Source organism: Rugamonas violacea, from assembly GCF_016461825.1.
Classification (GTDB): domain Bacteria; phylum Pseudomonadota; class Gammaproteobacteria; order Burkholderiales; family Burkholderiaceae_D; genus Rugamonas.
Genome location: NZ_JAEMNU010000023.1, coordinates 1 through 56221, shown reverse-complemented (window position 1 = coordinate 56221; position 56221 = coordinate 1). Strand labels below are relative to the sequence as shown.

Annotated in this window: 57 protein-coding genes and 1 tRNA gene; 43 read left to right on the top strand and 15 right to left on the bottom strand. The window is 64.6% G+C overall.

Annotated features, from left to right (window positions below; genetic code table 11):
• Positions 1–618: hypothetical protein (locus tag H7U20_RS05165; RefSeq protein WP_370593081.1), on the bottom strand; the 618-nt coding region annotated here is incomplete at its 3' end.
• Between the two features lie 548 nt (positions 619–1166).
• On the opposite strand from H7U20_RS05165, the gene H7U20_RS05160 reads away from it, so the two are divergent.
• Positions 1167–1502 carry a transposase gene (locus H7U20_RS05160; protein ID WP_199518541.1) on the top strand — a complete coding sequence of 112 codons (336 nt, stop codon included), beginning with the start codon at positions 1167–1169 and terminating at the stop codon, positions 1500–1502.
• Positions 1503–1673: 171 nt separating this feature from the next.
• Positions 1674–1829, top strand: a complete 156-nt coding sequence (locus H7U20_RS05155; RefSeq protein ID WP_199518540.1) for a hypothetical protein — start codon at positions 1674–1676, stop codon at positions 1827–1829.
• A gap of 327 nt (positions 1830–2156) precedes the next feature.
• On the opposite strand, the gene H7U20_RS05150 is transcribed toward H7U20_RS05155, so the two are convergent.
• On the bottom strand, positions 2157–2627 hold the full coding sequence (locus H7U20_RS05150; RefSeq protein WP_233410511.1) for a hypothetical protein: 471 nt from the start codon (positions 2625–2627) through the stop codon (positions 2157–2159).
• A 186-nt stretch (positions 2628–2813) separates the two neighbouring features.
• Here H7U20_RS05150 and rpsO point away from each other — a divergent pair, with 186 nt between their 5' ends.
• Both rpsO and pnp read left to right on the top strand, forming a co-directional pair.
• Entirely contained in the window at positions 2814–3083 is a 270-nt protein-coding gene (rpsO, locus tag H7U20_RS05145) for a 30S ribosomal protein S15 (RefSeq protein WP_010399743.1), read from the top strand.
• A 280-nt stretch (positions 3084–3363) separates the two neighbouring features.
• Positions 3364–5478, top strand: a complete 2115-nt coding sequence (pnp, locus tag H7U20_RS05140) for a polyribonucleotide nucleotidyltransferase (protein ID WP_199518538.1) — start codon at positions 3364–3366, stop codon at positions 5476–5478.
• Positions 5479–5646: 168 nt separating this feature from the next.
• On the opposite strand, the gene H7U20_RS05135 is transcribed toward pnp, so the two are convergent.
• Together H7U20_RS05135 and H7U20_RS05130 are read right to left on the bottom strand one after the other, a co-directional pair.
• Positions 5647–7038, bottom strand: a complete 1392-nt coding sequence (locus tag H7U20_RS05135; RefSeq protein ID WP_199518537.1) for a sensor histidine kinase — start codon at positions 7036–7038, stop codon at positions 5647–5649.
• Complete coding sequence (locus H7U20_RS05130; RefSeq protein ID WP_199518536.1) at positions 7035–7718, bottom strand: response regulator; 684 nt, start codon at positions 7716–7718, stop codon at positions 7035–7037. The genes H7U20_RS05135 and H7U20_RS05130 overlap by 4 nt, the downstream gene beginning before the upstream one ends.
• 166 nt (positions 7719–7884) lie before the next feature.
• Here H7U20_RS05130 and H7U20_RS05125 point away from each other — a divergent pair, with 166 nt between their 5' ends.
• From H7U20_RS05125 to H7U20_RS05110, 4 genes are all read left to right on the top strand, one after another.
• Positions 7885–8673: a MipA/OmpV family protein gene (locus H7U20_RS05125; protein ID WP_199518535.1), complete on the top strand. Its 789-nt coding sequence runs from the start codon at positions 7885–7887 to the stop codon at positions 8671–8673.
• A 164-nt stretch (positions 8674–8837) separates the two neighbouring features.
• Positions 8838–9035, top strand: a complete 198-nt coding sequence (locus H7U20_RS05120) for an SRPBCC family protein (protein WP_199518534.1) — start codon at positions 8838–8840, stop codon at positions 9033–9035.
• A gap of 110 nt (positions 9036–9145) precedes the next feature.
• A complete protein-coding gene (gene bla, locus H7U20_RS05115; RefSeq protein WP_199518533.1) occupies positions 9146–10027 on the top strand; it encodes a subclass B3 metallo-beta-lactamase in 882 nt (293 codons plus the stop codon).
• A complete protein-coding gene (locus H7U20_RS05110; RefSeq protein ID WP_199518532.1) occupies positions 10024–10803 on the top strand; it encodes an alpha/beta fold hydrolase in 780 nt (259 codons plus the stop codon). Before bla ends, H7U20_RS05110 begins: the two co-directional genes overlap by 4 nt.
• Positions 10804–10829: 26 nt before the next feature.
• Here the strand turns inward: H7U20_RS05110 and H7U20_RS30735 are convergent, their stop codons facing one another.
• From H7U20_RS30735 to H7U20_RS05080, 6 genes are all read right to left on the bottom strand, one after another.
• Positions 10830–12524, bottom strand: a complete 1695-nt coding sequence (locus tag H7U20_RS30735) for a methyl-accepting chemotaxis protein (RefSeq protein ID WP_199518531.1) — start codon at positions 12522–12524, stop codon at positions 10830–10832.
• A 336-nt stretch (positions 12525–12860) separates the two neighbouring features.
• Entirely contained in the window at positions 12861–13997 is a 1137-nt protein-coding gene (locus H7U20_RS05100) for an ABC transporter ATP-binding protein (protein WP_199518530.1), read from the bottom strand.
• Positions 13998–14154: 157 nt separating this feature from the next.
• On the bottom strand, positions 14155–15033 hold the full coding sequence (locus H7U20_RS05095; RefSeq protein ID WP_199518529.1) for a carbohydrate ABC transporter permease: 879 nt from the start codon (positions 15031–15033) through the stop codon (positions 14155–14157).
• Positions 15023–15976, bottom strand: coding sequence for a carbohydrate ABC transporter permease (locus H7U20_RS05090; protein WP_199518528.1), 954 nt, complete (start codon positions 15974–15976; stop codon positions 15023–15025). The genes H7U20_RS05095 and H7U20_RS05090 overlap by 11 nt, the downstream gene beginning before the upstream one ends.
• A 201-nt stretch (positions 15977–16177) precedes the next feature.
• The gene (locus H7U20_RS05085) at positions 16178–17434 is read right to left on the bottom strand and encodes an ABC transporter substrate-binding protein (protein WP_199518527.1); all 1257 of its coding nucleotides are present in this window, start codon (positions 17432–17434) and stop codon (positions 16178–16180) included.
• A 157-nt stretch (positions 17435–17591) separates the two neighbouring features.
• Positions 17592–18860: a maltoporin gene (locus tag H7U20_RS05080; protein ID WP_199518526.1), complete on the bottom strand. Its 1269-nt coding sequence runs from the start codon at positions 18858–18860 to the stop codon at positions 17592–17594.
• Between the two features lie 526 nt (positions 18861–19386).
• Here H7U20_RS05080 and H7U20_RS05075 point away from each other — a divergent pair.
• The 3 genes from H7U20_RS05075 to H7U20_RS05065 are packed head-to-tail and all read left to right on the top strand — an operon-like array spanning position 19387 to position 22865.
• Positions 19387–20634: an ABC transporter substrate-binding protein gene (locus H7U20_RS05075; RefSeq protein ID WP_199518525.1), complete on the top strand. Its 1248-nt coding sequence runs from the start codon at positions 19387–19389 to the stop codon at positions 20632–20634.
• Positions 20635–20659: 25 nt separating this feature from the next.
• On the top strand, positions 20660–21379 hold the full coding sequence (locus tag H7U20_RS05070) for a response regulator (RefSeq protein ID WP_370593082.1): 720 nt from the start codon (positions 20660–20662) through the stop codon (positions 21377–21379).
• Positions 21372–22865: an ATP-binding protein gene (locus tag H7U20_RS05065; RefSeq protein WP_199518523.1), complete on the top strand. Its 1494-nt coding sequence runs from the start codon at positions 21372–21374 to the stop codon at positions 22863–22865. The genes H7U20_RS05070 and H7U20_RS05065 overlap by 8 nt, the downstream gene beginning before the upstream one ends.
• 114 nt (positions 22866–22979) lie before the next feature.
• Here the strand turns inward: H7U20_RS05065 and H7U20_RS05060 are convergent, their stop codons facing one another.
• Positions 22980–23588, bottom strand: coding sequence for a hypothetical protein (locus H7U20_RS05060; protein WP_199518522.1), 609 nt, complete (start codon positions 23586–23588; stop codon positions 22980–22982).
• Between the two features lie 316 nt (positions 23589–23904).
• Here H7U20_RS05060 and H7U20_RS05055 point away from each other — a divergent pair, with 316 nt between their 5' ends.
• The 27 genes from H7U20_RS05055 to H7U20_RS04925 all read left to right on the top strand — a co-directional run bounded on the left by H7U20_RS05055 (position 23905) and on the right by H7U20_RS04925 (position 48291).
• Positions 23905–24111, top strand: coding sequence for a hypothetical protein (locus H7U20_RS05055; RefSeq protein ID WP_199518521.1), 207 nt, complete (start codon positions 23905–23907; stop codon positions 24109–24111).
• Positions 24112–24262: 151 nt separating this feature from the next.
• A complete protein-coding gene (locus tag H7U20_RS05050; protein ID WP_199518520.1) occupies positions 24263–25024 on the top strand; it encodes a GIN domain-containing protein in 762 nt (253 codons plus the stop codon).
• Between the two features lie 61 nt (positions 25025–25085).
• Entirely contained in the window at positions 25086–25694 is a 609-nt protein-coding gene (locus H7U20_RS05045; protein WP_199518519.1) for a tetratricopeptide repeat protein, read from the top strand.
• 264 nt (positions 25695–25958) lie between these two features.
• Positions 25959–26939 carry an NAD(P)H-quinone oxidoreductase gene (locus H7U20_RS05040; protein WP_199518518.1) on the top strand — a complete coding sequence of 327 codons (981 nt, stop codon included), beginning with the start codon at positions 25959–25961 and terminating at the stop codon, positions 26937–26939.
• Positions 26940–27200: 261 nt separating this feature from the next.
• Positions 27201–27950: a triose-phosphate isomerase gene (gene tpiA, locus H7U20_RS05035; protein ID WP_199518517.1), complete on the top strand. Its 750-nt coding sequence runs from the start codon at positions 27201–27203 to the stop codon at positions 27948–27950.
• Positions 27951–27978: 28 nt separating this feature from the next.
• Entirely contained in the window at positions 27979–28395 is a 417-nt protein-coding gene (gene secG, locus H7U20_RS05030) for a preprotein translocase subunit SecG (protein WP_199518516.1), read from the top strand.
• Between the two features lie 350 nt (positions 28396–28745).
• Positions 28746–28830 (top strand) — tRNA-Leu (locus H7U20_RS05025).
• Between the two features lie 181 nt (positions 28831–29011).
• Positions 29012–29371 carry an NADH-quinone oxidoreductase subunit A gene (locus H7U20_RS05020; RefSeq protein WP_199518515.1) on the top strand — a complete coding sequence of 120 codons (360 nt, stop codon included), beginning with the start codon at positions 29012–29014 and terminating at the stop codon, positions 29369–29371.
• Between the two features lie 3 nt (positions 29372–29374).
• Positions 29375–29851 carry a NuoB/complex I 20 kDa subunit family protein gene (locus H7U20_RS05015; RefSeq protein ID WP_093389563.1) on the top strand — a complete coding sequence of 159 codons (477 nt, stop codon included), beginning with the start codon at positions 29375–29377 and terminating at the stop codon, positions 29849–29851.
• A 17-nt stretch (positions 29852–29868) separates the two neighbouring features.
• Entirely contained in the window at positions 29869–30465 is a 597-nt protein-coding gene (locus tag H7U20_RS05010) for an NADH-quinone oxidoreductase subunit C (protein ID WP_199518514.1), read from the top strand.
• Entirely contained in the window at positions 30465–31718 is a 1254-nt protein-coding gene (locus H7U20_RS05005; protein ID WP_199518513.1) for an NADH-quinone oxidoreductase subunit D, read from the top strand. Before H7U20_RS05010 ends, H7U20_RS05005 begins: the two co-directional genes overlap by 1 nt.
• Before the next feature lie 17 nt (positions 31719–31735).
• Positions 31736–32227, top strand: coding sequence for an NADH-quinone oxidoreductase subunit NuoE (gene nuoE / locus H7U20_RS05000; protein ID WP_199518512.1), 492 nt, complete (start codon positions 31736–31738; stop codon positions 32225–32227).
• Entirely contained in the window at positions 32224–33519 is a 1296-nt protein-coding gene (nuoF, locus tag H7U20_RS04995) for an NADH-quinone oxidoreductase subunit NuoF (protein ID WP_199518511.1), read from the top strand. Before nuoE ends, nuoF begins: the two co-directional genes overlap by 4 nt.
• A gap of 22 nt (positions 33520–33541) precedes the next feature.
• Positions 33542–35869 carry an NADH-quinone oxidoreductase subunit NuoG gene (nuoG, locus tag H7U20_RS04990; RefSeq protein WP_199518510.1) on the top strand — a complete coding sequence of 776 codons (2328 nt, stop codon included), beginning with the start codon at positions 33542–33544 and terminating at the stop codon, positions 35867–35869.
• The gene (gene nuoH, locus H7U20_RS04985) at positions 35869–36954 is read left to right on the top strand and encodes an NADH-quinone oxidoreductase subunit NuoH (protein ID WP_199518509.1); all 1086 of its coding nucleotides are present in this window, start codon (positions 35869–35871) and stop codon (positions 36952–36954) included. Before nuoG ends, nuoH begins: the two co-directional genes overlap by 1 nt.
• An 11-nt stretch (positions 36955–36965) precedes the next feature.
• The gene (gene nuoI, locus H7U20_RS04980; RefSeq protein ID WP_199518508.1) at positions 36966–37454 is read left to right on the top strand and encodes an NADH-quinone oxidoreductase subunit NuoI; all 489 of its coding nucleotides are present in this window, start codon (positions 36966–36968) and stop codon (positions 37452–37454) included.
• Between the two features lie 71 nt (positions 37455–37525).
• A complete protein-coding gene (locus H7U20_RS04975; protein WP_199518507.1) occupies positions 37526–38179 on the top strand; it encodes an NADH-quinone oxidoreductase subunit J in 654 nt (217 codons plus the stop codon).
• The gene (nuoK, locus tag H7U20_RS04970) at positions 38176–38484 is read left to right on the top strand and encodes an NADH-quinone oxidoreductase subunit NuoK (protein WP_093389572.1); all 309 of its coding nucleotides are present in this window, start codon (positions 38176–38178) and stop codon (positions 38482–38484) included. Before H7U20_RS04975 ends, nuoK begins: the two co-directional genes overlap by 4 nt.
• 35 nt (positions 38485–38519) lie before the next feature.
• Positions 38520–40637, top strand: coding sequence for an NADH-quinone oxidoreductase subunit L (gene nuoL / locus H7U20_RS04965; protein ID WP_199518506.1), 2118 nt, complete (start codon positions 38520–38522; stop codon positions 40635–40637).
• Positions 40638–40668: 31 nt separating this feature from the next.
• Entirely contained in the window at positions 40669–42165 is a 1497-nt protein-coding gene (locus H7U20_RS04960; protein WP_199518505.1) for an NADH-quinone oxidoreductase subunit M, read from the top strand.
• Positions 42166–42186: 21 nt separating this feature from the next.
• Positions 42187–43671 (top strand): NADH-quinone oxidoreductase subunit NuoN, encoded by a 1485-nt coding sequence (gene nuoN, locus H7U20_RS04955; RefSeq protein ID WP_199518504.1) that lies wholly within the window; start codon positions 42187–42189, stop codon positions 43669–43671.
• Position 43672: 1 nt separating this feature from the next.
• Positions 43673–44005, top strand: a complete 333-nt coding sequence (locus H7U20_RS04950; protein ID WP_199518503.1) for a DUF2818 family protein — start codon at positions 43673–43675, stop codon at positions 44003–44005.
• A 31-nt stretch (positions 44006–44036) separates the two neighbouring features.
• Positions 44037–44594, top strand: a complete 558-nt coding sequence (locus H7U20_RS04945) for an NUDIX domain-containing protein (RefSeq protein WP_199518502.1) — start codon at positions 44037–44039, stop codon at positions 44592–44594.
• A gap of 123 nt (positions 44595–44717) precedes the next feature.
• Entirely contained in the window at positions 44718–45449 is a 732-nt protein-coding gene (locus tag H7U20_RS04940; protein ID WP_199518501.1) for a hypothetical protein, read from the top strand.
• Between the two features lie 23 nt (positions 45450–45472).
• Positions 45473–46312: a 2-C-methyl-D-erythritol 4-phosphate cytidylyltransferase gene (gene ispD / locus H7U20_RS04935; RefSeq protein WP_199518500.1), complete on the top strand. Its 840-nt coding sequence runs from the start codon at positions 45473–45475 to the stop codon at positions 46310–46312.
• 28 nt (positions 46313–46340) lie between these two features.
• The gene (gene ispF / locus H7U20_RS04930; RefSeq protein WP_199518499.1) at positions 46341–46844 is read left to right on the top strand and encodes a 2-C-methyl-D-erythritol 2,4-cyclodiphosphate synthase; all 504 of its coding nucleotides are present in this window, start codon (positions 46341–46343) and stop codon (positions 46842–46844) included.
• A 337-nt stretch (positions 46845–47181) separates the two neighbouring features.
• Positions 47182–48291 carry a M35 family metallo-endopeptidase gene (locus H7U20_RS04925; protein WP_199518498.1) on the top strand — a complete coding sequence of 370 codons (1110 nt, stop codon included), beginning with the start codon at positions 47182–47184 and terminating at the stop codon, positions 48289–48291.
• A gap of 50 nt (positions 48292–48341) precedes the next feature.
• On the opposite strand, the gene H7U20_RS04920 is transcribed toward H7U20_RS04925, so the two are convergent.
• The 3 genes from H7U20_RS04920 to H7U20_RS04910 all read right to left on the bottom strand — a co-directional run bounded on the left by H7U20_RS04920 (position 48342) and on the right by H7U20_RS04910 (position 50095).
• The gene (locus H7U20_RS04920) at positions 48342–48851 is read right to left on the bottom strand and encodes a hypothetical protein (RefSeq protein ID WP_199518497.1); all 510 of its coding nucleotides are present in this window, start codon (positions 48849–48851) and stop codon (positions 48342–48344) included.
• A 123-nt stretch (positions 48852–48974) separates the two neighbouring features.
• On the bottom strand, positions 48975–49361 hold the full coding sequence (locus tag H7U20_RS04915) for a hypothetical protein (protein ID WP_199518496.1): 387 nt from the start codon (positions 49359–49361) through the stop codon (positions 48975–48977).
• Between the two features lie 206 nt (positions 49362–49567).
• On the bottom strand, positions 49568–50095 hold the full coding sequence (locus H7U20_RS04910; RefSeq protein WP_199518495.1) for a BrnT family toxin: 528 nt from the start codon (positions 50093–50095) through the stop codon (positions 49568–49570).
• Between the two features lie 26 nt (positions 50096–50121).
• Between H7U20_RS04910 and H7U20_RS04905 the strand changes: the two genes are divergently transcribed.
• Both H7U20_RS04905 and H7U20_RS04900 read left to right on the top strand, forming a co-directional pair.
• Positions 50122–52710 carry a TonB-dependent receptor plug domain-containing protein gene (locus H7U20_RS04905; protein WP_199518494.1) on the top strand — a complete coding sequence of 863 codons (2589 nt, stop codon included), beginning with the start codon at positions 50122–50124 and terminating at the stop codon, positions 52708–52710.
• Positions 52711–52744: 34 nt separating this feature from the next.
• Positions 52745–53479, top strand: coding sequence for a DOPA 4,5-dioxygenase family protein (locus H7U20_RS04900; protein ID WP_199518493.1), 735 nt, complete (start codon positions 52745–52747; stop codon positions 53477–53479).
• A gap of 2 nt (positions 53480–53481) precedes the next feature.
• Here H7U20_RS04900 and H7U20_RS04895 read toward each other — a convergent pair whose 3' ends face one another.
• Entirely contained in the window at positions 53482–54027 is a 546-nt protein-coding gene (locus H7U20_RS04895) for a PaaI family thioesterase (RefSeq protein ID WP_199518492.1), read from the bottom strand.
• A 95-nt stretch (positions 54028–54122) separates the two neighbouring features.
• Between H7U20_RS04895 and H7U20_RS04890 the strand changes: the two genes are divergently transcribed.
• The 3 genes from H7U20_RS04890 (at position 54123) to H7U20_RS04880 (ending at position 56032) form a co-directional block, all read left to right on the top strand.
• On the top strand, positions 54123–54605 hold the full coding sequence (locus tag H7U20_RS04890; protein WP_233410510.1) for a MarR family winged helix-turn-helix transcriptional regulator: 483 nt from the start codon (positions 54123–54125) through the stop codon (positions 54603–54605).
• An 81-nt stretch (positions 54606–54686) separates the two neighbouring features.
• Positions 54687–55160, top strand: a complete 474-nt coding sequence (locus tag H7U20_RS04885) for a MarR family winged helix-turn-helix transcriptional regulator (RefSeq protein ID WP_199518491.1) — start codon at positions 54687–54689, stop codon at positions 55158–55160.
• 65 nt (positions 55161–55225) lie between these two features.
• Positions 55226–56032 (top strand): CPBP family intramembrane glutamic endopeptidase, encoded by an 807-nt coding sequence (locus tag H7U20_RS04880; RefSeq protein ID WP_233410509.1) that lies wholly within the window; start codon positions 55226–55228, stop codon positions 56030–56032.
• The last annotated feature ends 189 nt before the right edge of the window (positions 56033–56221 follow it).

Genomic DNA, 56221 nt, shown 5'->3' with positions numbered 1-56221 from the left:
GGACGAGGTTTGGCTCAATCCGGAACGGGCTGAACCTGAATTAGTGAAGCTGGCTGCATGAAGTGACGCGACAACTTTGTTGACAACTACCGCCTGCATCCCAGATTGGAAGTCTGGAGTAAGCATATCCTGGCACGCTCCATTCACAATTTTACGGAATGGGAAACGGTCAACAGGACCGCCTTGCGAATTTGGACGATCTGCCTCGGAAAGAATTTTTACCACATTATTATTTGCATCATGGATAAAAAGAGCACCAGTTTCATAAAGAACCAGTTTGTACCCCATGTTGTATGGTCGACCACCAGTTTCCGATGTCCAAGCCCACGTGCCGCCGCTCGTGTACAGAGCAAGATTGCCGTCCATTTGCATCCGGAGATGGTTGCCGCGTCCCCTGCCGGTCGAAAACTGGCTTGGTCGGGTTCCCATTCTAGTATTGAAATATTCAACGACATTTCCGTCGCCTTGAACTACAACTGAATATAAGCCAGAACGTGTCGTTAAATATTGCCCATTCTCCAGTTGGGTTTCTGCCATAAGAACTTGAGCAGCACCAACTGGAGCTGACGCGGCAACTGTCACGCCCAAAAGCAATGCGGAAAATGAAAACTTGATCATACTTTCTCCTTGTGAAGTTGAATGTGTGTTGTGAATATTGGTAATTTTGATAACGGTTCAGCCACGCTGTATGTGAACTGTTGTTCAATTTCAAGCATAGCCAATGTTGTGATTTATGTAAAGAGGTATTTTTGATAATTTTTCAAAATAAATAATTATCAGACGAAACTATGGAATTTTCACTCCTGGCCGTTCGCAGCGCTAGGCAGCAGCATTTGGGCCCATCACTCGCCTCATTTAGCCCGAGGCAAGCATCCCAGTTGCCAGTGCCGAAAATGCCTGACAGTGTCCACGCAAGACGCGCGAGGGTGTGGCCCGCGTTGGCTCCACTCAGAGCAAGATGTTTGGAGTTAGGTATTGTCGAGCCCGAGCGCTCTATCAGGCCGTTCTGCTGGGAACGTCTTTGCCCGGAGGCGGTAGCTTTCGGATCATAAGCGGCGTCGAAATTTATATGGTCGGTATTAAGTAAGGCGATCCCTAAACACCTGCCACCAGCCAGCCTGACTAGGTAAAATTCCGGCATCAGCCACGACCAGCGACTGCCCGCGATGATGAAAACCCGGATCAGCCTGTTTGCGGAGCACGAACGCAAGATCGGCGATCCCTTGGTCGACTTAACCAAACACGTGGACTCCGAGACGCTGGCCGCTGACATTGACGCCACCGCGCCGCGCCTCTCACGCGCAAAAGGCGGTTGCCCACTCTACCCGACCGTGTTGATGGCCAAGATCCTAGTGCTCCAGCAGCTCTACAACTTGGCCGACGACAAGCTGGAATATCAATTACTTGATCGCCGCAGCTTCCTGCAATTTCTTGATCTGACCGAGAGCAGCAGTATCCCCGACGCCAAGATGATCTGGCTGTTCCGTGATGGCCTGGCCTAGGAGTCTGCGCGGCAGAACGATTTCACCCAAATTCCCGGCATTTTCAGGGGTACTTTACCCCTTCCCAATGTCGAGATCGTTGATCCTGGCGCGATCTGAGTGGTCGGAATTTTTAGCGGTAGTTTCATTTTCTTCTGCCGCGCAGACTCCTAGGCCGGTGCGGGCACATTCGTGTTCGAACAAGTCCAACAGCAGCTGCAGCAGTACGGCTACATGGCGCGCTGTGGTCAGATCGTCGACGCCTCGCTGGTGCAAGCGCCGGTTCAGCGTAACAAGCGCGAGGAAGTCGAGACCGTCAAGAACGCCGTGTTACTTTGCGGACACTGATTTAAGGGCGCATCGAATAAGCTGAATTCGTCGTTCCGCATCGGCGGACCGCCGCGCAGGCGGGAATTCATGCTGCGCTAGGCAGGATGCGGCGTATAGGTTCCCGCCTTCGCGGGAACGACGGGTTTTTAGAGGTGCTCTTAAGGCGACCTCTAAAAACCAGCAACTTGTCGTTCCCGCGAAGGCGGGAATCCATGCTGAGTCAATGAGCGTGCAGTGTATGGATTCCCGCCTACGCGGGAATGACGGTTATTCGAGGTGGCCTTAAGCGGCTCGCCACGCTTGCTGATTTGCCAAAACGGCGCGCACCAGCGTCGCGCCGCCGGGCTAACGCGCGCGGTGCGGCTCGCGCTCCGGGTCCGGTCCGTTCTGCAGGCTGTCGACGCTGCCGTCGGGGCGGAACTGCACGTACATGATCGAGTTCCACACGCCCTGTTCCTTGTAGCGGTAGAGCCAGGCCTCAAGATGGTTGAGCGGGTAGCGTTGCCGCGCGAAGGGCTGGCCGAAGGTGAGCAGGATGCTGTGCTGGTTGTCGCGGCCGATTTTGACGGCGGCGAACTTTTCGCTGCTTAATACTTGCTCGTAGGAGAGCAGCCGGCCGTCGGCGCCCAGCCTGGCCATGTAGGTCGCCTGGCCGCTCGGCCCCGTGGCGTATTCGAGCAAGGTGTCGGCGCCGTCGCGGTAGCTGGCGCTGGGGCGGCCGAGCAGGGCCTGCAACTGCTCGGCCGTGCTGCCGGGCGGCGGCGGGCTGCCGCCCGGCGCGGCGCAGGCGGCCAACAACAGGGAGATACTTGTCATTGCAACCATCTTTTTCATGTCCGCCCCCGTTTCTGCACATTCGCCTCATAAGAATTCTAACTAAGACTGGATACAGCCGCCGGTTTTTCCGATATACTTGCGGGTCTGGTCTTTTGGCCGGAATTCTTTTGAAGTTCACGATGCCTAGGGTTCAGACTCCGGGCACCGCATGTTAAAGGTAAAATCATGACCGTAGAAAACATCAACAAAGCCGCGATCATCGCGGACAACGCCCGTGGTCAAAACGACACCGGCTCGCCAGAAGTTCAAGTTGCGCTGCTGACCGCACGCATCAACGAACTGAACGGCCACTTCAAAGCGCACAGCAAAGATCACCACTCCCGTCGTGGTCTGATTATGATGGTTAACCGTCGTAAGAGCCTGCTGTCCTACCTGAAGGCAAAAGACGCTACCCGTTATCGCGATCTGATCGCTAAACTCGGTCTGCGTAAGTAATTTTTGCGTCACCCGGTTTAAACAGAAATGCCTGCGCCAGTTCGCTGACGCGGGCATTTTGTCATTTTGGCCGAACAATGCCAATTGGCATGGGCTATTGCCCAGAAACATGGATTCCCGAATTCGCAGCACGCTTGCTGGCAAGTTGAGTCGTAAGTTTGGCAAGTGGCAAGTTTAGTAAGTAGTAAGTTTAGTAGTAAGGCGGCGCCGCAGCATGCCGCCTGTGGTGAGGTGAACGACAGCCCCTGAAAATCTGTCGGCAATTAGAAAGGGATTACCCATGTTTAACAAAGTTACGAAAACCTTCCAATACGGTCAACACCAAGTCACCCTGGAAACCGGCGAGATCGCTCGCCAGGCTTCCGGCGCCGTCCTGGTGTCGATTGAAGACACCGTGGTCCTGGCGACCGTTGTGGCACGCAAAGATGCCAAGCCAGGCCAGGATTTCTTCCCCCTGACCGTCGACTACGTTGAAAAAACCTATGCTGCCGGTAAAATCCCGGGCGGTTTCTTCAAGCGCGAAGGCCGTCCTTCGGAAAAAGAAACGCTGACCTCGCGCCTGATCGACCGTCCTATCCGTCCGTTGTTCCCGGAAGGCTACCTGAATGAAGTGCAGATCATCATTCACGTCCTGTCGGTCAACCCGGAAATCGATCCCGACATCGCCGCCATGATCGGCGCCTCGGCCGCCCTGTGCATCTCCGGCGTGCCGTTCAACGGCCCGATCGGCGCCGCCCGCGTCGGTTACGCCAACGGCCAGTACATCCTGAACCCGACCGTCGCCCAGCTGAAAACCTCGGAAATGGACCTGGTTGTCGCCGGTACCGAAAGCGCCGTGCTGATGGTCGAATCGGAAGCCAAACAACTGTCCGAAGAAATCATGCTCGGCGCCGTGGTCTTCGGCCACGACCAGATGAAAGTGGTCATCGACGCGATCCATGAACTGGTGCGCGACGGCGGCAAGCCGGAAGTCGAATGGATCGCGCCGGCCAAGAACGAAGTCCTGATCGGCCGCGTCGAGCATTTCGGCGGCGCCAAGATCCGCGACGCCTACCAGACCAAAGACAAGCAGGAGCGCACCGCCAAGCTGAAATCGGCTACCGCCGAAGTGCTGGCCGAACTGGGCGCCGAAGCGGCCGCCGCCGGCGCCGCGCCGGTCGACGCAGCCGAAGTCAACAACATCCTGTTCGACATGGAAGCGAAGATTGTCCGTTCGCAGATCCTCGACGGCGAGCCACGCATCGACGGCCGCGACACCCGCACCGTGCGGCCGATTTCGATCCGCACTTCCGTGCTGCCGCGCACCCACGGTTCGGCCCTGTTCACCCGTGGTGAAACCCAGGCGCTGGTCGTGGCCACACTGGGCACCGCCCGCGACAGCCAGAAGATCGACGCGCTGATGGGCGAGTTCACCGATTCGTTCATGCTGCACTACAACATGCCTCCGTTCGCCACCGGCGAAACCGGCCGCGTCGGCACGCCCAAGCGCCGCGAAATCGGCCACGGCCGTCTGGCCAAGCGCGCGCTGATCGCCGCCCTGCCATCGCCGGAAGAGTTCAGCTACTCCGTGCGTCTGGTGTCGGAAATCACCGAGTCGAACGGCTCCTCGTCGATGGCTTCGGTCTGCGGCGGCTGCCTGGCACTGATGGACGCCGGCGTGCCGATGAAAGAGCACGTGGCCGGCATCGCCATGGGCCTGATCAAGGACGGCGGCAAGTTCGCCGTGCTGTCGGACATCCTGGGTGACGAAGACCACCTGGGCGACATGGACTTCAAGGTCGCCGGTACCCGCAACGGTATCACCGCGCTGCAGATGGACATCAAGATCATGGGCATCACCAAGGAAATCATGCAAGTGGCGCTGGCGCAAGCCAAGGAAGGCCGCGAGCACATCCTGGGCGAAATGCAAAAAGCCATGCCGCACGTGAAGACCGAGCTGTCCGACTTCGCACCGCGCCTGATCACCATCAAGATCAATCCGGAAAAAATCCGTGACGTGATCGGCAAGGGCGGCGCCGTCATCCGCGCGCTGACCGAAGAGACTGGCACCCAGATCGACATCAGCGACGAAGGCGTGGTCACCATCGCCTCCGTCGACGCCGCCGCCGGCCAGGAAGCCAAGCGTCGCATCGAAGAACTGACCGCCTCGGTTGAAGTGGGCAAGGTCTACGAAGGCACCGTGCTGAAACTGCTGGACTTCGGCGCCATCGTCCAAGTCATGCCGGGCAAGGACGGCCTGCTGCACATCTCGCAGATCGCCAACGAGCGCGTCAACGCCGTCGCCGACTACCTGAAAGAAGGCCAGCAAGTGCGCGTCAAGGTTCTGGAAACCGACGACCGCGGCCGTCTGAAGCTGTCGATGAAGGCCGCCGCCGAAGAAGCCGTGGCCCAGTAATCCCCCCGGCTTCGGCCGACGCAAAAAACCGCCAGCGCGCAAGCCCTGGCGGTTTTTTTACGTTCACGCGGGAAAACCACCCAAGGGCGGGGAGCCGGGGTCGGACCCGCCGGGTCCGACCCCAGAGTCCGCCCGTGGGTTGCTTGAACTTGCTTGGGCGGCGCGAGGCTAGGCGGCGCTCAGCGGCAGGCGCACCTCGACCAGCAGGCCGGCGCCGTGGCCGGTGTCGAACAGGGCGATGCTGCCGCCGTGCTGGCGCGCCACCGCCTGGGCGATCGACAGGCCCAGGCCGCTGCCGCTCTGCGTCTGGTTGGGGTCGCGGAAGAAGCGGTCGAGCACCCGCTCGCGCAGGGCCGGCGCCACGCCCGGCCCTTGGTCGTTGACCGCCAACACGGCCTGGCCGGTTTCGCGCCGCAGGCTGACCTGCACCAGGCCGTCCGGCGGGCTGTACTTGATGGCGTTGTCGACCAGGTTGTCGACCAGCGAGATCAGGCTCTCGCGCTGGCCGTGCAGGTACAACTCGGTGTCGGCGTGCAGCTCCAGCTCCACCCGGCGCGCGCTGGCCAGGGCGGCCAGCGCGGCCATGCGATCCTGCAACAGCTGGGCCAGGGCGACCGGCGCCGCCGCCGCGCCGGCCACGCTGGCGTCGCTGCGCATCAGCATCAGCAACTGGCTGACCAGGCGGGTGGCGCGGCTGCCGCTGCTGAGGATGCCCTTGAGCAGCTGGCGCTGGCGCTCGTCGTTGGCCTGGCTGTGCAGCGCCTCGACGTTGACCTGCATCGCCGCCAGCGGCGTGCGCAGCTCGTGGGCGGCGTCGGCGATGAAGCTGCGCTCGCGCACGGCGCTGTCGTCGACCTGGCGCATCAAGGTGTTGATGTTGTCGACCATGCCGGCCAGCTCGCGGTGCTTGGCGGTGTAGTCGAGCGGACTCAGGTTGTGCGGGCCGCGCGCCGCCACTTCGCGCGCCACCTGGCTCCACGGCCGCAGCGCCAGGCGGATCGATAACCAGGTCGGCAGCAGCAGGAAGGGCAGGCTGATCAGCAGCGGCAGCAGGTAGAAGCCGTGCGAGTTGATGGTCATGAAGATGTGCAGACCGTCGGCCGGCGCCAGCATGGTCAGCATGGTGCCGCTGGCCGACTGCTTGCTGCGCGCGCGCCAGCGCTTGTCGCCGGCGTAGAAGGTCTCGACGACATGCTGCTTGCGCGTGCCCAGCTCGCTCGGCGTGCCGTGCGAGCGGTAGATCTCGCGGCCACGCTGCTGCACCACGATGCTGGGGCTGAGCATGGGGTCGTCGGCGGTGCCATAGTTCTCGCGCACCGCCAGGTCCATCATGTTGAGCACGTGCTGTTGCTGCTGCGGCGAGTCGACCAGCGCGTCGGCGGCGGCCAGCACGGCGTCGAAGATGCGCTCGGTCGACAGCAGGTTCAGGTCCTTGCCGCTCTCGTTGATGACGAAGCCGGTGGCCAGCGTCCACAAGGCCGTCAACAACACCATCTGCGCCACCAGCAGGCGCCGCACCAAGGTCGGCGCGGCGATGCTGTTCCAGAAGCGGCGCATCATCGGGCGCCGTCCGCGGCGGGGCCGTGCTGGTCGATCACGTAGCCGACGCCGCGCACGGTGCGCACATACCCTTCGCCGATCTTGCGCCGCAGGTTGGCCATGTGCACGTCGAGCGTGTTGCTGGCGTTGGCCTGGGAGCCGGGCAGGGCCTGCTCCTCCAGGCTGCGCCGGGTGATGACGCGGTTGGCGCGCATCAGCAGTATCTTCAGCAGCAGGTATTCGCTGGCGGTGAGCTCGACCGGCTTGCCGTGCACCTGCACGCGGCGGGTCGGCGCGTGCAGTTGCAGGCCGCGCAGCTCCAGCGTCTCGCCGTCGAAGCCGTAGCTGCGCCGCGCCAGCGCGCGCACCCGCGACAGCAGCTCGGCCAGCTCGAAGGGCTTGACCAGGTAGTCGTCGGCGCCCGAGTCGAGGCCGCGCAGGCGTTCCTGCAGCGCGTCGCGGGCGCTCACGATCAGCACCGGCAGGTCGTGCTTGTCGCGCCGCAGGCGGGTCAGCAGGCTCAGGCCGTCGCCGTCGGGCAGGCCCAGGTCGAGCAGGATCAGGTCGCAGGTGTCGGCCGCCAGGTGGCGCTCGGCGTCGTCGAGTTGGCGCACCCAGACCACGTCCATGCCCTGGTCGCTCAGAGCGATGCGCACGCCGTTGCCCAAGTCCAGATCGTCTTCTATCAGCAGTATCTTCATGGCCGGTATTTAACCATCAATTCCTGAAGAATGCCTAAAGAAGGGGCGGCGGCCGGGTCTTCATGCTTTCTTCATCAAGCGATCAGATTGGCTTCATGCCACGGGGGAATACTTCGAGCAGCCGATTCTTAGTAAATCGCCTCTCAACCTGGAATGGAAAACCATCATGAATAGCAGTTCAATCAAAGCCGTGCCCCTTTTGTTGTTGTCGCTGCTGGCCGGCCAGGCCGCCGCCGCCGCCGCCGAGAACGTCTTCACCGTGGGCGCCGGCGTCGCCGTCGGTTCGCGTTATTCCGGTTCGGACGAACACGTGGTCGCGCCGGTCGTGCAGCTCGACTACGCGATGGCCAACGGCCTGTTCGCCAGCACCATGCGCGGCCTGGGCTACGGCGGCAGCGCCGGCCCGCTGAAGTACAGCGTGGCGCTGGGCGTGCGCGGCGGCCGCAGCGAGAGCGACGAGCGCGGCATCGCCGGCAAAACCGGCAGCAAGTACCTGAAGGGCATGGGCGAGATCAAAACCAACGCCACCGCCAACTTCGGCCTGAGCTACGCCATCTTCGAACGGGTCGAGGTGAGCGCCCGCGCCGAGGTGCCGGTGTCGCAGCGCGACAATGGCGCCAGCTTCGGTGTCGGCATCACCGGCCACTTGTACCAGACGCCGAGCGACACCCTCAGTCTGAGCCTGGGCGCCAACTTCGCCGACAGCAAATACGCCAAGACCTACTACGGCGTCAACGCCACCCAGTCGAAAAACTCGGGCTACCGCGAGTTCACGCCGAAGTCCGGCCTGTACGGCGTCGATGCCGGCCTCAGCTGGACCCACACCTTCCCCGGCAAGTGGTCCTTGACCGGCATGGCCGGCGTCAGCTCGCTGAGCGGCGATGCCAGCAAGAGCCCGCTGACCCGCAAGAAGACCGCGCCGACCGCCGCCATCTACGTCAGCCGCAGCTTCTGATTGTCGCGCCGGCCGGCAAGCCGTTCAAGCCGGGCCGGCCGCCGCCCTCCGGCGCCTGAGGGTGCCGGCGGCCGGCTTGGTGGCGCACCGGCGCCGCCACTGGAAAGGAAGTTTCGATCGATTCGGCGACTACCTTGTCGCCCTTCAACAGGAGGACGCGCAACATGACGCCGGAAACCGACATCGAAACCGAAACCGCCAAGCTGACAAATGCCGCCGCCGCCGGCCTGTCCGGACGGGAGCTGACCATCACGCGCCTGTTCGACGCCTCGCTGGCGTTGGTGTTCCAGGCCTGGGTCCAGCCCGGGCATCTGGCCCAATGCCTGGCCGGCCACTTGTGCGATTGCCTAACGCGCTACTAGGCCGGGCGCCAGCCAAGATGGAATTGACACGCGCGCGCGCCTTGCGTACGCTGTGGCGCTACCATCCCGCCCCGTGCGGCGGGAGGTTTTATCCATTTACCCAACACCTTATGCCGAACACCACCCGCGCACTGCTCGCCGCCGCCCTGATTTGCGGCGCCTCCCTGACGACCGCGCCGGCCCGGGCCGATGGCTGGGGCGACTGGAACGACGCGGTGGAGCCGTTCGCGCTCTACGGCAACAGCTACTACGTCGGCGTGCAGGGCCTCAGCGCGGCGCTGCTGACCTCGCCGGCCGGCCACATCCTGATCGACGGCGGCCTGCCGGAGTCGGCCCAGCGCATCGCCGCCAGCGTGCGCCAGCTCGGCTTCCGCATCGAGGACGTCAAGCTGATCCTCAGCTCGCACGCCCACGTCGACCATGCCGGCGGCCTGGCCGAGCTGCAACGCCTGAGCGGCGCCACGGTGCTGGCCAGCCCGTTGGCGGCGCTGGCGCTGCGCCGTGGCAGGGTCGAACCTGCCGATCCGCAGGCCAGCGACAGCACGCCATGGGCGCCGGTGGCCAAGGTGCGCACGGTGCGCGACGGCCAGACGGTCACGCTGGGCGGCAACAAGCTGACCGCCCATTTCACGCCGGGCCACACGCCGGGCGGTCTGAGCTGGAGCTGGCGCGCCTGCGACCGCCAGGGTTGCGCCAACATCGTCTACGCCGACAGCATCAATCCGATCGCCGCCGGCGCCTTCAAATTTTCCGCCAACCAGAGCTACCCTAGCGTGCTGCGCGATTTTGAGCGCAGCTTCAAGACCATGGCGGCGCTGCCTTGCGACATCCTGCTCACCGTGCATCCGAACGCCGCCCAGTTGTGGGAGAAGGTGGCCGCGCGCGAAGCGGGCAGGAATCCGCTCTTGTCCAGCGGCGCCTGCAAGGCGTATGCCGAGCTGAGCCGGACGGCTTTGCAGAAGCGGCTGGCCGAGGAGGGCGGCAAGCAATGACGAGCGGCGCCGCCACACCGGCCTCAACGCCGGCGCCGCCGCAGCAGCCGTTGGCGCCGTTGCCGCCGTTGCAGCTTTTCGAGCTGCCGTTCGGCGCGTGGACGCTGAAGGGCGACCACTTTCCCGGCGCACGCGCCAACAACGCGTTGGTGCTGCACGGTGCCGGCAGCGCCGCGCGCCCCGGCTACACCATCATGCGCGAGGCCTTGCAGCGCCAAGGCATCGGCAGCACCTGCTTCGATTGCATCGGCCACGGCGAGACGGGCGGCGCGCTGGCGCAGTCGTCGCTGGCCTCGCGCACGCGCCAGGCCCAGGCGGTGATCGCGGCGCGCCGGTTGCCGGCGCCGCTACATGTGTTGGGCGCCAGCATGGGCGCCTACAACGCGATCCGGCTGAGCGCGCTGACGCCGGTCGCCTCGCTGATCCTGTTCGTGCCGGGGGTGTACGCGCCGGGCGCCTACGAGCTTGCGTTCGGGCCGGAGTTCTCCGCCGCGATCCGGCGCCCGCGCAGCTGGGACGACAGCGACGCCTGGGCGATACTGGAGAAATTCGAGGGCGCCTTGTTGCTGGTCGCCGCCGAGCACGACGCGGTGATTCCGCTGGAGATACCGCAGCGCCTGCTGGCGGCGGCGGGCAAGGCGCGCTGGCGCCACTTGCACGTGCTGCCGGGCGCCGAGCACAACCGCGTCTGGTCGCTGATGCTGGAGCAGCCTGAACTGTATGAGCGGACGCTGGGTTTGATGCTGGAGTGCATGCAGGCCGGCGGCACCGGCTGATTCGCCGGTCGGCCGCCTTCCCGTGCCTAGTCGACGTAGGCCAGTGGCGGCCGGGCCCGCAGCGGCTTGAGCGGCGTCTTGCTGCGCGTGACTGCCGGCCGCTGCGGCGTTGCTAAGGTCGCTAAGGGCGGCAAGCTCGCCGACACCCCCGGCGCCATGGCCGCGTCCGGCTGGCCGTCGCCCAGCTTGAAGATGCTGACCGCGTCGGCCAGCAACAGCGCCTGATCCTGCATGCTCTCGGCCGCCGCCGCCGCCTGTTCCACCAGCGCCGCGTTCTGCTGCGTCATCTCGTCCATCTGGCCGATGGCGCGGTTGACCTCCTCGATGCCGACGCTCTGCTCGCGGCTGGCGGCGGTGATGTCCTGCATGAAGTCGGCCACCTGGCGCACCGAGCTGACGATCGCCGTCATGGTCTGCCCGGCCGAGTCGACCAAGCGGCTGCCGGCATCGATCTGGCTGACCGAATGGCCGATCAACTGCTTGATTTCCTTCGCCGCGCCGGCGCTGCGCTGGGCCAGGTTGCGCACCTCGCTGGCGACGACGGCGAAGCCGCGTCCCTGCTCGCCGGCGCGGGCCGCCTCCACCGCCGCGTTGAGCGCCAAAATATTCGTCTGGAAGGCGATGCCGTCGATGACGCCGATGATGTCGACGATCTTGTACGAGCTCTGCTTGATCGAGCCCATGGTGCCGACCACCTCGGCGACGATCTGGCCGCCCTCGGCCGCCACGTTGGCCGCCGAGGCGGCCAGTTCGGTGGCCTGCTGGGCGTGCTCGGCGTTCTGTTTGACGGTGCCGGTCAGCTCCTCCATCGAACTGGCGGTCTGCTCCAGCGCGCTGGCCTGCGCCTCGGTGCGCGCCGACAGGTCGGCGTTGCCGCTGGCGATCTCGCGCGAGGCCACGGTGATGGTCTGCGTGCCGTGGCGCACCGCGCCGACGGTCTTGACCAGGCTGTCGTTCATCTCGTGCAGGGCGGCCAGCAACTGGCCCGTCTCGTCGTCGGACGGCGCGTCGATGTTCAGCGTCAGGTCGCCGGCGGCGACGCGGCGGGCCAGTCCCAGCGCTTCGTGCAGCGGCGCGGTGATGCTGCGGCTCAAGCGCCAGGCCACCAGCAGCGCCAGCGACATCGCCAGCGCGCAGATCAGCAGCATCACGCCGTTGGCGCGCCGGCTTTCGCTGTCGAACTCGGCCAGGCTGTGCTGGATCTCGCGGTTCTGCAGGCCGGCCAGGCGGTCGATGGCGGCCAGCCACTTATCCTGCAGCGGCGCCACCTGGCCGGTCAGCACCTTCAGCGCCTGGCCGGCGTTGAAGCCGGCGACGTACTGCTCGGCCTCCTTGACGAAGGGCAGGCTGGCCTTGTCGTAGCCCTGCATCTCGACCACGATGGCCTGCTCCTCCGGGTTCAGGCGCACCGCCTCCAGCTTGGCCAGGTTGGCGCGGTAGCGCTGTTGTTCGGCGCCGATGTTGGCCATCTCCTGTTGCATCTGTTGGAGGTCGGTGGTGGCGCCGATGTTGCGCGCCGCCAGACCCTGGTGGAACAGGTTCTGCCGCATCGCCGCCACCTGGGCCGACTTGGCGTTGCTGCGCTCGACCGAGCGGGTCAGGTTGTCGCGGCTCTGCCGCGTCGCCAAGGTGCCGATGGCGGTGATACCGGCCATCAGCACCAGCATCAGGCCGAAGCCGAGCATCAGGCGGTAGCCGATCTTGATGTTGTTGAGTTTCATTTTCTGTCTCCATGGCGCCGGACTGTCGCCGGCTTTTTGTGGTGGATGATGTTCGGCCGCTGCCGCTGCCGCTGCCGCTGCCGCTGCCGCTGCCGCTGCCGCTGCCGCCGTTGCTGCCGTTGCTGTTGTTGTGTTTGCTGCGGATGCTGGGGATGCATTGCGGCGGCAGCGGGCAAGCCGCTGGCGTCGCGGCGCCGGGGCGCCAACCAAGATGGGACGGGGAGGAGAGGGGCACGTCGAGTACCCCAGTTTTGTCGTTCTCGCGCATGCGGGAACCCATGCGGCGCATGAGTTCCCGCTTCGCGGCGGTCCGCCGATGCGGAACGACGCTGGCTTTTAAACGCTCAGGTCGACGCGCTGCTCCGAGGTCGGATCGAAGAACACCGCCTTCGACAGGTCGAAGGCCAGCTTGACGTCGTGGCCGGGCAGGGCGCCGGCGCGCGGGTGGGTGCGGCAGGTGGCGCGGATGCCGTTGAACCAGGCGAACACCAGGGTGTCCGGGCCGGTCGGCTCGGTCATCTCGACCACGCAGTCGACCTCGGTCGGATGGTAGCGGCCCTCGGCCGAGGCGCGCCGCGCGCTCTCCGCGTCGGTGACGTGCTCGGGGCGGATGCCGAGGATGATGTCGCGGTTCTGGTGCTGGCGCAGCACGCTGTTGTCGCCCGGCAGCGGCAGCAGGGTGGTCACGCCGCCGTGCTCCAGCGCGAAGGCGGCGCCGTCGCCGTGCGGCACCAGCTTGCCGCGCAGGAAGTTCATCGACGGCGAGCCGATGAAGCCGGCCACGTACAGATTGTCCGGCTTGTCGTAGATGTCCTGCGGGCTGCCGTACTGTTGCACCACGCCGTCGCGCATCACGGCGATGCGGTCGCCCAGGGTCATCGCCTCGATCTGGTCGTGGGTGACGTAGACGATGGTGGCGCCGAGGCGTTGGTGCAGCAGCTTGATCTCGGCGCGCATCTCGACGCGCAGCTTGGCGTCCAGGTTCGACAGCGGCTCGTCGAACAGGAACAGCGACGGGTCGCGGGCGATGGCGCGGCCCATGGCGACGCGCTGGCGCTGGCCGCCCGACAGCATGGCCGGCTTGCGGTCGAGCAGGTGGGTCATCTGCAGCGTCTCGGCGACCCGGTTGACGATCTTGTCCTGCTCGTCCTTGGGCACCTTGCGGATGCCCAGGCCGAAGGAGATGTTCTCGCGCACCGTCATGGTCGGGTACAGGGCGTAGGATTGGAACACCATGGCGATGTCGCGCGACTTGGGAGGGATGTTGTTGACGACCCGGTCGCCGATCAGGATCTGCCCCTCGGAGATGGTCTCCAGGCCGGCGATCATGTTGAGCAGGGTCGACTTGCCGCAGCCCGAGCCGCCCACCAGGATGATGAACTGGCCGTCCTCGATCTCCAGATCGATGCCCTTCAGAATTTCCGCGCCGTTCGGGTACACCTTGCGCACATTACGAATCGATAAACTTGCCATGCTATGTCTCCTGACAGTGCCGGTCGGCTGACCGGACTGGATATGAATTGGGTGAAAACGCCCCCAAGGCGGGAGCCGGGGTCGGACCCCGCGGGTCCGACCCCATATTGCCGCCGCCGACCTTGTAGTCGCCGACGGCATTGCGGGGTCTACACCATCAGCCCTTGACGGCGCCGGCGGTCAGGCCGCGCACGAAGTATTTGCCCGCCACCATGTACAGCACCAGCGTCGGCAGCGCGGCGATGATGGCGGCGGCCATGTTGACGTTGTACTCGGTCACCCCGGTCGAGGTGTTGACCAGGTTGTTCAGCGCCACCGTCACCGGCTGCGCGTCCGAGCCGCCGAACACCACGCCGAACAGGAAGTCGTTCCAGATCTGGGTGAACTGCCAGATGAAGCAGACCATGAAGATGGGCAGCGACAGCGGGAAGATGATGCGGCGGTAGATGGTGAAGAAGCCGGCGCCGTCGATGCGGGCGGCGTTGACCAACTCCTCCGGCACCGAGACGTAGTAGTTGCGGAAGAACAGGGTGGTGAAGGCCACGCCGTAGATGATGTGGACCAGCACCAGGCCGCTGGTGGTGTTGGCCAGCTCGGCCATGCCGAGCAGGCGCGCCATCGGCAGGATCACCACCTGGAAGGGGATGAAGCAACCGACCATCAGCGCGGTGAACACCACGTTCGAGCCACGGAAGCGCCAGTGCGCCAGCACGTAGCCGTTGAGCGAGCCGATCAGGCTCGACAGCAGCACCGCCGGGATCACCATCTTCACCGAGTTCCAGAAGTAGGGTTGCAGACCCTCGCAGCGCACGCCGGTGCAGGCGGTCGACCAGGCCTTGCCCCAGGCCACGGTGTTGGGGTGCAGCGGGAAGTCCAGCAGGTTGCCCTCGCGGATCTGCTCCAGCGTTTTCAGCGAGGTGGTCACCATCACGTACAGCGGCGCCAGGTAGTACAGCGCGACCAGCACCAGCAGGGTGTAGATGGCGAAGCGGCCCGGCGTCAGGCGGCCGCCCTCGGCGTTGAGATTAGCGTCCATTGCGGGCTCCTTTGGTTTCCATGTACATCAGCGGCACCAGCACGGCCAGCACGGTGGCCAGCATCATCATCGCCGAGGCGGCGCCCAGGCCGAGTTGGCCACGGGTGAAGGAGAACTGGTACATGAAGATCGCCGGCACGTCCGACGAGTTGCCGGGGCCGCCGGCGGTCAGCGCCATCACCAGATCGAAGCTCTTGATGGCGATGTGGGCGAGCACCAGCAGCACGCTGAAAAAGACCGGACGCAGGGAGGGGATCACGATGCGGCGGTAAATCGTCGGCAGGCTGGCGCCATCGACCATGGCGGCCTTGATGATGGCGTCGTCGACGCCGCGCAAGCCGGCCAGGAACAGGGCCATGACGAAGCCGGAGGACTGCCACACGCCGGCGATGACGACGGTGTAGATCGCCATGTCGGAGTTGACCAGCCAGTCGAAGCTGAAGTTGGGGAAGCCCCAGTCGTGCACCATCTTCTCCAGGCCCAGGCCGGGGTTGAGGATCCACTTCCAGGCGGCGCCGGTGACGATGAACGACAGCGCCATCGGGTACAGGTAAATGGCGCGCAGCGCGCCCTCGTGGCGGATGCGCTGGTCGAGCAGGATCGCCATGCTCAGGCCGATCACCAGGCAGACCAGGATGAACAGGCCGCCGAAGATGCCCAGGTTGCCGGCCGAGGTCCACCAGCGGTCGATCTCGAACAGGGTGGTGTATTGGCCGAAGCCGGCGAACTCGAAGTTCGGCATCATGCGCGATTCGGTCAGCGACAGCCAGGCGGTCAGGCCGATGAAGCCGTAGACGAAGACCAGCGAGGCGATGATGGTGGGCGAGAGCACCAGGCGCGGCAGCCAGGTGTCGGCCAGGGCAGCCAGACGGCTGGCCGAGGCCGGGGCGCGCGGCGCTGCGCTGGGCAGCGGGCGGGCCGTGGAAACGGGTGTGGCGGACATGCAGATTCTCCAGAACTAGAGCTTGAGGCGGAGGCGGGCGCCGCGAATGCGGCGTCCGGTCCTCTGGCGCGCGGCCCGGGCGGGCAGCGCGCCGACTGCTGCCGCTCCACTGCGTTGGCGGGAACCCACTGGCGCTGGCCGGACGGCTCAGCATGGGTTCCCGCCGGCGCGGGAACGACGGTGATGCTTACTTGGCGATGCTTACTTGGTCTTGGCGGCCTTGGCCAACGCTTGCACGGCGGCCTGCGGCGTCATTGCCGAGTTCATGAACTTGGCGATCACGTCCTGGATCGCGCCGGCCTTGGCCGAATCGATCGCCATGCCGTGGGCCATGCTCGGCTCCAGACCGCCGGCCTTGCTGGCGGCGGCCATGTCGTCCATCGAACGGGTGGCGCAGGCGTCGAACTTGGCGCGCGAAACGCCGGCGCGGACCGGGATCGAACCCTTGTTCAGGTTGAACACTTCCTGGAACTCGGGGCTCATCACGGCGCTGGCCAAGCTCAGCTGGGCCTTCTGCTCGTCGGCGTTCTTGACCTTGAACATGGCCAGCGAATCGATGTTGAAGGTGAAGGCCTTCTCGGTGCCGGGCGCCGGCAGGCACAGGAAGTCCTTGCCGGCGACCTTGCCGGCGGCGGTGAACTCGCCCTTGGCCCAGTCGCCCATGAACTGCATGCCGGCCTTGCCGTTGATGACCATCGCGGTGGCCAGGTTCCAGTCGCGGCCGGCGGCGTCCTTGTCGATGTAGGTCTTGATCTTGGCCAGGGTCTCGAAGGACTTGACCATTTGCGGGCCGGTCAGGGCGGCCTGGTCCAGCTTGACCAGGGCCTTGTCGTAGAACGCGGCGCCGCCGGTGCCCAGCACGACGGACTCGAACACCGTGGTGTCCTGCCATGGCTGGCCGCCGTGGGCGACGGCGATCAGGCCGGCCTTCTTGATTTTTTCGGCGGCGGCGAAGAACTCGTCGAAATTGCTCGGCGCCTTGGCGCCGGCCTTGGCCAGCACCTCGGGGTTGACCCACAGCCAGTTGACGCGGTGCACATTGACCGGCACGGCGACGTAGTGGCCCTGGTATTTCATGACCTTGCTGACCACGGACGGCAGCAGGCTGTCCCACTTGCCTTCGGTGGCGGCGGCGTCGATGTTGGCCAGCACGCCTTCTTGACCCCATTCCTGGATCGACGGGCCCTTGATCTGGGCGGCGGTGGGCGCGCTGCCGGCGATGACGCGGGCTTTCAGCGCGGTGGTGGCGTTCTCGCCAGCGCCGCCGGCGACGGCGAAGTCTTTCCACGCCACGCCCTTGGCTTCCATCATTTTCTTCAGCTCGGCGATCGACTTGGCTTCGCCGCCCGAGGTCCAGTAGTGCAGCACTTCAACCTGGGCCGCGGCGTGCACGGCCGGGGTGGCGGCGGCAACGGTGGCGAGCGCCAGGGCGGCTTGGACGAAAGGTTTCAATTTCATGGTATCGGTCTTCCTAGATTGGATGATTGTAGCGCCGTTGTGCGGCGCTGCTATGTCCCGTTGCGCGCGGCAAAGCGGGACGATGCGGACCCGGCCGCCGTCCCGCACGGATGCGGCGGGGCGGCGGCGGGACTAGCCCTTGGGCACTAGCGGTGGATTACCACCAGGCTTCCAGCTGGATGCCGGCCGAGGCGCCGCTGGTGTTGCTGCCGTAGACAGGACCCTGGTTGTTGAAGGCGTTGACGGCCTTGGTGGCGGCGTCGTTCCATTTGCCGTAGCTGACGAACAGACGCAGCTCGGGACGCGACCAGTAGTCCTCGCCGACGGTGATGGTCGGTGCGATGGTCAGCTTGGTCAGGCGCATGGTGTCCGGGCTGGTGTCCTTTTTCAGACGGGTCACACCCAGTTCGGCTTGCAGCTTGAAGTTCTGCGCGAAGGCGTACACCGGGCGGGCGCCGACGGTGGTCCAGGTTTGCGCGCCGTCCTTGTCGTTCTTGTCGCGCTGGTACAGGCCGACGAACTCCATGCTGAACTGGCGGGTCGGTTGCACCACCAGGTCGTCGAACACGCGCACGCGGGTGTAGTCGGAGCCGAGCAGGGTGCTGCCCGACGGGCCGATGCGCGCGCAGCAAGGACCGTTGATGCCGGTGCCCGGGCCGACGCCGTATTGCAGGCCGACGGTGTTGGAGCCGCCGAAGACCTTGGCCTGGCGGTGGAACAGCGAAACCTGCCAGCCGTTGTGAGTCTTGTCGCCGTCGTCCTTGCTGCTGGCGGTGATCAGCGACAGGGCGCCGTCCAGGGTGCCGTTTTCGTTGACCGGCAGGCCTTCGTAGACGACGTTCTGGCGCACCGCCGAACCGGAGGTGATCTTGCCGGTGACCGCGTTGACGTTGTTCAGGTCGTTGTCTTTGAAGATCGCGTAGCTGAACTTGCCGGCGCCCAGCGGCAGCGCGTCGACACCGGCGCCGGTGCCGTTCATGTTGATGTACTGCAGATCGAGCATGTGGATGTCGGGACGGTAGTAGTGGCGCTTACCGGCCCAGACGATGCCGCCGTTCATGAACGGCAGGTTTTTCGCTTCGACATAGGCCTTGGCGATGCTGGTCTTGGCGTCGCCGAAGTCCGAACCGTTCTTGTAGGCGTCGACCCAGACGGTGCCGACGAAGCTGGCGCCGTTGGCCGACTTGGCGAACTCCTTGGTGTAGCCGAATTCGGTGAAGCTGTCGCACTCGTTGCCCAGACGGTAGGACATCGTGATGCCGCCCAGGCCGAAGCAGCTTTGTGGGCCTTTTTCCGAGCTGGAACCGGCGCCGGCGCGGACATAGCCGTGGAAGCCTTCGGTTTCGTGGTCGCCGGCATAGGCGGCGCCACAGGCGAGCGCCAGGGCCAGGGCGGCGGGCAGGGTTTTGAGGACGGTACGATTCATTACGATTGTCTCCTTCTGGTTTTAAGAGTGCGGCCCCGGACACGACGCTAAAGATCCCGTGTAGTCTCAAGTCCTTGCCGACGTGCTAGCCACACTTGCTGGTGGTGTTTCTTGTAATAATTTGCTACGGCCCGCAGACAGTAACATTGCACCAAATGTGATACCAGTGAGGGGCGGGAAAGTGTGGCTAAAAGCAGTAAGTGCTTGATTTTGTTGTGAAATGGCTCTTTTTCCACGATGCGCGTGCTTACATAACTTTACAATCGACCGGTCGCCGCAATCGGCCCCGCCACTCTGCGGCGGGGCCGGCGCGGACTGGCTAGCGATCTGCCAGCCTGCAACACTTCGCAACAAAAGCACACGCTTCCTTGCAAAATGGTTTACATGCTTACCAACGTTCCGCAAGGCACATCATGTATAGTCACGGCGGTATGGCGCGGGGCCGCGTGGCGACACGACGCGGCGCCGACATCGACAACAACAACAGGCCAGCCCCACGAGGCGGCCGCCGTAGGAGTGAGGAGACATGGGATATTTCCTGCGCCGCTTGCTGGCGCTGGCGTGCCTGGCCGCGTGCGGCGCCGGCCAGGCCGAGGGCTTGCAAGTGCTGCACTGGTGGAAATCGGCCAGCGAGCGCAAGGCGGTCGACCTGATCGCCGCCCGCCTCAACGAGGAGAACATCGGCTGGCGCGACAGCATGATCCCCAACGGATCGGGGGTTGGCGCCGGCATCGTGTTGCGCAGCCGCATGCTGGCCAAGGACGCCCCCGAGGTGGCCCAGGTCAACGGCATCGTCATCCGCGACTGGGCCAGGCTCGACCTGCTGCTCGACCTCGACGCCGTGGCCGCCGCCGGCAAATGGGACAAATTGATGCTGCCCACCGTGGCGGCGGCGATCCAGTCCGACGGCCACGTCTACGCCGCGCCGCTCGGCGTGCACCGCATCAACACCCTGTTCTACAACCGCAAGCTGTTCAAGCAGTACAAGCTGGCGCCGCCGTCCAGCTGGGCCGAGTTCGAGCACGCCGCCGGCGTGCTGCAACAGGCCGGCGTGGTGCCGCTGGCGCAGAGCAGCGAGCCGTGGCAGGTCGCCACCCTGTTCGAGACGCTGGTGCTGGCCGAGGGCGCCGATTTCTACCGCGCCCTGTTCCAGCGGCGCGACGCCGCCGCCTACCAGGACGCCCGCCTGGGCGCGGCGCTGGGCCGGCTGCGCTATCTGAAAAAATGGATGAGCCAGCCGGTGCCCGAGCGCACCTGGGACGACACCACGCGCCAGTTGGCCGACGGCGAGGCCGGCATGCTGGTGATGGGCGACTGGGCCAAGGGCGAGCTCAACGCGCGCGGCCTGGCCACCGACGAGGACTTCGGCTGCGCCTACGTGCCCGGCACCGCCGCCTACCACCTGTACAACATCGACACGCTGAGCATGCTGGCCACGCGCGAGTCGCACCGCCCGGCGCAGGAGCGGCTGGCCGCCATCATCATGGCGCCGGCGATCCAGGGCGAGTACAACCAGGTCAAGGGTTCGATCCCGGTGCTGCGCAACCCGCAACTGGCGAAAATGGACAGTTGCGCGCGCGCTTCGTTTAAACTGTTCTCCAGCGGCGACCGGGCGCAGATCCCCAGCCTGGTGCACCGCATGGCCACCGACGAGCTGGTGCGCGACGCCATGGTGGCCGAGGTGCACCGGTTCTTTCTCGACGACAACGTCAAGGTGGCCGACACCCAGCGCCGCCTCGGCACCATCGCGCGCACCTTCAGCAAGACCCAATAGGCAAGACCCCATAGAACAGAACGGAATCATGCGTAAAATCCTGATCGTTGACGACGACCAAAAAACCCGGACCCTGCTCAAGACCTACCTGGAGAAGAACCAGTACGACGTCGGCCTGGCGCACAACGGCGAGGCCTTCCTGGCCGAGTTCAACCGCTACACCGACGAGTTGTCGCTGGTGATCCTCGACGTCATGCTGCCCGACACCGACGGTTTCGCCCTGTGCAAGACGGTGCGGCGCCGCTCCAACGTGCCGATCATCATGCTCACCGCCAGCTCCGACGAGACCGACCGCATCGTCGGCCTGGAGCTGGGCGCCGACGACTACATCTCCAAGCCCTACAGCCCGCGCGAGCTGCTGGCGCGCATCAAGGCGATCCACCGCCGCACCGGCATGGACAACGCCGTCGTCGCCGCGCCGCGTTTCTACCGCTTCGTCGGCTTCACGCTCGACACGGTCGAGCGCACCGTCACCGGGCCGACCGGCGAGCTGGTGCCGCTGACCGGGCTCGACTTCCAACTGCTGCGCTACTTCGTCGAGCACGCCGGCGACATTCTCGACCGCAGCGTGCTGTGCGAGGAGACCCGGGGCCGCGACGCCGGCCCGATGGACCGCTTCCTCGACGTGCAGATCAGCCGCCTGCGCCTGCGCCTGAACGACGCCGGCAAGAAGCCGCTGCTGATCAAGACCGTGCGCGGCGCCGGCTACGTCTTCTCGGCCGACGTCAGCGTCAGCAATGTCTAGCCTGCGGCCGGGGCGCTGGCTGGCGCGGGTGTTGCCATCCTCGCTGCTGGGCCGGCTGTCTGTGGTGATGGTGGCCGGCGTCATGCTGACCCAGCTGGCCGGCAACTTCATCTGGGCCACCCAGCGCCGCGCCGAGGCCGAGGTCGAGGCCGGCACCGCCTCGCAGCACCTGGCCCACAGCGCCGCCAGCGCGGTGCGCTTCTTCCTCAGCCTGCCGCCGAATTACCGGCCGCTGATCATCCAGCAGTTCCGCGAGATGGGCGGCACGCGCTTCCTGGTCAACATCAACCGCGCCCCGGTCGACGTGGTGCCGATCGGCCAGCAGGCGCTGGCCGACATCGCCCTCAAGCAGGTGCGCGCCACCTTGAAGGAGGACCTGCCCAACGTGTCGAACGTGCGCATCGCCTTCGCCTGGCCGGACAAGCTGGCCGTCGGCGACGACGGCGCCACCATCAACGACCTGCCCGACAGCTGGGTGCAGCACATCGTGCTGACCAAGCCGACCGCCGCGCCCATCCTGCTGATCCAGGCCGAAATGGACCCCGGCCACTGGCTCTACCTGGCCACCCTGATGCCGAACCCGTACTTCCTCGACAGCGGCAATCCGCTCACGCGCGACCGCCTGCTGCTGCAGGCCCTGTCGCTGGCGGCGGTGCTGGTGCTGTCGATCCTGGTGGTGCGCTGGACCACGCGGCCGCTGGCGGCGCTGTCCGAGGCGGCCACCGCCTTCGGCAACGGCGAGCACATGCCGGCGCTGCCGGAGACCGGCAGCCGCGAGTTCGTCAAGACGGCGCGCGCCTTCGGCGCCATGCGCGAGCGCATCCAGCGTTACATCGAGGACCGCGAGCGCCTGTTCGTCTCGATTTCGCACGATCTGCGCACGCCGATCATGCGCCTCAAGCTGCGCGCCGAGCTGCTCGACGACGACCAGTTGCGCAACGAATTCCACGAGGATCTGGACGAGCTCGACATGATGGTCAAGGGCGCCTTGCAGACGGTGAAGGACAGCGACATCCACGAGAACCCGACCGAGATCCGCCTCGACGCGCTGCTCGGCCGCATGGTGCGCGACGCCCAGCTGGCCGGCCACGAGGTGTCCTTCGCCGACTCCGGCCTGAGCGTGGCGGCCAAGCCGCTGGCGCTCAAGCGCGCCATCGGCAACCTGCTCAACAACGCGCTGCACTACGGCAAACAGGTGGAGATCGCCGTGCGTGCGCAGGGCAGCAATATCGAGATCGAAATCCGCGACCATGGCCCGGGCGTGCCGGAGAGCGCGTTCAAGAATTTGTTCGAGCCGTATGTGCGGCTGGAGCACGGCCGCCGGCAGAACAGCAGCGGCATGGGGCTGGGCTTGGGCATCGCCCGTGGCATCGTCCAGGCGCACGGCGGCGAACTGCTGCTCGACAACCATCCCGACGGCGGCTTCCGCGCCATCATCGTGCTGCCCGGCGCCGCCTTCACGCCGCTGGCGACGGCCGCCGCCTAGCCGGTAGCGCGGCGCGGCCGGACTAGCCGGACTAGCCGGATTACGTGGGCTACCCGCCTTACCCGCCTTACCCGGCCGACTGGTTGCGCCTCGCTGCAGGCGCATCAATCCGCATCACTTCTTGTTGAAACGCTGCTCGAAGCTGTAGCCGCCGCCGCTGGCGATGAGCGTGTACAGCTCGGTGGCGGTGGCGTACAGGCCGCCGGGGCCGCTGCCGCCGACCTGGCTGCCCTGGGTGTTGACGCAGGTCCGCTCGCCGTTGCTGAACGATACGCACTGCTGCTGCACGCCATTTTGCGTCACCGTGCTGACACCGCTGCCGCTCAAGGTCGCGGTGGAGGAGGGCACCACCACGTTGATCTGGTCGACCTTGATGCTCTTGGCCGCCACGCCGACGCCGAGGGCGACGTTGCTGTCGACAGTGCTCACATAGCTCATCCCGATGTCGGCGCTGGCGGTCTGGGTGGCGACGATGGCGCCGCTGCAATCGGCCTTGTCGTAGTAGTCGGTGCGCGCCGCCAGGCTCAGCGCGTTGTTGCCGACCGCCTTGACGACGGCGCCGTCGCGCTGGTGGTTGGCGCAGTCGCCTATCCATTCGCCGACATAGGCCGCCAGCGGCAGCGCCACCGGCGGCAGCGGCGCCGCCGTCGTGCCGCCGCCACCGCCACCGCAGCCGCTCAGCAAGGTTGTGGTGGCGGCGATCAGCGCGAGCGTTTTTTTCATGGGTGTTTCTTTCCTCTAGTGGTGGATGCTGTTGCCGGACTGGACAACGCGGGGCTCAATTATATAAACCAGGCGGCCCGGCCAATCTATTCAATTGTTGCTTGGCGGCGCCAAGCGTTCCGGCGCCGTATTTTGTCGTCTGGGCCGCGAATCGTGCAGTTCGTCGCAATCCGCCCGGCCCTTGCCCGGGCGCTGGCTATAGTGCTCACATACACCGCTGCATCGGCCAACGCAGCGACCAACAGATCAAGCAACACATCAATATACGGCAGCGGCCTGATAACAGGCGCGCCGTCAACGCCAAGGGGAGAAAATAATGAAAATCGCTAAAAACATGGAAGCCATCTTTGTCGCCATCGCCGTTGTGCTGGGCCTGGCCAGCTACGCCACCACCGCCGTGCCGGTCCGCGCCGCCATGCCGGCGGCCCAGTTCGTCGGCACCGGCGCCGCCGCGCCCGCCAAGATGCAGGTGGTGTCGGCGCCGCGCCTGGCCCTGGTTCCGCAAGCCAGGTCGTTCGGCTAAGCCGTCCGACCCGCAGGCACACGGCCCGGCGCGGGGCGAAAAATTGCCCTTCGCCATGCTGTGCTGCTACATTCGCTGTTTGCAGAGCCCGGCGCACGCGCCGGGCTTTCTTGCCGCTGGCTAAAAAGAACCACGTCCGAAGGAACCCGACATGAACAAACTCCTCCCATTTGGCTTGCTGTTCGCCGCACTCTGTACGCTGCTGGGCCGCGCCCAGGCCGACGAAACGGTCACCGAAACCCGTCCCATTGACGCCCGCGTGACGCGGATTAAACTGGAGGGCATGGTCGATTTGAAGCTGCGCCAGGGCGCGGTGCCGGCGCTGATCATCACCGCCGAGCGGCGTTATCTGAACAAGATCGCCACCTCGCAGGCCGGCGACACCTTGCACCTGGAGTCGGAGATGCGCGGTTTCAAGTTCAACACCGCGGCCATGCGCGCCGTGCTGGTCTTGCCGACGCTGCGCGAGGTGGTCTCCGAGGGCGTCGGCACGACCGATATCGCCGGCTTCAGCGGCGACGAGCTGGAGTTGACGATGGACGGCGCCGGCAGCATGAAGGTGACGGTCGACTATAAGACCTTGAAGGCCAGCCTGGGCGGCGTCGGCAGCATGAACCTGTGGGTCAGCGAGAACGACAGCGTGGAACTCGATCTGCATGGCGCCGGTCATATCACGCTGGGCGGGCGCAGTCGGCTGTTGAAGGCCAGCCTGGGCGGACTGGGCGGCTTGAACGCGCAGCAGTTCCAGGCCGACACGGTGAACCTCGACCTGAGCGGCCTGGGCAATGCGATCGTCAACGCCAAGACCAACGCCACCTTGAGCCTGTCCGGGCTCGGTTCCGTCACGGTCTACGGCAAGCCGCTCAACCGCAGCGTCAGCATCGACGGCCTAGGCAAAGTAAGCTGGAAGTAAAAATGGCGTCCCGCAGTCGGGATGAAAACGCAGTCATACCAATACCCATTTCTTACGCGACATGAAAAAACTCATATTAGCGATCAGTCTCGCCCTGGGCGCCGCGCCCGCCGCGATGGCCGGCTTCGCCGAAGGCGCGACCGCCTACAACAACAAGAACTACAGCGTGGCGTATCGCGAGATCGCGCCGCTGGCCAAGGCCGGCAACGCCGAGGCCGAACATCTGCTGGGCCTGATGTACTACATGGGCCGTGGCGTGGCGCAGGACTACAAGCAGGCGCTGGCCTGGCACCGCAAGGCGGCCGCGCAGGGCAAGGCCGACGCGCAGTATGTGGTCGGCGCCATGTACTACACCGGCAACGCGGTGATCCAGGACCACAAGCAGGCCGTGGTGTATTTCCGCAAGGCCGCCGAGCAGGGCCACGCCGACGCCCAGCAGGTGCTGGGGCTGATGTACCGCTACCACATCGGCGGCATGCCGCAGGATAACGTCATCGCCTACATGCTGTGGAACCTGGCGGCGGCCAACGGCTCGTCCAACGCCGTCGAGCAGCGCGCCATGCTGATCAAGAGCATGACGCAGGAGCAGATCGAGGAGGGCCAGGCATTGTCGGCGGCGTGGAAGCCGGGCGTGGCGCTGCCCGCCAAGTCGCGCAGCGGGGGAGGGTAGTCAAGGCGGTGCGCCAAGGCGGGGCGCCAAGGCGGTGCGCCAAGGCGGGGCGCCAAGGTGAAACCGGGGGAGGGGCGGCCCTGGTGTCAAGGCGCCAGCGGCTTCAAAACCACCCCACGGCGGAGAGCCGGGGTCAGACCCGTCGGGTCTGACCCCAGTTTGCGCCCTTGGGTTTGTTTGACTTGACGGCCGCCGCCCGGCCGCCTGCAGCGCCGGCGCAGCTATCGTACAATCGCCCTTCGTTCAACTGACAAGGGCTGCACCATGCGCGCTATCGAAATCACCCAGCCGGGTCCGGCCGACGTCCTCAAACTGTGCGAGCGCCCGATGCCGGTGGTCAAGGCCGGCGAGCTGCTCATCAAGGTGCACGCGGCCGGCGTCAACCGGCCCGACGTGTTCCAGCGCCAGGGCAGTTACGCGCCGCCGCCGGGCGCCTCCGATCTGCCCGGCCTGGAAGTGGCCGGCGAGATCGTCGACGGCGACCTGGCCGGCTCCCCCTTCAAAAAAGGCGACCTGGTCTGCGCCCTGGTGCAGGGCGGCGGCTATGCCGAATACTGCGTGGCGCCGGTGCCGCAATGCCTGCCGCTGCCGGCCGGCTGGTCCCTGCTGGAGGCGGCCTCGCTGCCGGAAAACTATTTCACCGTCTGGAGCAATGTGTTCGACCGCGCCCGCCTGAGCGCCGGCGAGACCCTGCTGGTGCAGGGCGGCACCTCGGGCATCGGCGTGACGGCGATCCAGCTGGCCGCCGCCATGGGCCACCGCGTGTTCGCCACCGCCGGCAGCGACGACAAGGCGCGCGCCTGCGAGGCGCTGGGCGCCGAACGCGGCATCAACTACAAGACCGAGGACTTCGCCGCCGTCGCCAAGGCGCTCACCGGCGAGCGCGGCGTCGACGTGATTCTGGACATGGTCGGCGGCGACTATCTGCCGCGCGAGATCGCCTGCCTGGCCGACGACGGCCGCATCGGCATCATCGCGCTGCTCGGCGGCGCCAAGGCCAACATCGACCTGGGCCAGGTGCTGCGCCGCCGCCTGACCATCTCCGGCTCGACCCTGCGGCCGCGTCCGGTGGCCTTCAAGGCCGCCATCGCCGCCCAGCTGCGCCAGCGCGTCTGGCCGATGCTGGAGGCCGGCCGCATCAAGCCGGTGATCTACCAAACCTTCCCGCTGGAGCAGGCGGCCGAGGCGCACGCCCTGATGGAGGCCAGCACCCACGTCGGCAAGATCATGTTGCAGCTGATTTGAGGCCGTCGATTGTCCCGAATTCGTCGTTCCCGCGCAGGCGGGAATCCATGCCGCGCCAGCCGGTAGGCGCGCACGAGGTCGCACGTGCGCGGCAGTCCGCTGGCGCGAACAACATTTCCCGGGAAAATTCGATACGTTTTCCGCGCAAACTTGCGTGAAATGTATCGAATTGCGGCCTTGGCGCCGCAATCGGGCGGCCCTTTGTTTGACCGGCCTTCCGGCCTCGCGTTAAAATAGCGGGTTATTGAATTTTAGGCTACTATGCGACGCAAACTGGTAATCGGCAATTGGAAAATGAACGGCAACCGCGCCGCCAACTCGGCTTTGTTGTCGGGTATCGCGGCTGGTTTGACCTCGACCGGCGCCGATTGCGCCGTCTGCGCGCCGGCACCCTACCTGGCCCAGTGCCAGGCGGAGTTGGCCGGCACGAGCATCGGCTGGGGCGCGCAGGACCTGTCGGCCCACGCCGGCGGCGCCTACACCGGCGAAGTGGCGGCCGGCATGCTGGTCGATTTCGGCTGTCGCTATGTGTTGGTCGGCCACTCCGAGCGGCGCGCCTACCACCACGAAAGCAGTGCGTTGGTGGCGCAAAAGACCGTGGCCGCGCTGGCCGCCGGCCTGACCCCGGTGCTGTGCATCGGTGAAACGCTGGAGGAACGCGAAGCGGGCCGCACCGCCGCTGTTGTAGGCGAACAACTGGGCGCCGTGCTGGCGGCGATCGCCGTCGCCGACCTGGCGCGTCTGGTGTTGGCCTACGAGCCGGTCTGGGCGATCGGCACCGGCCGGACGGCGACGCCGCAAATGGCGCAGGACGTGCACCAGTTGCTGCGTGCGCAACTGGCCGGCGTCGACCCGGTCGCGGCGGCCGGCGTGCAGATTTTGTACGGCGGCAGCATGAAGCCGGACAATGCGAAAGAATTGATGGCGCAAGCCGATATCGATGGCGGTCTGATCGGTGGGGCGGCGCTGAAAGCGGCGGACTTCCTCGCAATTATCTCCGCCGCCGCGTAAAACTAATTTAAACTGAGAATGGAATAACATGAGCTCCTTGTTCAATCTGGTCATCGTAGTACAAGTTTTGTCGGCCCTGGCCATCATCGGCCTGGTGCTGCTGCAACACGGCAAGGGTGCCGACATGGGCGCCGCCTTCGGTTCCGGCGCTTCCGGCAGCCTGTTCGGTGCCACCGGCTCGTCGAACTTCATGTCGAAGTCGACCGGCATCGCCGCCGCGATCTTCTTCACCGCGACCCTGGCGCTGTCCTACCTGTCGACCCAGCACAACACCGGCGTCTCCGGCGGCGTGATGGACAAGGTCACCGCGCCAGTGCCGGCCACCGGCGCCGGCGCGATTCCGACCACGGCGGCACCGGCGCCGGCGCCAGCCGCCGCCGCGCCGGCCGCCCCTGCGGCCGCCGCGCCGAGCGCAAGTGGCGCCGCCGCATCAATCCCGAAATAATTCGGGTTTAGCGGCTAGTAAAGTAGTACCGACTCTTCAGAAATGTAATAAAATAACGGCTGGCCGAATTTACCCGGTCAGCCAGTAGTAAAACACGGTTCAGGCGGCATGCGGAACCGTTGGTGGTGACACCCCAGGTGGTCGGCGCGGCGCTCGCATATGGCGTCCGGCGCGGCCGTGGCGGGGTGGGGCCGCCGTGTGGTGGAAGTGCAATGCCCATTGTTTCGGCACCTCAGCCTGCAAAAACAATCGGGTATAAAAAGAAATAAAGATTTATCGTTTTTCTTCTTGTTTTAGCGCAATATGGCATTAACAAATGCGTAGAAACACAGTAGAATAGCGGCCTTACCGCCGACGTGGTGAAATTGGTAGACACGCTATCTTGAGGGGGTAGTGGCGCAAGCTGTACGAGTTCGAGTCTCGTCGTCGGCACCAGAAATCAGAAGCCAGCATTGGCGCATGAGCCATGGCTCATATGCCTAAGCTGGCTTTTTTACGAGGATAATAGTCGTTTGATCCTGGTCTAAGCTTTCTTTGATTGGGGTCAAGCGTTAAGTACGCCGCAGAACACCGTAGCGCGACCTTTAACCGACCGTTCAACTTAAGCTCATCAACCGTGAACCTCGAAAATTACTTCCCCGTCCTGTTGTTCCTCCTCGTCGGTATCGGCGTCGGTGTCCTTCCCCAAGTACTGGGCCATCTGCTTGGACCTAACAAGCCAGATGCCGCCAAACTCTCCCCTTATGAATGTGGCTTCGAAGCTTTCGAAGACGCGCGCATGAAGTTCGACGTCCGGTATTATCTGGTCGCGATTCTCTTTATTTTGTTCGATCTGGAAACGGCATTCTTCTTCCCGTGGGGCGTCGCCATGCGCGACCTGGGCTGGGCCGGCTTCGTGACGATGATGGTGTTTATCGCCGAATTCGCGGTCGGTTTTTGGTATATCTGGAAGAAAGGTGCCCTTGATTGGGAATAAGCCATGTCTATTGAAGGCGTATTAAACGAAGGTTTCATCACCACCTCGGCCGACAAGCTGATCAACTGGGCGCGCACCGGGTCGATGTTCCCGATGACGTTCGGTCTGGCCTGCTGTGCGGTCGAAATGATGCATGTGGGCGCCGCCCGCTATGATATGGACCGTTTTGGTGTGGTGTTCCGCCCGTCGCCGCGTCAGTCCGACGTGATGATCGTGGCCGGCACGCTGTGCAACAAGATGGCCCCCGCGCTGCGCAAGGTCTACGACCAGATGCCGGAACCACGTTGGGTCATCTCGATGGGTTCCTGCGCCAACGGCGGCGGCTACTACCACTACTCCTATTCCGTGGTGCGCGGTTGCGACCGCATCGTGCCGGTCGACGTCTATGTGCCGGGCTGCCCGCCGACGGCTGAGGCGCTGCTGTACGGCATCATGCAGCTGCAGAACAAGATCAAGCGTACGAACACGATCGCCCGCTAACCGGATCGCTTCAGAATATGACAACACACTTAGAAGTCCTGCAAAACGCCCTGGCCACGGCCCTGGGCGAGCGCGTCAGCACCACCGTCGCGCTGGGCGAAATCACGCTGGTGGTCAAGGCCGCCGACTATTACGGCGTCATGCAGACGCTGCGCGACGACGCCAGCCTCGGGTTCGATCAGCTGATCGACCTGGCCGGCGTCGACTACCTCGAATTCGGCGGCGACGGCGTCTGGGACGGCCTGCGTTTCGCCGTCGTGGTGCATCTGCTGTCGGTCAAGCACAACTGGCGCGTGCGCGTGCGCGTCTTCGCCGCCGACGACGCCATGCCGCTGCTGCCGTCGCTGATCAGCCTGTGGCGCACCGCCAACTGGTACGAGCGCGAAGCGTTCGACGTGATGGGCATCCTGTTCGACGGCCACAACGACCTGCGCCGCATCCTCACCGACTACGGCTTCATCGGCCACCCGTTCCGCAAGGACTTCCCGGTGTCTGGCTATGTCGAAATGCGTTACGACCCCGAGCAGAAGCGCGTGATCTACCAGCCTGTGACGATCGAGCCGCGTGAAAACGTGCCGCGCGTGATACGCGAAGAAAATTACGGGACGAAATAATGGCCGAAATTAAAAACTACACCCTGAACTTTGGTCCGCAGCACCCGGCCGCCCACGGCGTGTTGCGCCTGGTGCTGGAGCTCGACGGCGAAGTCATCCAGCGCGCCGATCCGCACATCGGCCTGCTGCACCGCGGCACCGAGAAGCTGGCCGAGCAGAAGACCTATCTGCAGTCGGTGCCCTACATGGACCGGCTCGATTACGTCTCGATGATGTGCAACGAGCACGCCTACGTGATGGCCATCGAGAAGCTGCTGAACCTGGAAGTGCCGCTGCGCGCGCAATACATCCGCGTCATGTTCGACGAGATCACCCGTCTGCTGAACCACCTGCTGTGGCTGGGCGCGCACGCGCTCGACGTCGGCGCCATGGGGCCTTTCCTGTACGCCTTCCGCGACCGCGAAGACCTGATGGACTGCTACGAAGCGGTGTCCGGCGCGCGCATGCACGCCGCCTACTACCGTCCGGGCGGCGTCTACCGCGACCTGCCGGACGCGATGCCGCAGCACAAGCCGTCGATCATCCGCAGCGCCAAGGCGATCGCCGGCCTGAACGAGAACCGCCAGGGCTCGCTGCTCGACTTCATCGAAGACTTCAGCAACCGTTTCCCGACCTATGTCGACGAATACGAAACGCTGCTGACCGACAACCGTATCTGGAAACAGCGCACCGTCGGCATCGGCGTGGTCGCGCCGGAAGACGCGCTGGCGATGGGCTTCACCGGCGCCATGCTGCGCGGTTCGGGCATCGAATGGGATCTGCGCAAGCACCAGCCCTACGAGGTCTACGACCTGCTCGACTTCGACATTCCGGTCGGCACCAACGGCGATTGCTACGACCGCTACCTGGTGCGCATCGAAGAGATGCGCCAGTCGAACAAGATCATCAAGCAATGCGTCGAGTGGCTGCGCAACAATCCGGGGCCGGTCATGACCGACAACCGCAAGGTGGCGCCACCGGGCCGCGTCGACATGAAGACCAACATGGAATCGTTGATCCACCACTTCAAGCTGTTCACCGAGGGCTTCCACGTGCCGCCGGGCGAGGCTTACAGCGCGGTCGAACACCCGAAAGGCGAGTTCGGCATCTATCTCCTGTCGGACGGCGCCAACAAGCCCTACCGCATGAAGATCCGCGCACCGGGCTATGCCCACTTGCAAGCGCTCGACGAAATGGCGCGCGGCCACATGATTGCCGACGCGGTCACGATTATTGGTACACAAGATATCGTCTTCGGCGAAATCGACAGATAAGTCCTAGAGGCATAAATATGTTGTTATCAGAGCAGTGCTATAAAAAAATCGACCGCGAGTTGGCCAAGTATCCGGCCGACCAGCGGCAGTCGGCCGTGATGGCCGCGCTGGCCCACGCCCAGGAAGAACTGGGTTGGGTCTCGGCCGAAACCATGCAGGAACTGGCCGACTACATCCGCATGCCGGCCATCGCCGTGCAGGAAGTGGCGACTTTCTACAATATGTACAACACCAAGCCGGTCGGCAAGCACAAGATCACCGTGTGCACCAACCTGCCTTGCGCCCTGTCGGGCGGCGAGCGCGCGGCGCAGCACCTGAAGGCCAAACTGGGCATCGACTACCGTGGCACCACCGACGACGGCGCCTTCACGCTGATGGAAGGCGAGTGCATGGGCGCCTGCGGCGACGCACCGGTGATGCTGGTGAATAACCACCGCATGTGTAGCTTCATGTCCAACGACAAGATCGACACCCTGGTCGAGGAACTTAGTGGGAAAACCGTAAAATGACGTCACTCCACAATCGACACATCGATCCGCTGATCCTGAAGGATTTGGACGGCAAGAACTGGCATCTGCAGGATTACGTCAACCGTGGCGGCTACAGCGCGCTGCGCCGCATCCTGGAAGAAAAGATCACGCCGGAACAGATCATCGCCGATCTGAAAGCCTCGTCCCTGCGCGGCCGTGGCGGCGCCGGTTTTCCGACCGGCCTGAAGTGGAGCTTCATGCCGCGTCAGTTCCCCGGCCAGAAATACCTCGTCTGCAATACGGATGAAGGCGAACCGGGCACGTTCAAGGACCGCGACATCATCCGCTACAACCCGCACGCGCTGATCGAAGGCATGGCCATCGGCGCCTACGCGATGGGCATCACGGTGGGTTACAACTACATCCACGGCGAGATCTTCCAGGAATACCTGCGCTTCGAGGAAGCGCTGGAAGAGGCGCGCGCCGCCGGCTTCCTGGGCGACAAGATCATGGGTAGCGAGTTCAGCTTCCAGCTGCACGCCCACCACGGCTACGGCGCCTATATCTGCGGCGAGGAAACCGCGCTGCTGGAGTCGCTCGAAGGCAAAAAGGGTCAGCCGCGCTTCAAGCCGCCTTTCCCCGCCTCGTTCGGCCTGTACGGCAAGCCGACCACCATCAACAACACGGAAACCTTCGCCGCCGTGCCGTTCATCCTCAACATCGGCCCGGAGAAATACCTGGCGATGGGCAAGCCGAACAACGGCGGCTCGAAGATCTTCTCGATCTCCGGCGACGTCGAACTGCCGGGCAACTACGAGGTGCCGCTGGGCACCCCGTTCGCCAAGCTGTTGGAACTGGCCGGTGGCATGCGCGGCGGCAAAAAGATCAAGGCGGTGATCCCCGGCGGCTCGTCCGCTCCGGTGATACGCGGCGAAATCATGATGGACACCGACCTCGACTACGACTCGATCGCCAAGGCCGGTTCGATGCTCGGTTCGGGCGCCGTCATCGTGATGGACGAAACGCGTTGCATGGTCAAGGCGCTCGAACGCCTGTCCTACTTCTACTTCGAGGAATCGTGCGGCCAGTGCACCCCGTGCCGCGAAGGCACGGGTTGGATGTACCGCATGGTCCATCGCATCGAGCAAGGCCAGGGCCGCGCGTCGGATCTGGACATGTTGAACTCGATCGCCGACAACATCCAGGGCCGCACCATTTGCGCGCTGGGCGATGCGGCGGCGATGCCGGTCCGGGCCTTCATCAAGCAGTTCCGTGAAGAATTTGAATATCATGTCGAGCACAAGCACTGCTTAGTGCCCGCTTACATCTAAGCTGCGTCAGGTAACGATCACCATGGTTGAAATCGAAATAGACGGCAAAAAAGTCGAAGTCCCTGCTGGTAGCATGGTGATGGACGCCGCCAATAAATTGGGAACCTATATCCCGCACTTCTGCTATCACAAGAAATTGTCGATCGCAGCGAACTGCCGCATGTGCCTGGTCGAAGTGGAGAAGGCGCCCAAGCCTTTGCCCGCTTGCGCGACCCCGGTCAGCGCCGGCATGATCGTGCGCTCCGCCTCCGACAAGGCGGTGCAGGCGCAACGTGGCGTGATGGAATTCCTCCTCATTAACCACCCGCTCGACTGCCCGATCTGCGATCAGGGCGGCGAATGCCAGTTGCAGGATCTGGCCGTCGGTTACGGCAACAGCGCTTCCCGTTACGAGGAAGAAAAACGCGTTGTCAAACCGAAGGAAGCCGGTCCGCTGGTCTCGATGCAAGAGATGGCGCGCTGCATCCAGTGCACCCGCTGCGTGCGTTTCGGCCAGGAAGTGGCCGGCGTGATGGAGCTGGGCATGATCGGCCGTGGCGAACATTCCGAGATCGTTTCCTTCGTTGGCCAGACGGTCAACTCCGAAATGTCCGGCAACATGATCGACCTGTGCCCGGTCGGCGCGCTGACCTCCAAGCCGTTCCGCTACAGCGCCCGTTCGTGGGAACTGTCGCGCCGCAAATCGGTCAGCCCGCACGACGGCCTGGGCGCCAACCTGATCGTTCAGGTCAAGGGCGGCAAGGTCAAGCGCGTGCTGCCGCTGGAAAACGACGACGTCAACGAATGCTGGATCTCGGACAAAGACCGGTTCTCCTACGAAGGCCTGGAAAGCGCCGACCGTCTGACCCAGCCGATGCTCAAGCAGGGCGGCGAGTGGAAGGAAGTCGATTGGCAGACCGCGCTGGAATACGTCGCGCACGGCCTGAAGAACATCAAGCACGAACACGGCGCCGAAGGCATCGCCGCGCTGGCGACGCCGCACTCGACCCTGGAAGAGCTGCACCTGCTGCAAAAGCTGGTGCGCGGCCTCGGTTCGAACAGCGTCGACACGCGTCTGCGCCACAGCGATTTCTCGCTGGAAGCCGGCGTCACGCCATGGCTGGGCATGTCGATCAACGACTTCGGTCAGCTGAACCGCGCCTTCGTCATCGGCTCCTTCCTGCGCAAGGACCATCCATTGCTGGCGACCCGCCTGCGCAGCGCGATCAAGGGCGGCGCCAAGCTGTCGATCCTGCACGCCGCCGACGACGACCTGCTGATGACCGTCGCCAACAAGATGATCGCCGCGCCGTCCGACTGGCTGGCCGCCTTGTCCGAAGTGGTGGTGGCCGTCGCCAAGGCGAAGGAAGTCGCCGCGCCGGCCGGTTTCGAGGCGATCACCGCCTCGGACGCCGCCAACGCCATCGCCGCCAGCCTGCTGTCGGGCGACAACAAGGCCGTCCTGCTGGGCAACGCGGCGACGCAACACCCGCAAGCCGCCGCGCTGCACGCCGCCGCACAATGGATCGCCGAACACACCGGCGCCAAGCTGGGCTACCTGACCGAGGCGGCCAACACCGTCGGCGCCTACCTGGCCAAGGCCAACGGCGCCACGGCAGCGGCCTTCAGCACGCCCAAGCAAGCCTACGTGCTGCTCAACGTGGAAGCCGAACTGGACGCCGCCAACCCGCAACAAGCCATGGCCGCGCTGGACAAGGCCGAGATGGTCGTCGTCATGTCCGCCTTCAAGCACGGCATGGCCTACGCCGACGTGCTGCTGCCGGTCGCGCCGTTCAGCGAAACCTCGGGCACCTTCGTCAACTGCGAAGGCCGCGCGCAGAGCTTCAACGGCACCGTGCGTCCGCTGCTGGAAACCCGTCCGGCGTGGAAAGTGCTGCGCGTGCTGGGCAACATCCTCGGCCTCGACGGCTTCGACTACGACACCTCGGAAGCGGTGCGTGACGAGGTGCTGGGCGCCGGCGTGGTCGACCTGTCGGCCCGCCTGAGCAACGCCGCCAAGGCCGCCCCGGTGGCCGCCGCGCGCGTCGCCGCCGCCGGCCTGGAGCGCGTCACCGACGTGCCGATCTACTTCGCCGACGCCGTGGTGCGCCGTGCCGAATCGTTGCAGAAGACCGCCGACGCGGCCGCGCCGCAAGCGCAGCTGTCGAGCCAACTGGCGCAGCAACTCGGCGTGGTCGCCGGCGACAAGGTCAAGGTCAGCCAGGGCAGCGGCAGCGCCGTCCTGGTCGCCGCGATCGACGCCAAGCTGCCGGCCAACGCGGTCCGCGTTGCCGCCGCCCACGCTTCGACCGCCGCGCTGGGCGCGATGTTCGGTTCCATCAACGTTGAAAAAGCAGGAGAGGGTAAATAATGGCTCTGCCTGAATTCGTCACCGTTATCAATAACGCCGGCGCCACCAGTTTCCTGGCGCCGATCTGGCCGCTGGTCTGGACCATGATCAAGATCCTCTGCGTGCTGTTGCCGCTGATGGGTCTGGTCGCCTACGCCACCTTGTGGGAACGCAAGCTGATCGGCTGGATCCAGATCCGCGTCGGCCCGAACCGGGTCGGCCCGATGGGTCTGCTGCAACCGATCGCCGACGCGCTCAAGCTCTTGTTCAAAGAGATCATCATGCCGGCCAAGGCCAGCCCGGGCCTGTTCGTGCTCGGTCCGGTGATGACCATCATGCCGGCGCTGGCCGCCTGGGTGGTGGTGCCGTTCGGCCCCGAAGCCGTGCTGGCCAACGTCAACGCCGGCCTGCTGCTGCTGCTGGCGATCACCTCGATGGAAGTCTACGGCATCATCATCGCCGGCTGGGCCTCCAACTCGAAGTACTCCTTCATGGGCGCGATGCGCGCCTCGGCGCAGATGATCTCCTACGAGATCCCGATGGGCTTCGTGCTGGTCGTGGTGCTGATGGTGTCCGGTTCGTTGAACTTCATCGACATCGTCGCCGGTCAACAGAAGGGCTTCTTCGTCGAGCATGGCGCCAACTTCCTGTCGTGGAACTGGCTGCCGCTGCTGCCGCTGTTCGTCGTCTACCTGACCTCCGGCCTGGCCGAGGCCAACCGCCACCCCTTCGACGTGGTCGAGGGCGAGTCCGAGATCGTCGCCGGCCACATGGTCGAGTACTCGGGCATGGCCTACGCCATGTTCATGCTGGCCGAATACGCCAACATGATCCTGGTCGGCGCGCTCGGTTCGATCATGTTCCTCGGTGGCTGGTCGGCACCGTTCAAGTTCCTCGAGTTCTGGGGTGGTTTCGGCGGCTTCTTCTGGCTGTTCGCCAAGACCTTCCTGATCGTTTCCCTGTTCGTCTGGGTGCGCGGCACCTTCCCGCGCTACCGCTATGACCAGATCATGCGTCTGGGCTGGAAAGTGTTTATTCCGCTGACCCTGGTGTACCTGGTCATCGTCGCCGGCTGGATGCAAACATCCTGGAATATTTGGAAGTAAGGGAAGCAATCATGGAACGAATTAAAGACTTCTTCGGCAGCTTCATGCTGACCGAATTGATCAAAGGGATGGCGCTGACGGGCAAGTACATGTTTTCGCGCAAAATCACGGTGCAATACCCGGAAGAGAAAACGCCGCAGTCGCCGCGCTTCCGTGGCCTGCACGCGCTGCGCCGCTACCCCAACGGGGAAGAGCGCTGCATCGCCTGCAAACTGTGCGAGGCGGTCTGCCCGGCGATGGCCATCACCATCGAATCGGAGCAGCGCGACGACGGCTCGCGCCGCACCACCCGTTATGACATCGATCTGACCAAGTGCATCTTCTGCGGCTTCTGCGAGGAATCCTGCCCGGTCGATTCGATCGTCGAAACCCACGTGCTGGAATACCACGGCGAGAAACGCGGCGATCTGTACTACACCAAAGAGATGCTGCTGGCAGTGGGCGACCGTTATGAAAACGAAATCGCCGCCAACCGCGCGGCGGACGCTCCCTACCGCTGATCGCCACTCTGGCGCCGCCGCGAAGTTTGCGGCGGCGACGATCGTTAATCTGTACGTCTCTTGGGTTTGTTATGGAATTTAAAACTGCTTTGTTCTACGCATTCGCCGCCATCATGCTGTTGGCCGCGACCCGCGTTATCACGGCCCGCAATCCGATCCACGCCGCGCTGTTCCTGGTGCTGGCGTTCTTCTCGGCGGCCGGAATCTGGATGCTGCTGAAGGCCGAGTTCCTGGCCATCGTGCTGGTCCTGGTGTATGTCGGCGCCGTCATGGTGCTGTTCCTGTTCGTCGTCATGATGTTGGACATCAACGTCGACAAGATGCGCGAAGGTTTCTGGGGCTATCTGCCGATCGCCAGCTTCGTCGGCGTGGTCATCGTGCTGGAAATGGCCGCCGTGCTGTGGCGCGGTTTCCTCTCCTACGACCAGCAGGCCCCGGCGGCCGGCAACATCGGCGGCACCAAGGAACTGGGCATGCTGATCTACACCCAATACGTGTATGCGTTTGAAATCGCCGCCGCCGTGCTGCTGGTGGCGATCATCGCCGCCGTCGCGCTGACGCTGCGCAAGCGCAAGGACACCAAGCATTTCGATCCGGCCGACGCGGTCCGGGTCAAGCGCAACGACCGCCTGCGCATCGTCAAGATCGACGCGGTATCGACCCGCAACGCCGCCGGCCTGGCCGCCGCGGCCGCCGCGGACGCGGCAAACAAGGAGGCACCATGACTTTATCGCTCGCTCACTACCTGGTTCTCGGCGCGATCCTGTTCGCGATCGCGATCGTCGGTATTTTCCTGAACCGCAAGAACATCATCGTTCTGCTGATGGCCATCGAATTGATGCTGCTGGCGGTGAACATGAATTTCATCGCGTTCTCGCATTACCTGGGCGACGCGGCCGGGCAGATCTTTGTCTTCTTCATCCTGACCGTGGCCGCCGCCGAATCGGCGATCGGCCTCGCGATCTTGGTGGTGATGTTCCGTAATCTGGACACCATCAATGTGGAAGACCTGGACAGCCTCAAAGGCTAAGTTTCAACCTCGAATAATAACGATTAAGGTTCATCATGGCGGGGCAAACTCTCAACCCTAACCTCCTACTTGCCGTACCTCTGGCGCCGTTGCTCGGCGCTGCGATTGCGGGCTTGTTAGGTACTCAATTCTTCGGCAACCTGGTCGGCCGCAAGACGTCGCACACCGCGACGATCCTCGGCGTGCTGGTCGCGTTCATCCTGTCGGCGCTGACGCTGATGGATGTGCTCGACGGCGCCCGCTACAACGACACCCTGTACACCTGGATGACGGTCGGCACCCTCAAGATGTCGGTCGGCTTCCAGATCGACGCCCTGTCGGCGATGATGATGTGCGTGGTCACCTTCGTCTCGCTGATGGTGCACATCTACACCATCGGCTACATGAAGGACGACGACGGCTACAACCGCTTCTTCGCCTACATCTCGCTGTTCACCTTCTCGATGCTGATGCTGGTCATGGCCAACAACTTCCTGCAGCTGTTCTTCGGCTGGGAAGCGGTGGGTCTGGTCTCGTATCTGCTGATCGGCTTCTGGTACACCCGGCCGACGGCGATCGTCGCCAACATGAAGGCCTTCCTGGTCAACCGCGTCGGCGACTTCGGCTTCATCCTCGGCATCGGCCTGCTGCTGGCCTACGCCGGCACCATGGACTACCAGGAAGTGTTCGCCAAGCGCGAGCAACTGGCCACGCTGACCCTGCCGGGCACCGACTGGATGCTGCTGACCGTCGCCTGCATCTGCCTGTTCATCGGCGCGATGGGCAAGTCGGCCCAGTTCCCGCTGCACGTCTGGCTGCCCGACTCGATGGAAGGTCCGACCCCGATCTCCGCGCTGATCCACGCCGCGACCATGGTCACGGCCGGCATCTTCATGGTCACCCGCATGTCGCCGCTGTTCGAACTGTCCGACACCGCGTTGTCCTTCGTGCTGGTGATCGGTTCGATCACCGCGCTGTTCATGGGCTTCCTCGGCATCATCCAGAACGACATCAAGCGCGTCGTCGCCTACTCGACCCTGTCGCAACTCGGTTACATGACCGTCGCGCTGGGCTCGTCGGCCTACTCGATCGCCGTGTTCCACCTGATGACCCACGCCTTCTTCAAAGCGCTGCTGTTCCTTGGCGCCGGCTCGGTCATCATCGGCATGCACCACGACCAGGACATCCGCAACATGGGCGGCCTGCGCAAGTACATGCCGATCACCTGGATCACCTCGCTGCTGGGTTCCCTGGCGTTGATCGGCACGCCGTTCTTCTCCGGTTTCTACTCGAAGGACAGCATCATCGAAGCGGTCGCCGAAACCCACATCTGGGGCGCCGGCTTCGCCAACTTCGCCGTGCTGGCCGGTGTGTTCGTCACCGCCTTCTACTCGTTCCGCATGTACTTCCTGGTGTTCCACGGTGAAGAGCGCTTCGGCAAGGCCCACGCCCACGATGCCCACGACGCGCACCACGCGCCGGCCAAGGACGCCCATGCCGCCAAGGATGCGCACGGCCACGACGCCCACGCTCACGACGACCATGGCCACGACGACCACGAGGAAGAGCACCACGGCCTGGCCCCGGGCCAGAAGCCGCACGAGTCGCCGTTCGTCGTCTGGTTCCCGCTGGTGATGCTGGCCATCCCGTCGGTGGTGATCGGTTACCTGACCATCGGTCCTATGCTGTTCGGCAAATTCTTCGACGGCGTGATCTTCGTCAGCGAACACCACCAGGCGGTGGAAAAGCTGGCCGAGGAGTTCCACGGTCCGCTGGCGATGGCGCTGCATTCGCTGACCTCGCTGCCGCTGGGCCTGGCCTTCGCCGGTGTCGCTTCGGCCTACTACTGCTACATGATCAACCAACGCGTGCCGGCCTGGTTCTACGCCAAGTTCCGCGCCGTCCATACGCTGCTCGACAACAAGTACTACATGGACAAGTTCAACGAGGTGGTGTTTGCCGGCGGCGCGCGCGCCCTGGGCAACGGCCTGTGGAATGTCGGCGACAAGACCCTGATCGACGGTCTGTTGGTCAACGGCAGCGCCAAGGTAGTGGCGTGGTTCTCGGCACTGACGCGTCTCGCGCAGACCGGCTATATCTACCACTACGCGTTCGTCATGATCCTCGGCATTCTGGGGTTCCTGGTCTACTTCCTGCCGTTTTGGCACGCCTAATTAGCTGACACGCAAAGAGATAACGATAACCATGATGCAGTCAATTTCTTCCCTTCCTCCCTACCTGAGCCTGGCGATCTGGGTTCCGGTCCTGTTCGGGCTCCTGGTCCTGGCCCTGGGCCGGGACAGCAACGCCGGCCTGGTCCGCGTCGGCTCGCTGATCGGCGCCGTGGTCAGCTTCCTGACCACGATCCCGCTGATCACCAACTTCGACAACGCCGCCCACGGCATGCAGTTCGTCGAGAAGACGCCGTGGATCGGCCGCTTCAACATCTTCTACTCGCTGGCCATCGACGGCCTGTCGCTGTGGTTCATTCCGCTGACCGCCTTCATCACCGTCATCGTGGTGATCTCGGCCTGGCAGGTGATCCAGAAGCGCGTGGCGCAGTACATGGGCGCCTTCCTGGTGCTGTCCGGTCTGATGATCGGCGTGTTCGCCGCCATGGACGGCCTGCTGTTCTACTTCTTCTTCGAAGCGACCCTGATCCCGATGTTCATCATCATCGGCGTGTGGGGCGGCGAGAACCGCGTGTACGCCTCGTTCAAGTTCTTCCTCTACACCTTCTTCGGCTCGCTGCTGACCCTGATCGCCCTGGTCTACCTGTACAACGTCTCGGGCACCTTCGACATCCTGGCATGGCACGCCTTCAAGCTGACGATGAAAGAGCAGATCTTCATCTTCCTGGCCTTCCTGATGGCCTTCGCCGTCAAGGTGCCGATGTTCCCGGTGCACACCTGGCTGCCCGACGTCCACGTCGAGGCGCCCACCGGTGGTTCGGCCGTGCTGGCCGCCATCATGCTGAAACTGGGCGCTTACGGCTTCCTGCGTTTCTCGCTGCCGATCACGCCTGACGCCTCGCACTACCTGGCCAACTTCATCATCGCCCTGTCGCTGATCGCCGTGATCTACATCGGCCTGGTCGCGCTGGTACAGAAGGACATGAAAAAACTGGTGGCTTACTCGTCGATCGCCCACATGGGCTTCGTCACGCTGGGCTTCTTCGTCTTCAACGACATCGCGGTGCAGGGCGGTATCGTGCAAATGATCTCGCACGGCTTCATCTCCGGCGCCATGTTCCTGTGCATCGGCGTGCTGTACGACCAGGCCCACTCGCGTCAAATCGCCGATTACGGCGGAGTCGTCAACAAGATGCCGAAGTTCGCCGCCCTGTTCATCTTCTTCTCGATGGCCAACTGCGGCCTGCCAGCGACCTCCGGCTTCGTCGGCGAGTTCATGGTGATCCTCGGCGCCGTCCAGTTCAACTTCTGGATCGGCATGCTGGCCGCCACCGCGCTGATCTTCGGCGCCGCCTACTCGCTGTGGATGGCCAAGCGCGTCATCTTCGGCAAGGTCGCCAACCACCATGTGGCTGAACTGAAGGACATCAACGCACGCGAATTCCTGATGTTGGGCATTCTGGCGGTCGCCGTGCTGGCCATGGGTCTGTACCCAGCGCCGTTCACCGACACGATGCAAACCTCGGTCGCCGACCTGCTCAAGCACGTCGCCCAGACCAAGCTGCCTTAAGAAGAAAACGGAAACGCATACATGAATACCACCAACATGATCCCGCTCTACGCAGAAATCTTTCTGCTGGTCGCCGCTTCGGCGATCCTGCTGATCGATATGTTCCTGTCCGAGGGCAAGCGTTCGATCACGTACGTACTGTCGTTGCTGACCCTGGCCGGTTGCGCCTGGTTCAGCCTGGCCGATTTCAACGCCGGCACCACGGTGTACACGTTCTCGAACATGTTCATCTCGGACCCGATGTCGAACCTGCTCAAGCTGTTCACCTACCTGGCCGTGGCCATGACGCTGGTCTATTCGCGCACCTACGCCACCGACCGTGGCATGCTGTCGAACAACCTGGGCGGCGAGTTCTACGTGCTGGCCCTGTTCTCCATGCTGGGCCAGATGGTGATGATCTCGGCCAACAACTTCCTCACCGTCTACCTGGGCGTGGAACTGATGTCGCTGGCGTTGTACGCGCTGGTCGCCCTGCGTCGCGACGACGTCAAGGCCACCGAGGCGGCGATGAAGTACTTCATCCTGGGCGCGATGGCTTCCGGTTTCCTGTTGTACGGCATCTCGATGTTGTACGGCGCCACCGGCACGCTGGACCTGACCCTGGTCGCCAAGGCCGCCGCCAGCGGCACCGTCAAACCGACCATCCTGGTGTTCGGCATCGTCTTCCTGGTCGCCGGCCTGGCCTTCAAACTGGGCGCCGTGCCGTTCCACATGTGGGTGCCGGACGTCTATCAAGGTTCGCCGACCGCCGTGACCCTGCTGCTGGGCGGCGCGCCCAAGCTGGCCACCTTCGCCATCTGCATCCGCCTGCTGGTGGAAGGTCTGCTGCCGCTGGCAATCGACTGGCAACAGATGCTGATGGTGCTGGCCGTGATGTCGCTGGCGGTGGGTAACCTGACCGCCATCGCGCAGACCAACATCAAGCGTATGCTGGCCTATTCGACCATCGCGCAAATGGGCTTCGTCCTGCTTGGCCTGCTGGCCGGCGTGGTCGGCACCAATTCGAGCGGTGCCGCCGGCGCCTACAGCGCCGCCATGTACTACGCCATCACCTACGTCATGACCACGCTGGGCAGCTTCGGCGTCATCATGCTGCTGGCCCGCGCCGGTTTCGAGGCGGAAGAGCTGGCCGACTTCAAGGGCCTGAGCAAGCGTTCGCCATGGTTCGCCGTGGTCATGTCGATCCTGATGTTCTCGCTGGCCGGCGTGCCGCCGATGATGGGCTTCGCCGCCAAGTTCTCCGTGCTGAACGCGGTGCTGGGCACCGGCCAGATCTGGCTGACCATCGTCGCGGTGATGTTCTCGCTGATCGGCGCGTTCTACTACCTGCGCGTGGTCAAGATGATGTGGTTCGACGAGCCGACCGACAATTCGCCGATCGTCGTCAACACCGACATGAGCATCGTCCTGAGCCTGAACGCCATCGGCGTGGTGGTGATGGGCATGCTGCCAGGCTCGCTGCTCAGCATCTGCCTGGACGCGATGCGCAAGACCCTGAACTCCTGAGATGGAGGCTTCATCGTCTAGCTGGTTGGTGATCGCGCTTGCCATGGCGGCCGCCAACCTGCCGTTCGTCAATGACCGCCTGTTCGCCCTCGTGCCGTTCAAATCGGCCAGCGGCGACCGGCGCGTGGCGGGGCGGCGCAAGCCGCTCTTGGTCCGCCTGCTGGAGATGATCGTGCTGTATCTGCTCGTCGGCGCGGCCGGCTTCGTGCTCGAAGCGCGCATCGGCAACGCCTTCCCGCAGACCTGGGAGTTCTACGCCATCACCGGCTGCCTGTTCATCGTCCTGGCTTTCCCCGGATTTGTTGTCCGCTACCTGCGCAAGCATCACGGCTGATACACTATCGTTCTTCCCCAACGGAGTGTGCATGGACAAGCATCTGAAAGAAACCCGCATCGACGGTGAACTGGTCTACAACGGCCACTTCCTCAAAGTGCAGCGCGACACCATCGCGCTGCCAGACGGCAAACACACCGCCCGCGAATATGTCCTGCATCCGGGCGCCGTCGTCATCCTGCCGCTGCTCGACGACGGCACGGTGCTGATGGAACGCCAATTCCGCTACCCCCTGCATCAAGTCTTCATCGAATTCCCGGCCGGTAAAATCGACCTGGGCGAGGAGCCGCTGGCCTGCGCCAAGCGCGAGCTGGAGGAGGAGACCGGCTACTCGGCCACCGACTGGCAGTTTGTCAGCACCATCCACAACGCCATCGCCTACTCGGACGAGCACCTCGATCTGTACCTGGCGCGCGGCCTGACCGCCGGCAAGGCGAAGTTGGACGAGGGCGAGTTCCTGGAAACCTTCACCGCCACCATCGACGAGCTGCTGCAATGGGTGCGCGAGGGAAAAATCACCGACGTCAAAACCGTCATCGGCATTTTCTGGCTGGACAAGCTCCGGTCGGGAGCCTGGAAACTGGACTAATCCATGCGCATTCGGCCGGCACAGGCTGCGCCGTACTCCGCCCAGGCGCGGACGGGCGCCGCCACGCCTGCCGTTTGGCTGGCCCGGTCGCCGGCATCGGCCTTGGGTCCGACGTTAGCTCTGATGCTGACCCTGGCCGCCAGCGCTGGTGTCGGCGCGGCGCCGGCCGGCGCGGCGGCGGGTGCTGCGGGCGTAGCGGGCGCAGCGGGTGCTGCGGGCGCGCGCACGCCGTTCCAGATCCGCTGCGAGGACTCGATCAGCAAGACGGTCTCGGTCCTGTCGGCGCAGCAGAACGGCTACACCATCGACAACCACCTGTCCTACCGTTCGCTGACGGTGATGAAGGGCGGCGGCCATGGCAACAGCGTGGTGCTGGGTATCACGCGCACCGAGTCGAAGGTGAAGGTCGGCCTGACCGGACCGGTGTTGCAGGACCCGGTCAGCGGCTACGAATGCATCGCGCCGCAGATCAAGGTGAGCCTGTACTACGTGCCGGTGGTGATCTTCGTCGGCAAGGAGTTCGAACCGGGCACCTGCATCTACCAGGAGGTGCTGAACCACGAGCTGCGCCACCTGCAGGCCTATATGGGCCATCTGCCCAAGGTGGAGCTGGTGGTGCGCGAGGCGCTGGCCAAGCGCTTCGAAGCCAAGCCGCTGTACGCGCCGACGGGCACCGCGCTGTCGGCGCTGGAGCACGAGATCGACAGCGGCTGGCTGCCCTTCATCAAGGCCGAGATGCAGAAGGTCGAGGCGCAGCAGGCGCAGATCGACACGCCGGAAGAATACGACCGCTTGAGCAAGGTATGCAACGGCGAAGTCCAGAACATGCTGCTGCGCGGGCGGCGCATCAACTAATTGACCATCCGATTGAGAAGCGCATGACAGCAGAAACACCAGCCGTGGCCGGCACAGCCAGCACACCCGGCACAGCCAGCACAGCCAGCACAGCCAGCATATCTAGCGCATCCGCGCCGCGCTACTTCGCGTTGATCCCGGCGGCCGGCGTCGGCGCGCGCATGGCGGCCGACGGCCCCAAACAGTACCTGAGCGTGGGCGGCAAACCGATGCTGCGCCACGCCCTCGACGCCTTCCTGGCCAGCCCGCTGATCGCCCACACTTATGTGGTGGTCAGCCCGGACGACGGCCAGATCGACGCCGTCTTGCCGCCGGCCGGCGTGACGGTGCTGCGCTGCGGCGGCGCCACGCGGATGGATTCGGTGCTGAACGCGCTGCGCGCGCTGCAAGGCGCGGTCGGCGAGGGCGACATGATGCTGGTGCACGACGCCGCCCGGCCCGGCCTGACGCCGGCGCTGATCGCCAAGCTGATCGCCGGCGTGGCCGGGCACCCGGCCGGCGGCCTGCTGGCGCTGCCGGTGGTCGACACGGTCAAGCGCAGCACGGCGGCCGAGGCTGGACCAGGGGCAGCAGTTGGATCTGGATCTGGATCTGGATCTGGGCCCGGGCCCGGGCCGGCCAAGGTGGCGACGGTGCCGCGCGACGGCCTGTGGCTGGCGCAGACGCCGCAGATGTTCAGCTACGCGCTGCTGGCGCGCGCCCTGGGCGCCGCCACCGACGCCAGCGCCATCACCGACGACGCCAGCGCCGTCGAGGCGCTGGGCCTGTCGCCGCGCCTGGTCGAGGGCCATCCGCGCAACCTGAAGGTGACGCTGCCGGCCGACATCCGCATCGCCGAGATGTATCTGGCCGAGCCGCAATGACCCACGTAATCGAACCCAAGGTGAACCCATGACGACTTCCGCACTCCCCGTATTACCGTTTCGCATCGGCCAGGGCTACGACTGCCACGCGCTGGTCGAGGGCCGCAAGCTGATTATCGGCGGCGTGACCATCCCGCACCACCTCGGCCTGCTGGGCCATTCCGACGCCGACGTGCTGCTGCACGCCATCACCGACGCCATCCTCGGCGCCGCCGCGCTGGGCGACATCGGCAAGCACTTCCCGGACACCGACCCGCAGTTCAAGGGCGCCGATTCGCGCACCCTGCTGCGCGAGGCGGCGCGCCGCGTGCGCGCCACCGGCTACGTGGTCGGCAACGTCGACGCCACCATCATCGCGCAGCGGCCGAAGATGGCGCCGCACATCGCCGCCATGTGCGCCAACGTCGCCGAGGATTTGGGCGTGGCCGTCGGCCAGGTCAACATCAAGGCCAAGACCAACGAGAAGCTCGGTTATCTGGGGCGCGAAGAGGGTATTGCCGCAGAGGCAGTAAGCTTGCTGCTGCGCCAGTAAACCGCCGCCTCCGCCCGGCGGGCGCCAACCCGGCCCACCGGCGCGGGCCGGCACGGGGCGGATCGCCTGACTTATCTCCTGCAAGTTCCATGGTTTAATTGGAAATTATTTTGTGGGGAAATGTTAACAATTCGTATAAATAATTTTTGCCCGCCAAGGTATTTTCTTTACATATTTGCATGCCTGGATAACCATCAGTTATGGGCGTAAGTTGTGCAAATAATATTTTTGTACATCCCGCCCATCTATCCAAAGTCGTATCGCACGGCGCGGCAGGTCGGGACAGTTGGGGCAGCGCGGTGACGGTGTGACACCCACCACTTTCACGGAGGCGAGTATGAATGTGCAGCAAATGTTGAAGCTTGGCGTTTCGGTCGTGGCCATCGCGGCCTGCTTTGGCGCGCAAGCGGCATCGAACGGCGTGACGGCGACCATCACGCCGGAAAAGAGTAGCCTTGGTTCCAGCGACGACGTGGTCGTCAATGTCACCATCACCAATACCTCGTCCAAGCCGCAGTACATTCTGAAATACCAGTTGCCCTCGGCCGACATCACCGAGTCGCTGTTCGACATCAGCCGCGATGGCGTCAAGGTCGCCTATTTGGGCAAGCACTTCAAACGCCGCAATCCGCGTATCGGCGAGTTCAGCGAGTTGCTGCCCGGCGCCTCGCTGAGCCAGCGCGTCGAGTTGAGCGCGCTGTACGACTTCAGCGTCAGCGGCGACTATTCGGTGCGTTACCACACCGCCTCGCTCAACCTGTTCAACGAGGCCGGCGCCGTCGAGGGCCGTGTCGCGCTCGACGCCGAAGTGGCAGCGGGCAGCGAGATCGGCGAGATCACCTCCGAGCCGACCCGGCTGTGGGTGGAAGGCGTGCTGCCGCGCGGCGCCGAGCCGCAAGCCTCGCCGCTGCTTGAAGCCATGCGCGAGCAATTGGCCGGCAGCCTGAGCTTCGCCAACTGCAGCGCTTCGCGGCAGAGCCAGATCACCTCGGCCGTGGCCGCCGCCAAGTCGATGGTCGCCAACGGCAGCAGCTATCTGAACGCCGGCACCGTCGGCACGCGCTACACCAAGTGGTTCGGCGCCAACAACGCCAGCCGCTACGCCACCGTCAAGACGCACTTCACCGCCATCAAGGACGCCTTCGCCAACAAGGCGGTGGTGGTCGACTGCGGCTGCACCGACAGCGCCTACGCCTATGTCTACCCGAACCAGCCGTACAAGATCTATGTCTGCAACGCTTTCTGGCCGGCACCGATCAGCGGCACCGACTCCAAGGGCGGCACGCTGGTGCATGAGATGAGCCACTTCACCGTCGTCGCCGGCACCGACGACTGGGCCTACGGCCAGTCCGCCGCCGCCAGCCTGGCGACCAGCAATCCGACCAAGGCGATCGACAACGCCGATTCGCACGAGTACTTCGGCGAAAACACGCCGTCGCTGCCGTAAGCGATTGAGGCGGAAAGGAAAGCCGGCCGGGTTCGCCCAGCCGGCTTTTTTTATTCTTGCGGCGGGGCGGTGTGGCTGAACTCGGCGCTGGCCGGGGGGATCGGGCTGGCGGCCTCGAGCGCCGCCAGGTCGCTCAGGTAGTCGCCGGCGTGGCTCAGGCGGTAGTGGTGGGGGCCGGCGGCGAAGGCGTAGCTGTGGGTGATGTCGATGGTATGGCTGTGGCTGCTGTGCGGCGGCAGTGTCAGGTAGTCCTTGGCGGTCAGCGGGCCGCGCTTGATCATCATGCCGATGTAGGGGATCGACTTGCCGCTGGCGGTGTCGACGATGTCGAACAGGCGGCCGGTCAGTTCGGTGGCGCTGGCCAAGGACTTTTGCACGTACACCGGATGGGCACTGCGGTTCTGCAAGGTGATCTGCACCAGCACCGTGCCGTCGCGGCTGTTCACCTTCAACTGTTCGCCGACCGCACCGGACGAGGGCGGCGGCGCGGCGTGGACCAGCGTGGATGCGCACAACAGCAGCGCGGCGCCGGTCCAGACTGCGAGTGGTGTAGTTATCATGTTTGCCTCCCGATTAAGCCGAGAGCTGATTGTGCTACGGTTTGCCGGATTCTCCTAGCGTTGCGACCCGCCGCCGAGCGCGCCGTGGCGCCGCTTGGCTTGGATTGACGGGGTCCGGGGGCGCTACAAGGCGGCGTCGACCAGCAGTTCCGGCCGCAGGGCGCGGATACGCAATTCGGTGAAGTAGCCGCCGGCCTCGTTGTAGCGCAGGAAGTGGCGGCCGCAATTCTGGCAGCACGCCACCTGGCTGCGGTTGCACGGGTAGTAGCGCGGCGCGATGGGGGCGTCTTCGCTGTCGTAGCGGGTGCCCCGCGGGTGGTATTCGAGGAAGGTCGGCTCGTCGTAGGGATCGTCGACCAGCGTGCCGATTTCTTCGAAGCGGTCCAGTTCCAGCGAGGTCGGCAGTTTCTGCCAAGCGGCCAGCGAGACCGTGCTGCAGCTGCATTTTGCCGTCACTGTGGCCGAAGCGGCGGCCAGTTGCGACAGGGCGGGGAAGTCGATTTTTTGCATGCGGTGCCAGTACAAGGAAAGGCCGGCGGCGAACAGGGCCGACGGCGAAATCCTATTCTAACGCAACATTGCACGTCCATTAAGCCGATCAGCGTTTGGATACGCCGTGCCGGACGAGGCCACCGAGGATGTGGCTAGCGTCCGCTTCTGGATGTTCGGCAGTGAGTTTGATGTCTTCATCCGCCATTTTTTTCAGACGCGCGAAGTCAGTTTTGGATGTGCTTGATGAGGATATCGATTTCCCGCCGGGTGGCTTTTCTGAATGAAATGGGGTGGATTTCATCTTCTGTCTCCGTATGTGCGATTGAAACGGCAAGATCTGCCAGAAAACCGAGTGTGATGAAGCGTTGCTCGGGATAGGGAAAACGATCATCTTTGAAGGTGAAGGTTGACCCGCAAAATACTTGTGCAACGTCGGCAAAATCGAGGCCATGGTCGCTCAGATTGCGCTTTTGTTTCGCCTCGCTCCACGTGAATCTTATCGAGTTCATTGTAGGTGACCTAGTTAGGGTGATCAAGCGTGCGCGGGGAACTCTGATTTTGTCGGAACTCAGCGGATGTGCCGTTCGAATTGCGCAAAGCCGATAGTGACTTGCAAGCGTATTGCCAAAACGTATATGTAAAAACGAAACAATTCGTTCGGATTTTCCGCAGGGGGCCTTAGGCTGTTTCTTGTTACCCAAGAGCATCGTTGCGCTGTCGCAATGGGTGCCCGGTGACGTCTCAACCGCCATGCCAGCCCCTGAAAGGAAACGCGTTTATGCCGTATCTGCAGCCAGCCTCGTCCCGTCGCGCCAGCGCCGTCCCGCAACCCACCCGCATCGCGCAAGCGATGGCGCTGCTGCACGGCTCGGCCGCGATGTTGTTGGCGTTGATGCCGGCCGCCGCGCTGGCCCAGTCGGCGCCGCTGGCCGGCACGGCCGCCGCCGCGCCGGAGGCGGTCATCGTCACCGGCGCGCGTGCGCTCGGCCGCACGGTGGCCAACAGCGCGGCGCCGGTCGACGTGATCGGCGCGCGCCAGTTGCTGGCCACCGGCAAGCTCAATCTGCTGGAGGCGCTCGACGCCGCGCTGCCGTCGTTCAACCTGCCGGCCCGGGTGCAGCCCGACCTGGGCAGCATCGTGCGCGCCGGCCAGTTGCGCAACCTCGATCCCTCGCACACCTTGGTGCTGATCAACGGCAAGCGCCGCCACACCACGGCCATCGTCAACGAGGACGGCTTCCCCGGCTCGGTGGCCAGCGACCTGTCGCTGATCCCGACCGGCGCCATCGCCCGCGTCGAGATCCTGCGCGACGGCGCCTCGGCCATCTACGGTTCGGACGCCATCGCCGGCGTCATCAACATCATTTTGAAATCGGACGACAGCGCCAGCGCCAGCACGCAGCTGGGCAGCACCTACGAGGGCGACGGCAGCAACGGCTATGTGCGGCTGGACGGCGGCCGCCGGCTCGGCGAGGGCGGTTTCGTCCACGTCGGCGCCGAGGTCAACCGGCAGGGCATCGCGGTGCGCAACTTCGCCCTCAATCCGGGCTACCTGTCCTACCCGGCGGTGCGCGTCAGCGACGGCCAGCCGGTCAAGCTGGGGCCGAACAATTCGCTGCCGGCGGGCGCCGTGCCGAACAGCGCCGAAGCGGGACGCAACAGCAATCCCTGGCGCAACACCGGCGTGCCGCAAAGCACCACCGTGGCGCTCAGCGCCAACGCCGGCTACGACCTGGGCGAGCAGGTGCAGCTGTACGGCTTCGGCACCTTCGCCCAACGCGACGCCAAGTCGGCGCAGAATTTCCGTCTGCCCAATTCGATCTTCAATAACAACAAGGGATTGCTGGCGCTCTACCCGGACGGCTTCACGCCGTATGAGACCACCAAGGAAAACGACTTCGGTTTGACCGCCGGCATCAAGGGCGAGAGCGGCGCCTGGTCGTGGGACCTGAGCGCCACCTACGGCCGCGACGACATCGACGCCGGCGTCGAGCATTCGGCCAACTACTCGCTGGTGTATCCGGGCGGGCCGACCGACTTCTATGTCGGCAACCAGCGCTACAGCCGTTTGACCACCAACGCCGATCTGCGCCGCCAGTTGGCGGTGGACGGCCTGGCCGCGCCGCTCGACCTGAGCCTCGGGCTGGAGTATTCGCATGAGGCGCAGCAGCGCAGCGCCGGCGAGCCGGCGTCCTACTTTGGTGCCGGCTCGTCGTCGCTGTCGGGCTATCTGCCGGTCGACGCTTCCGACACGGCGCGGCACAACTACGCCGCCTATGTCGGACTCGGCCTCAAGCCGCTGCCGCAGTTGTTGCTGGATACGGCGTTGCGGGCGGAGAAGTATTCCGACTTCGGCAACAAGGTGGCCGGGCGCCTGTCGGCGCGCTACGACCTGGATGCGGTGTATGCGCTGCGCGGCACGGTCAGCAACGGCTTCCACGCGCCCAGCCTGGTGACGCAGTCGTACTCGAACACCTCGGACCACGCCGGCGTGCCTTACACCCTGGCGCAACCGAACTCGGCGGCGGCGCGGGCGCTGGGCGCGCAGGCGCTCAAGCCCGAGCAGTCGCGCAACTACACGGCCGGCCTGACCATCAACCCGACGCCGACCTTGCGCCTGGCCGTCGACGCCTACCAGATCCGCGTCGACGACCGGCTCGGCGTGTCGTCCGACATCGGCATCGACCGTAGTTCCGGCCAGGCCTTGGACGGCAGCGGCCAGCCGCTCAGCGCGGCCCAGGCGGCCACGGTCGAGGCGCTGCTGCGCGGCGCCGGGCTGACGGTCGGCAACGGTCTGGTCGCCCACTACTTCCAGAACGTCGGCGACACGCGCACCCGTGGCCTGGACCTGACCGCCGAGGATGTGCTGAATGTGGCCGGCGGCAAGCTGCGCTGGAACGCCGCCTTGAATCTGAACAAGACCAGCCTGCTGCGCACGGCGCCGCTGCCGGCCGCGCTGCAGGGCCTGCCGAACATCGACACGCTGAACAAGGCGGCCGAGTACGACCTGCTGTACCGCGCGCCGTCGGACAAGGAGATCGTCGCGCTGGCCTACGAGAACGGCGCCTGGAGCGTGAACCTGCGCCAGACCCGTTACGGCAAGCTCAAGCGGCTCAACAACGTCACCGGCGGCGACTACCATCTGCGCGCCGAATGGGTGACTGATGCGAGCGTCGGCTACCAGGTGTCGCGCGGCATCAACCTGACGGTGGGCGCCAACAACCTGTTCAACCGCAAGCCGCAGCAACTGCCGCGCGAGGCGCGCAGCGCCGCCAACCTGGCGCAATACAGCGGCGCCTACGACAACTCCGGCCCGCTCGGCGTGCTGGGCGGCTACTACTACGCGCGCGCCACGGTGCAGTTCTGAGCCGCGCCCAACTTTGATGATGGAGGGAATGACTATGTCTGAAGAAAACGTTACCGGCGCCGAGGCGCTGGACCAGGAATGGGCCAATTTGCTGTCGCCGCCACGGCGCGCCGTACTCAGGCGCGGCGGCGTGGTGGCCGCGTTGGCGGCCACGGCGTGGAGCGGTGCGGCCGCCGCCCAGCAAGCCGGAGCGGGCGCGGCGGCCGCTGCGGCGGGGCAGGGCGGCGCTGTCGGTGCGGGCGCCGGCAAGGCGCGCGCCGCGCCGGTCGGCAAGAGTCCCTGGGGCTACGCCACCGACAAGGCGCCGACGCCGCGCCCGGCCAGCGTGCGTCCCGGCGAGCAGGCGTTGCCGGCCAAGCCGCGCGCCTACACCGATATTGAGAGCTACCACGCGCACATCTATTTTGATGAGGACAGTTACCAGAAGGCGGCGCAGATCCGCAAATGGGCCGCCGAGCGCTTCAGCATCGAGCTGGGCGACTGGAACCTGGAGCCGCGCGGGCCGCACGTGACGCCGTCGTTCTACTTCGGCTTCAACAACGATCTGCTGCCGGTGATCGTGCCCTGGCTGCAACTGAACAGCCTGGGCCTGACCATCCTGATCCACCCCAACACGGAGGACCCGCGCGCCGACCACCTGTACTACGCGCTGTGGGTCAACCGCTCGCAGCCGGTCAACGCCTACGCGATGAAGAAGCCGGGGCCGGACGAGCCCAAGGTCGAGCAAATCTTCATCAACACGCGGCCCTCGGTGAAGCTGGAGAGCTAGGCTTAGATCGGGAAGATCAGGCAGGTGGTGGTGGCGAAGGCGTACAGTTTGCCGTTGGCGTCGGTGATGCGGCCCTCGGCCACGGCGACCTGGCCGCCGACGCTGACGACCTTGCCCTCGGCGCGCACCGGGCCGGTTTGGTCGGTCATGCCACGGATGTAGTTGACCTTCAATTCCAGCGTGGTGTAGCCCTTGCCGGCGGGTAGGGTGGTGTGGATCGCGCAGCCGACCGCCGTGTCGAGCAGGGTGGCGGCGTAACCGCCGTGCACCGCGCCGCTGGGGTTGTAGTGTTCCTGGCCGGGCGTGCCTTGGAACACGGCGCGGCCGTGTTCGACGCTGATCGGCAAAAAGCCCAACAGCTTGGCGATGGGCGGCGGTGGCAGTTCGCCGCTGCCTATGCCGCCGAGGAACTCCAGTCCGCTGCGCTCGCGCAATTGCTCGCGCGAGGCCACACCCGGCTCGCCCATGCGCGCCTGCATCGCCGCCGCCTCGGCATGCCAGGTGTCCAGCGTGCTTGCTTCCTTCGGTGTATCCAATGTTGCGTCCATGGTGGTCGTGCCCTTCGATTGATCTAATGGTGTGGAAATAGGTGTGGGTACACTATAATGCATTTCATGAATCATGTGTATCTACACCTATTTTGATGAGCAAGCCAGACAATTCCCCCGGTTTCCCCGGTTCCCCTTTTTCCGCCTGGCGCGGCTGCACCTGTTTCGAACTGCGCAAACTGACGCGCACGGTGACGCGGCTTTACGATCAGCATCTGGCCGTGGCCGGCTTGAAGACCACGCAGTATTCGCTGCTGATGTACGTGAAGCACGAGGCCTTGCCGGTGACGCGCCTGGCGGCCTTGCTGGGCGTCGAGCGGACCACGCTGAGCCGCAACCTCAAGCCCTTGTTGGCGGCGGGCTGGGTGACCTTGCAGCCGGGCACCGACCCGCGCCAACGCATCGTCACCATCAGCGCGGCCGGCGGCGCCAAAGTGCGCGCCGCGCGCGCCGCCTGGCGTCGCGCGCAGGCCGAGCTGGAGCAAACGCTGGGAGCGGAAGCGGTGCAGGCGCTGCACGGGCAAATCGAGCTGTCGATGGCGCGGTTGGCGCCGTTGCTGGAGGCGGGAGCGCCCTGAGGGCTGTGTTTGTGGTTGTCGAAACAATATCACATAAAATATTTATATAAGCGCTTATATAAATCCTGCTAACATAGCCACATGAAACAAGGACTCGGAACCCAATTACGACACCTGATCGAACTGCTCGATGGCGCAGTCCAGCAAGCCTATGTGGACGCGGGCCTGGATTATCGGCCGCGCTACACGCCGGTGATGCAGATACTGGCCCGGCAGCAAAGCGCGACCATTGGTCAACTGGCCGAACTGGCGGGTATCACGCAGCCTGCGGCGACGCAAACGGTGGCGCTGATGAAGAAGGAAGGCCTGCTGCTGGTGCTTGCCGGCGGCGATGACGGCCGGCAGCGCGTGGTGCGCCTGAGCCCCCAGGGCGAAGCTATGCTGCCCCGCCTGCAGGCGTGCTGGCAGGCGACCCGGCGCGCGGCCGACAGGCTGGATGTGGAAATGGAATTCCCCTTGTCGGCGTGCCTGGCGCAGGCCATCGCCGTCCTTGAGCAGCGCTCCTTCGGCGAGCGTATCCGCGACGCAAGCAAGCAAGTACCACCAACTCCCTGAGGAAAGCGATTATGGAAAATACTCTGAGCATGGCAAGAAACAATTCTACTCTGGCATCGCGCTTGATGACCCATCCGCTGGTCCGCATTGTGCTCGGCGTTGTGCTGACCTTTGCCGCCGTACCGCTGACGATGATCGTCGCCTCCAAGCTGGTGGACAAGCCGTACCGCATCGTGTGGCCGCAGTTGCTGGCCGCCGTGCTGGTGTGGTTCGGCTACCGCTTCTATGTGCGGCGGATCGAAAAACGGCAAGCGACCGAGCTGGCGACGTCGGGCATGGCGCGTGAGCTGGGGATCGGCCTGCTGCTCGGCGCCGGGCTGGTGGCGCTCACCTTTGCCGTGCTGGCGGCGCTGGGCGCCTACCGCTTCGAAGGCGTCAACACCCCGAACCTCATGCTGCTGGTGCCGCTGGCCGAGCTGGCGCTGGTCGGCATGGCCGAGGAGATGATGTTCCGTGGCGTGGTGTTCGGTGTCACCGAACGTTCCTTGGGCAGCAAGGCCGCCATCGTGATATCCGCGCTGGTGTTCGGCCTGGCCCATATGCCGAATGAGGGCGTGTCGTTGCTGGCGGTCGGCGTGATCATCGCCTACGGGGTGTTGCAGGCCGCGCTGTACATGAAGACGCGCCGCCTGTGGATCTGCATCGGCACCCACGTCGCATGGAATTACTGCCTCAGTCAGGTGTTCTCGGCGACCGTGTCGGGCCATGCTGGTGCCGACGGCCTGCTGCGCGGCGAGCTGACGGGCAATGCCATGTTGACCGGCGGCGCGTTCGGTGTGGAAGGTTCGCTGATTTCCCTGTTGCTGATTGCGGCCGTCGCCGCGTTCTGGCTGCGCCGGGCCTTTGCCGGCCGGGTGGTGGCAAAGACGTGAGATGATTTGCTGCGGAGTTCAAGGCGCGTTGATGATTTGCTGTGGACGCCAAGGCACGCTGCGCGGGTTGGACTGCCGCGCCGCACAGCAGCCGGAACGGTAGTTGTCAACAAAGTTGTCGCGTCACTTCATGCAGCCAGCTTCACTAATTCAGGTTCAGCCCGTTCCGGATTGAGCCAAACCTCGTCC

Coding starts and splice junctions, on each gene's coding strand:
- H7U20_RS05095 (WP_199518529.1), bottom strand. CDS start 15,033: ATGGACGCTAATCTCAACGCCGAGGGCGGCCGCCTGACGCCGGGCCGC.
- H7U20_RS05120 (WP_199518534.1), top strand. CDS start 8,838: ATGACGCCGGAAACCGACATCGAAACCGAAACCGCCAAGCTGACAAAT.
- H7U20_RS05060 (WP_199518522.1), bottom strand. CDS start 23,588: ATGAAAAAAACGCTCGCGCTGATCGCCGCCACCACAACCTTGCTGAGC.
- H7U20_RS05110 (WP_199518532.1), top strand. CDS start 10,024: ATGACGAGCGGCGCCGCCACACCGGCCTCAACGCCGGCGCCGCCGCAG.
- rpsO (WP_010399743.1), top strand. CDS start 2,814: ATGACCGTAGAAAACATCAACAAAGCCGCGATCATCGCGGACAACGCC.
- H7U20_RS05065 (WP_199518523.1), top strand. CDS start 21,372: ATGTCTAGCCTGCGGCCGGGGCGCTGGCTGGCGCGGGTGTTGCCATCC.
- H7U20_RS04910 (WP_199518495.1), bottom strand. CDS start 50,095: ATGGCGGTTGAGACGTCACCGGGCACCCATTGCGACAGCGCAACGATG.
- ispD (WP_199518500.1), top strand. CDS start 45,473: ATGACAGCAGAAACACCAGCCGTGGCCGGCACAGCCAGCACACCCGGC.
- H7U20_RS05135 (WP_199518537.1), bottom strand. CDS start 7,038: ATGATGCGCCGCTTCTGGAACAGCATCGCCGCGCCGACCTTGGTGCGG.
- H7U20_RS30735 (WP_199518531.1), bottom strand. CDS start 12,524: ATGAAACTCAACAACATCAAGATCGGCTACCGCCTGATGCTCGGCTTC.
- nuoF (WP_199518511.1), top strand. CDS start 32,224: ATGACGTCACTCCACAATCGACACATCGATCCGCTGATCCTGAAGGAT.
- H7U20_RS05125 (WP_199518535.1), top strand. CDS start 7,885: ATGAATAGCAGTTCAATCAAAGCCGTGCCCCTTTTGTTGTTGTCGCTG.
- H7U20_RS04940 (WP_199518501.1), top strand. CDS start 44,718: ATGCTGACCCTGGCCGCCAGCGCTGGTGTCGGCGCGGCGCCGGCCGGC.
- H7U20_RS04885 (WP_199518491.1), top strand. CDS start 54,687: ATGAAACAAGGACTCGGAACCCAATTACGACACCTGATCGAACTGCTC.
- nuoG (WP_199518510.1), top strand. CDS start 33,542: ATGGTTGAAATCGAAATAGACGGCAAAAAAGTCGAAGTCCCTGCTGGT.
- H7U20_RS05075 (WP_199518525.1), top strand. CDS start 19,387: ATGGGATATTTCCTGCGCCGCTTGCTGGCGCTGGCGTGCCTGGCCGCG.
- tpiA (WP_199518517.1), top strand. CDS start 27,201: ATGCGACGCAAACTGGTAATCGGCAATTGGAAAATGAACGGCAACCGC.
- H7U20_RS04975 (WP_199518507.1), top strand. CDS start 37,526: ATGGAATTTAAAACTGCTTTGTTCTACGCATTCGCCGCCATCATGCTG.
- H7U20_RS05005 (WP_199518513.1), top strand. CDS start 30,465: ATGGCCGAAATTAAAAACTACACCCTGAACTTTGGTCCGCAGCACCCG.
- H7U20_RS04925 (WP_199518498.1), top strand. CDS start 47,182: ATGAATGTGCAGCAAATGTTGAAGCTTGGCGTTTCGGTCGTGGCCATC.
- nuoK (WP_093389572.1), top strand. CDS start 38,176: ATGACTTTATCGCTCGCTCACTACCTGGTTCTCGGCGCGATCCTGTTC.
- H7U20_RS05130 (WP_199518536.1), bottom strand. CDS start 7,718: ATGAAGATACTGCTGATAGAAGACGATCTGGACTTGGGCAACGGCGTG.
- nuoI (WP_199518508.1), top strand. CDS start 36,966: ATGGAACGAATTAAAGACTTCTTCGGCAGCTTCATGCTGACCGAATTG.
- H7U20_RS05085 (WP_199518527.1), bottom strand. CDS start 17,434: ATGAAATTGAAACCTTTCGTCCAAGCCGCCCTGGCGCTCGCCACCGTT.
- H7U20_RS04895 (WP_199518492.1), bottom strand. CDS start 54,027: ATGGACGCAACATTGGATACACCGAAGGAAGCAAGCACGCTGGACACC.
- H7U20_RS04905 (WP_199518494.1), top strand. CDS start 50,122: ATGCCGTATCTGCAGCCAGCCTCGTCCCGTCGCGCCAGCGCCGTCCCG.
- nuoH (WP_199518509.1), top strand. CDS start 35,869: ATGGCTCTGCCTGAATTCGTCACCGTTATCAATAACGCCGGCGCCACC.
- H7U20_RS04900 (WP_199518493.1), top strand. CDS start 52,745: ATGTCTGAAGAAAACGTTACCGGCGCCGAGGCGCTGGACCAGGAATGG.
- pnp (WP_199518538.1), top strand. CDS start 3,364: ATGTTTAACAAAGTTACGAAAACCTTCCAATACGGTCAACACCAAGTC.
- H7U20_RS05055 (WP_199518521.1), top strand. CDS start 23,905: ATGAAAATCGCTAAAAACATGGAAGCCATCTTTGTCGCCATCGCCGTT.
- H7U20_RS05090 (WP_199518528.1), bottom strand. CDS start 15,976: ATGTCCGCCACACCCGTTTCCACGGCCCGCCCGCTGCCCAGCGCAGCG.
- H7U20_RS05045 (WP_199518519.1), top strand. CDS start 25,086: ATGAAAAAACTCATATTAGCGATCAGTCTCGCCCTGGGCGCCGCGCCC.
- H7U20_RS05160 (WP_199518541.1), top strand. CDS start 1,167: ATGATGAAAACCCGGATCAGCCTGTTTGCGGAGCACGAACGCAAGATC.
- H7U20_RS05040 (WP_199518518.1), top strand. CDS start 25,959: ATGCGCGCTATCGAAATCACCCAGCCGGGTCCGGCCGACGTCCTCAAA.
- nuoL (WP_199518506.1), top strand. CDS start 38,520: ATGGCGGGGCAAACTCTCAACCCTAACCTCCTACTTGCCGTACCTCTG.
- H7U20_RS04890 (WP_233410510.1), top strand. CDS start 54,123: ATGAGCAAGCCAGACAATTCCCCCGGTTTCCCCGGTTCCCCTTTTTCC.
- bla (WP_199518533.1), top strand. CDS start 9,146: ATGCCGAACACCACCCGCGCACTGCTCGCCGCCGCCCTGATTTGCGGC.
- H7U20_RS04950 (WP_199518503.1), top strand. CDS start 43,673: ATGGAGGCTTCATCGTCTAGCTGGTTGGTGATCGCGCTTGCCATGGCG.
- secG (WP_199518516.1), top strand. CDS start 27,979: ATGAGCTCCTTGTTCAATCTGGTCATCGTAGTACAAGTTTTGTCGGCC.
- ispF (WP_199518499.1), top strand. CDS start 46,341: ATGACGACTTCCGCACTCCCCGTATTACCGTTTCGCATCGGCCAGGGC.
- H7U20_RS04915 (WP_199518496.1), bottom strand. CDS start 49,361: ATGCAAAAAATCGACTTCCCCGCCCTGTCGCAACTGGCCGCCGCTTCG.
- nuoE (WP_199518512.1), top strand. CDS start 31,736: ATGTTGTTATCAGAGCAGTGCTATAAAAAAATCGACCGCGAGTTGGCC.
- H7U20_RS05050 (WP_199518520.1), top strand. CDS start 24,263: ATGAACAAACTCCTCCCATTTGGCTTGCTGTTCGCCGCACTCTGTACG.
- H7U20_RS05080 (WP_199518526.1), bottom strand. CDS start 18,860: ATGAATCGTACCGTCCTCAAAACCCTGCCCGCCGCCCTGGCCCTGGCG.
- nuoN (WP_199518504.1), top strand. CDS start 42,187: ATGAATACCACCAACATGATCCCGCTCTACGCAGAAATCTTTCTGCTG.
- H7U20_RS05015 (WP_093389563.1), top strand. CDS start 29,375: ATGTCTATTGAAGGCGTATTAAACGAAGGTTTCATCACCACCTCGGCC.
- H7U20_RS04920 (WP_199518497.1), bottom strand. CDS start 48,851: ATGATAACTACACCACTCGCAGTCTGGACCGGCGCCGCGCTGCTGTTG.
- H7U20_RS04880 (WP_233410509.1), top strand. CDS start 55,226: ATGACCCATCCGCTGGTCCGCATTGTGCTCGGCGTTGTGCTGACCTTT.
- H7U20_RS05100 (WP_199518530.1), bottom strand. CDS start 13,997: ATGGCAAGTTTATCGATTCGTAATGTGCGCAAGGTGTACCCGAACGGC.
- H7U20_RS04960 (WP_199518505.1), top strand. CDS start 40,669: ATGATGCAGTCAATTTCTTCCCTTCCTCCCTACCTGAGCCTGGCGATC.
- H7U20_RS05010 (WP_199518514.1), top strand. CDS start 29,869: ATGACAACACACTTAGAAGTCCTGCAAAACGCCCTGGCCACGGCCCTG.
- H7U20_RS04945 (WP_199518502.1), top strand. CDS start 44,037: ATGGACAAGCATCTGAAAGAAACCCGCATCGACGGTGAACTGGTCTAC.
- H7U20_RS05150 (WP_233410511.1), bottom strand. CDS start 2,627: ATGACAAGTATCTCCCTGTTGTTGGCCGCCTGCGCCGCGCCGGGCGGC.